A 42,392-nucleotide genomic window follows, 5' to 3' on the forward strand; every position below is an offset into this window, starting at 1 on the left:
AGGATCAATTAATTGCAAATATTGAGAAAGCCCTCGAGGAAATCCGTCCGTTTTTGAATTCCGATGGCGGCGACATAACCTTGGTGGCGGTGGAAGATGACAAACACGTGAAAGTCCGTTTTGAAGGCGCCTGCACGGGTTGTAGTGTCAATCAAATGACGCTCAAAGCGGGGGTGGAAACGACCATCAAACGCTATGCTCCTCAAATTGAAACCGTAGAGAACGTTTCCTAATGGATAGGTTGGGGCGCGTCCCTCGAGGAAAACACGTGGTGTAACCATCGCGTAGGACAATCCTCGGGGTCGGGCTTTTGGCACTCGCGTCCTAAAGGCGCGCTCAAACAAAGCCGCAATCCCTCGCGCAACCCCTGCCACCGATGACATTTATCATAGATTAGAAAAGTACGGTTCGCGATTTTTGTACCGTATTTCAAACCCAAAACACGATGATTACAACCGATATTCTCATTATAGGCGCGGGCCCCACCGGATTATTTGCGGTATTTGAAGCGGGTTTGCTTCAAATGAAATGCCACTTGATCGATGCCTTACCCCAACCGGGCGGACAGTTGGCCGAACTCTATCCGAAGAAGCCCATTTTTGATATTCCCGGATTTCCCGAGGTTATGGCCGGCGATTTGGTCAACAACTTGATGGAGCAAATCAAACAGTTTCAACCCGGATTTACCTTAGGAGAGACGGCCGAAACCATCGATAAACTCGAAGACGGAACGTTTATCGTGACGACCAATAAAGGAAAAAAGCACCACGCCAAAGCGGTTGCGATTGCAGGCGGTTTAGGGACGTTTGAACCCCGAAAACCCTTGATCGACAACATCGCTGCGTATGAAGAAAAAGGGGTGGAATATTTTGTAAAAGATCCCGAATTGTTCCGCGACAAACGCATTGTGATTGCAGGCGGTGGCGACTCGGCACTGGATTGGAGTATCTTCTTGTCTAATGTAGCCAGTGAAGTGACCTTGGTACACCGTCGTAACGAGTTTCGCGGCGCATTAGATTCGGTAGAAAAAGTACAAGAGCTCAAAAAATTGGGTAAAATTACCTTAATCACGCCCGCCGAAATTACCGCCATCGAAGGCAAAGGACATGTAGAGCGGTTAACGCTGGACTGCAATGGCATACAGCAAATTCTCGAGACCGACTATTTTATCCCGTTGTTTGGGTTAACTCCCAAGTTGGGCGCTATTGCCAATTGGGGCTTGGAAATCGAGAAAAACGCGATTAAAGTCAACAATGCCTTAGACTACCAAACGAATATTGAGGGGATTTATGCGATCGGCGATGTCAATACGTATCCAGGCAAATTAAAGCTCATTTTATGCGGTTTTCATGAAGCTACCTTGATGTGTCAAAGTGTCTACAATCGGTTAAATCCTGGCAAACGATACGTGTTGAAATACACTACCGTTTCGGGGGTCGACGGATTTGACGGTACGCGTAAAGAAGCCGAAAAAGCGGTGGTGAAATCTATTGAATAATTTCTATATTTAACCTATGGAAAACATGAAAATGGATAGAAGTTGGGTTACCAAGTCTACTTTTAAAGAAGCAGACAATCATGTCAATTTTTATGATGATAAAACGCCGAGAGAGAGGCTTGAGGCAGCTTGTTACATTATAAAGCATGTTTTTCAAATTGACGAAAATTATAAAATGGATAAAACGATAACCTACGCAAGAAAACATGCCAAATCTGTTTAATCCTGATTTGAATACTTTTAAAGTTCCTAATGTAGACTTGGAAGATTTAATTAAAAACAAAACAGCTTCAGGAAGATATAAAGACTTAGCGGATATTGAACAATTAAAGAAGAAAAAGGAATAAAATGCCTCAAGACATTACCATAAAAATCATTGATCGTGATGGAATACCTCACGAAGTACAAGCCCCCACCGATATGAACATGAATCTCATGGAGTTGGTAAGGGCGTATGAATTGGCCCCCGAGGGAACGATTGGCGTTTGTGGCGGGATGGCCATGTGTGCGTCTTGTCAGTGTTATGTCTTGAACGACATAGCATTACCCGAAAAAAATCCCGATGAAGAGGCCATGTTGTGGGAAGCCTACAACGTCAAAGACAACAGCCGATTGGGGTGTCAAATTCACATCACTCCCGAAATTGACAGTTTGGCTATTGAATTAGCCCCTTATGCTTAAGGCTGAAGTCCAAGTTTAGGCAAAACTACGGGTAACAATCGCTCTACAAATCGTGTATAGGCTAAGGTGGAAGGATGTAGGCCATCTTGCGCGACCAAAGCCGGTTGCTGCAACCCGAGTTGGGTGATATCGGTAATATATACAAAACTTATTTGTTGGCTCGCACAATAATCGGAGGCAAACTGGTTGTAGGTTTGCAGTGCCGCCGAAATCGAAGTATTCCCGTTCCCAAAAGGGGTAAACGCATAATCGGGAATGGAGAGAACCACCACTTTATTTCGATCGCCTCCTGCTTTTTCAATCGCTTTTTGAACCAGTTCGGGAAAATCATTTGCATAAAAACTAAACGGCATGTTTTGGTATTGGTTATTCACCCCAATCAAAAGGGTAACCAAGTCAAACGTATTGGGCGGATTGGTTTGATTGATGGCATTTTTGAGTTGCGGTGTGGTCCAACCTGTTTGGGCAATAATTTGTACTTCCGACAGGCCGTTGCCGCGTCGAACATTGATGCTATCGCGAAGTTGCGTCGGGAAATTGCAGGTGCTACAAACCGATTCGCCTTTGGTGTAACTATCGCCCAACGCCAGAATTTTGAGCACACGCGTATCGGGCGGTGTGTTCACCTCTTTCTCGGAAGAACAGCTCACCAATATAAGCAGTAAGCCTACGAAACTCCATCTACCCCATAGTTTCATGAGCTGTAATTTTAAACGCAACTTGCCTTTTCTGTCACCATCGCTTCAATCGCATCCCATAAACCAATACGTTTTTCCAAGGCTTGTTGGGAAACTTCGAGCACTTCATTCCATTTGGTTGTGCTGTCTCCACAAAGTTCTGTAATCATTTGCATCGCCATCGGACCGTGCTCATCGCCATCCAATTCGATATGACGTTCAAAGTAATAAATCAGCTTAGACAAATCGGTTTGCGGGAAATTTTGCTGGAAGTTCTTTAAAATCTCGGTAAACATCGTCGGAATCAAATCCTCTCTCCCAAACGTAAAGGCCGCTGCAATTTTATGCGCCTTCCCTTCTTCAATGACCCGAAAGGTAAAGTCTAAAAATGCGCGCACATTCGGATGCACTTCCGCATGTTTAATGGAAACAAATATGTTTTGTGTTTTTTGAATATCCTCCAAAAACCATTGTACCGCCAACGTATTGGCTCCACATTGGTTCATAGCTTCCAAATACATCTCAAAATGACTTTGCCGTTTTCCATCCATCGCAAGGTCTGTTTCTTCCGCCACAACAATTTCATTAATTAAATAGCGTACTTCTGGATTGCCTACAGGTAACCATGGCGTTGTGGTACAGGTAAGTTGCTGTTGTAACGCTTTTAACAACGACATAAAATCCCAAACCGCATACACATGGTGTTCTAAGAAACAGTGCAAATCGTCAAGGGTTTTAATTTTATCGTATAAAGGATGCTGTAACAATCGGTCTTTCAACGGCTGAAGGACACCGTTTATGTCTGAAATTTGCATAGTATTTTTTTGTAAAAATAAAAATGCTTCTCATAATCGAGAAGTATTTTATATCAATTTTATTTATTGTTTGATTTTTTTTGAAAGGTAATTTCAACTATTTAGCGATTCGTTTCAAAAATTAGGCATAAATACAGAATTTTCCCTAAACATGAGATGTTAATTTTATTTTAAAACACAACATTATTACTTCTTAATTGTATTTTTAGCAAACTAAACTCACAAACATGAATAACAAATTTTTAAAGATTTTTGTATTGTTTTTACTTTTTTTCAATGTCAAATCGTACGCCCAGAAAAAAGATAAAAATAGTCCCCCAGTAACGCAAGAAGCCAAGAAACCAGAGGGTAAAAAAGAACCAAAGCCCTACAAAAAAGTAATCGATTCTACCGCCATCACTCAAAAAGGCTTGATTGATGTGCATAAAGTTGCTGACAAATACTTGTTTGAAATTCCAAATTCCCTTATCGGAAAAGAAATTATGACCACCACACGATATTCTAAAACGCCTGCTGGAGGTGGAATTTTTGGAGGGGAAGAAGTAAATCGCCAGGTAGTTCGTTTTGAAAAAGGGTTAAACAACACGATTATTTTGCGCTCCATCACCTATGTGATCATGGCCAAAGAGGAAGATAAACCCATCACCCAATCGGTGAGAAACTCCAGCGCCGATCCTATTATTGGAATTTATGATATTTTAGCCTATAAAAAAGACGAAGCAGGCAAAGAAAATGTATCCAGTGTTATTGACATGACACCCACTTTTGAAGCCGATGTGCAAACCTTTTCCTTGGATCCGATCAAAAAACAATTGTTAAGCATCCAAGCGTTTCAAAAAGATAAATCGTTCATTCAATATGTAAAAAGTTTTCCCATAAACACCGAAATCAGAACGACGAAAACATTTACCACCGTAGCACCTCAAATTTCAAGAACACCCACTCCCAAAATAGGGGTTGATTTGCCTGCAGGTCTCGATGCCGGCGTGGTGACTATGGAATTGAATACTTCTTTTATCTTATTGCCCGAAAAACCAATGCGCAAGCGTACTTTTGATAAACGGGTAGGGTATTTTGCCAACCGATACAGTGTTTTTGAAGAAGAATCGCATAAAGCCGACACCGATATTTTTGCGGTTCGCTGGCGGTTGGAACCCAAAAATGAGGAAGACGCACAAAAACAAAAGCGAGGCGAGTTGATCGAACCCTTAAAGCCTATTGTCTATTACATTGACCCAGCCACACCCGAAAAGTGGAAACCATTCATCAAACAAGGAATTGACGATTGGCAAGTCGCCTTTGAAGGCGCTGGGTGGAAGAATGCCATTCGTGGAGAATATTGGCCTGAAAACGATCCAACCATGAGTTTAGAAGACGCACGGTTTTCGGTATTGCGCTATTTTGCTGCCGACATTCAAAATGCGTATGGCCCCAACGTTCACGACCCGAGAACCGGGGAAATTATGGAAAGTCATATCGGCTGGTACCATAACATTATGAGTTTATTACGCGATTGGTATCTAATTCAAACCGCTGCTGTCGACCCGAAAGCACGAAATAAAAAATTTGACGATCAGTTAATGGGTGAACTCATTCGTTTTGTGGCCGCTCACGAAGTGGGACATACCTTGGGATTACGGCACAATATGGGGGCGAGTAATGCTACTCCCGTTGAAATGTTGAGAGATCCCGAATACCAAAAGAAAAATGGGCACACCTCTTCCATTATGGATTATGCTCGATTTAATTATGTAGCGCAACCGGGCGATGGGGTCACCGATCTATTCCCGCGAATTGGGGATTATGACAAATGGGCGATCAAATGGGGGTATTCCTATTTTCCAGATGCGAAATCCGAGGATGAAGAGAAAGTATTACTCAATGAAATGACCAAAGAAGCCTACAAAAATCGCCGACTTTGGTTTGGAACCGAAAGCAGTCCTTTTGACCCGCGTTATCAAACAGAGGATTTAGGCGATAATGCTATGAAAGCTTCCGAATATGGGATTAAAAATCTAAAATTTATTCTACCCAATCTCATCGAATGGAGTAAAGAAAAAGGGGAAGATTATTCTGAATTAGAAGACATGTATACAGCTTTAGTGGGTCAATTTAGACGTTATATGGGCCATGTCACCAAAAATGTGGGCGGAATTTATGAAACGCCAAAGACCTATGACATGCAAGGCAACGAATACGAAACCGTGCCGTCAAGTATTCAAAATGAAGCAGTCGCCTTTTTGAATAAACAATTATTTAAAACACCCACTTGGTTGTTGGACCAAAATATCTTGGCAAAAATTTATCCCGATAAAGGCGTCGAACTCATCCGTGGAATACAAGAGGGAACCCTTTCCAGTGTATTGTCGTTGGATCGCATGGCACGTTTGATGGAAACCGCTTCGTTAGGGAAAGAAAATTATTCGGTAGATGAACTGATGAGCGATTTAAAAAGCGGAATTTTCTCGGAACTAAAATCCAATACCCCAATTGATGTCTACCGAAGAAATTTGCAAAAAGGGTTTGTTTCTAAATTGATTGATGCCATCAAATTAGATAGAAGCGCTGTGGCCAATTTTAACGGAAGACGAATTATAATTGTCGATACCGATTTGCCCTCCATTGCTCGCGGCCATTTAATAGAGTTAAAAAATCAATTGAAAGTCGCCAATGCCACCACAACTGATCGTTTAAGTAAATTTCATATCGCTGATTTAATCGCCAGAATTGATCAAGCGTTGAATCCAAATTAATAAAGGAATAGCCCAAAAAAAATGCTTCACTACATGTGAAGCATTTTTTTTATGTAAGTATTTGGTTTTTTATTTAAATGCGGGTATTCCCGTGATATCAGCACCTGTGATTAATAAGTGGATATCATGAGTTCCTTCGTAGGTAATCACCGATTCTAAATTCATACTGTGACGCATGATCGAATATTCTCCTGTGATTCCCATACCGCCTAAAATTTGACGGGCCTCACGCGCAATATTGATCGCCATATCCACATTATTTCTTTTGGCCATGGAGATTTGCGCTGTAGTCGCTTTTCCTTCATTTCTCAAAACACCTAAACGCCAGGTTAATAATTGCGCTTTCGTGATTTCCGTAATCATTTCGGCTAATTTTTTCTGTTGCAATTGATAGGCTGCAATCGGTTTGTCAAACTGAATACGCTCTTTTGCATAACGTAAGGCGGTGTCATAACAGTCCATCGCAGCGCCAATCGCTCCCCAAGCAATACCATAACGCGCCGAATCCAAGCACCCTAGCGGTGCACCCAATCCGGATTTGTTGGGTAATAAATTTTCTTTGGGAACTTTTACATTATCAAAAATCAATTCTCCCGTTGCCGAAGCGCGTAACGACCATTTGTTGTGTGTTTCGGGAGTAGAAAACCCTTCCATACCGCGTTCTACGATTAACCCGTGAATGCGACCTTCTTCATTTTTCGCCCAAACCACTGCGATATCCGCAAACGGCGCATTCGAAATCCACATCTTGGCTCCATTCAACAAATAATGGTCACCCATATCTTTGAAGTTGGTTACCATTCCGCCGGGATTCGACCCAAAATCGGGTTCGGTCAATCCAAAACAACCCATCATTTCACCCGTCGCCAATTTGGGAAGGTACTTCATGCGTTGTGCTTCATTTCCGTATTTCCAAATAGGATACATTACCAAAGACGATTGCACCGATGAGGTAGAACGAACCCCCGAATCCCCACGCTCAATCTCTTGCATAATCAAACCATACGAAATTTGATCCAATCCCGCGCCGCCATATTCGACGGGAATATATGGGCCAAAACCACCAATTTCCCCCAAACCTTTGATAATTTGTGTGGGGAATTCGGCACGTTGCGCGTAGTCCTCAATGATCGGAGAAACTTCGCGTTTTACCCAAGCACGGGCCGCCTCACGCACCAATTTATGTTCGTCTGTCAATAAATCATCCAACAAATAGTAGTCGGGAGCTTGAAATAAGTCTGGTTTCATGTGTTTGTTTGTTGTTGACGGACTTACCGTCGGATTGTTATTTTACGAAAACGTTTGCAAATTTAACAAAACGTCTTTCAGAATAAAACGAACAACTGTTATTTTTTATGGAATAATACGAATTGTTAAAATCGAAATCTTGTTAGGGTTTTGAAGGTGATTTGCCTTGTTGTGCATAAAATGCTTCACGTTTTAGCAGAAAAAATTCCGTCAATTCCAAACCATTCTCCCGAGCCAACAGGGTTTGCAGTTGGGGATCTTCCATGCAAAACTTTAAAAAAGGTGCTTTTTCCTCGGGTTGCAAGCGTAGGGTAGTTGTCCAATAGTCTTCTGTAAAATGACGATCAATAAATTGATCGAGGGATTCTCCGTTGGCCGTGGGTTCTTGTTTTTTCTTTTTAAAAAGCTTCCCAAGTCCTTTAAACAACGATACAAAATTCACTCCATACGGCATAGATCCATCATACACTCCTGTGTACAAGCGCATCTCTTCTTTTTTAATTTCAGCCAACCGTTGTTCGCCAGGACTGATACTTACTTTAACATTGCTTAGATTATCGACGGCAACTTCATCCAATTGAATGGCTTTGGGGGTAAGTTCAATATCGTAGAGCCAAACGGTTTCACTCACAATAGTGATTTTTTTAATTTCAAAATCAGGGTGTACAATATAAAGTACATCATTTAACGCCACGTCAATGGAAAACGAACCGTCGGGAGCTGACGTCACATGTTTTTGGGTTCGGGCATTAGCAATATCAGCTTTTGCAATCCACATTTCTTGCGCGCGTAAGGTGCCCTGAATGCGAAAATTCTGACCAATGACATCGGTTAAAGGAAAGAGAAGGAAAAAGAAACCGAGAACCGTTTTCATAGGTGAATTATTAGTAATAACGAAGGTACAAATTCCCTATGTGCGCGTGTTCCAAATTTTTGTTAATTCTAGCGTATGCTTATTATCGCCTTATTTTTTGTCCAAATAAAAATCTTCGGTGAGTCTACGATAGGCATCGGTATAGTGGTGTCGTTCTAGTTCTATAACTATGCTGTCGGTGTTGAGGGAACTATTTTCTCGTGAAAAAGCAAGCAGGCTTCGCTTTACAGGGCTTTTGGGAGTGCCTTGAACGTGGGTGATTTTAAAAGGGTAAAGTTTGTTTTCTCGGGCTAAATCGATGACGCGTTCTTCCTCTTTAGAAGGAATAATAAGCGCAAGTACACCAGTCTCTGAAAGGAGAATGCCCGCGGCTTCCATTAAATCTTCAAAAGGTAATGATTGATTTTGACGTGCACGATCGCGATTTTCACTGCCAGAGGAAACGATTTCAGCATAAAACGGCGGATTGGAAACAATCAAATCGTATTCTTCCTCTTGGAGTTCTTCCATAAAATCGTCTAGCGAGCCATGAAAACAAAACAAACGGTCATTCCAAGGGGAGTTTTCAAAATTTTCAACGGCTTGTTCAAAAGCATCGGGGTCGATTTCAAGCGCATCAATCTGTTCGGCGGCGCAACGTTGGGCAAGCATCAATGCAATGAGCCCGGTGCCTGTTCCGATATCCAAAATTGAAAACGGATGGTGATCCAAAGGCGTCCAAGCGCCCAAGAGTACCCCGTCGGTGCCCACTTTCATGGCGCAGCGGTCTTGTTTAATGGTGAATTGTTTAAATTGAAACATAGGGGTTAAAATCCAATGTTATAAAATCCAATATTTTTAAATTCCAAATTCCAATAAGGAAATTTCCAAATACCAAAAATGGAGAAATTTCAAATTTAGGTAGAACTTTTGGATATAATCGAGTAAAATATTTTTCTTAATTCATCGGCTTCATCCAATAATGAATTAGCGTTTTCAGTACAATCAGGATTCAATTCTTGGAGTAATCGAATCCAATATTTCCATTCTTTTGCTTCTTTTCGGGATACTTTTATTCGAAATAAAAAATCTTTATCGCTAAGTTTTTCATTTGCTTCAATATAATTCACCCCCACCGATCCCGATGAACGAACGAGTTGTTTCCCATCTTCTAAGTTTGAAATTGTTTTGGGAAGTTTTTGAACATTTATCCAACAGTTTTTTGCAAATAAATACGTTCTTTCTTCCAAGTCATAAGGTTTATTCATACAATGGTTGATTGGCGTTTATAATATTGGTATTTAAGGTTTTGGAATTTGGAATTTTTTTATTGGAATTTACTACAGGTACAAATCCACCAATCCTTCAGGCGTATTGAGTATGATTTTCTTTTGGGCGCGATTTACTTCAATAATGAAATCGTCAATCATGGGAACAAGAATTTGGCGGGTATTCCATTCAATTTCAAAAAGAGGCTGGGCCGTAGTATCGTTGACGCCTACAATCTCACCTATAGGACCTAAGCGTTGATCTTCAACAGCAAACCCGATAATTTCATGGAAATAAAACTGATTTCCCTCAAGAGGAGGAAGCGCCGAAAGGGGCAGGTAAACTTCACTACCTAGAATTTCGTCGGCCTCGGCTTCGGTGTCGACGTCTTCAAACTTAACGCGGAGAAAATCTCCTTTGTGTAGTTGCGCTGTTTCAATAAAAAATGGAACCAGATTTTTGCCTAAATCGACAAAAACTGATTCCATATTTTCATATAATTCAGGTTGATCCGTGTCTAAATAGAGCAGGACTTCTCCTTTAAAGCTAAATTTTTTTGCGATTTTGCCGAGATAGAAACAGTCTTTCTTACGCATTACCGCTTGATAACGAATTAGGCTTCTTCGCTAGTTTCTTCAGCAGCAGGCGCTTCTGGAGCTTCCTCAACCGCAGGAGCTTCTTCTATCGCCACTTCAGCCACTACTTCTTCAGTAGCTGCTTCAGCTGCTTCTTCCGCAACTTCCTCTGTTGCTTCTTCAGCCTCAGCCGCTTTCAATGCTTCCTCAGCTGCTTTAGCACGTTTTTCGTTAATTTCTTTTTCAGCTTTCAATGCTTTTGCTTTAGCATCATCTTTCGCTTTAGACAAACCGTCTTTTTTAGCATTAACTTTGTTAGCTTTTTCTTCCAACCAAGCGGCTAATTTAGCATCGGCCTGCTCTTGCGTCAAAGCCCCTTTACGAACACCACCATCCAAGTGATGCTTCAACAAAGCTCCTTTATACGATAAAATAGCACGTGCAGTATCCGTAGGTTGTGCACCATTGTGTAACCACTGAACCGCTTTGTCTAAATGCAATTCTACTGTTGCAGGATTTGTGTTCGGATTGTAGATTCCAATTTTTTCTAAGAATTTACCATCTCTTTTGGCACGCGCATCGGCGGCTACAATCCAGTAAAAAGGTTTCCCTTTTTTACCATGTCTTTGTAATCTAATTTTTACTGACATAATCGAATGATTTGTTTATGGGGTACTCGACCCCGGTTATTGAGGGCGCAAATATACAAAACATTTTTATTCAAATCACTCGAGCTTAAAAAAATAGCTTAATCCGATAAAAACCATAAAAAATAGGTTGTAATTCCTTAAAAAAGCTATTTTTGTACTACAAATACCGATATTATTACGTACATGAAAAAATTTATTGCCCTATTTCTAGTTGTGTTGACTTTTTCTTCTTGTTCGGAAGAAGTTAAATTTAACGATCCAGGTTTTCAAGCCTATCGCGACGGGATTTTATTTCGAGGAATTGATGTAAAAGCCTATAAATCAGCCTCTACCAACGCCATTCGTTTTGTAGCGTTGGCCGAAGACGAAGAGGTGGAATTGCGCGTAGCGAATGGAAATCCTGGTACGTATTTTTTTGGTACTTCCAACCCAGGGATAAAAGCGCTTTATAATTCCTCATTCAACGACATTGAATTGGCGTATGAAACGAAAATTATCAACGGGCCTGTTGCCAATATTGCTTCAGGGATCGTAGCAGGTGGTTCAGGATATGCTTCCAATTGTACTACGGTAGGGGGGGTAACAACCTGCAGTGGTTCTTATCCCACTACAGGTGGGAGTGGGAGCGGACTCACGGTTTCATTGTCAACTAATGCCGCAGGAGCTATAACTGCAGCCCGTGTAGCGTCACCCGGTAATGGGTATAAAGCGGGCGATGTGATCACCGTAGTAGGAGGTAATGGACTTGGGCGCGTTCGCGTACTTAATGTGGAAGGTAGCAATGGTGAAATAAAGATTACTCAAAATACTGGAACTACAATTTCGGGTGAATTTAAATTTAATGCAGTGCAAACCTCGACCAATCCGTTGGGCGGTGATTTGGTGAATTTCCAATACGGTACTTTTTATCAAGTACCCATTTTCCCAGAACCTTAAGCGATTTAAATAAATACGATTACATGAAAGCTGTCTCACCAAAGACAGCTTTTTTGTTGATAACTATTCCTTGAATCTTCTAGTGCGAAAGTGTATTTTTGAAACGTAAGCCAATGTGTTTTTCCACTTGAAAAAGCGACTATGTATTTAATTTTTGATACCGAAACTACGGGATTACCGCGCAATTGGGCAGCGCCTATTACCGATACCGACAATTGGCCAAGAGCGGTGCAAATTGCTTGGCAATTGCATGATGAATGGGGAAATCTCATCGATAATCAGGATTATTTGGTGATTCCAGAAGGATATGATATTCCATACGATGCCGAACGTGTCCATGGTATATCGACCGATTTGGCCCATAAATATGGGGTAGAGTTACGCGAAATGCTGCAGAAATTCAATGCCGCACTGGCCCAAACCAAATTTATAGTAGGGCAAAACGTTGGTTTTGATGTCAATATTATGGGGTGCGAGTTTTATCGCGCTGGAATTCCCACGGCATTATCCCAACTTCCCGTTTTGGATACTTGTACTGAGGTTACCGCAGGTTTGCTGCAACTTCCTGGCGGTCGCGGTGGACGTTATAAGCTGCCCACGCTAACCGAGTTACACGAATACCTTTTTGGAGAACCTTTTGGAGAAGCGCACAATGCCACCGCCGACGTCGAAGCGACAACCCGCTGTTTTTTGGAGTTGATTCGACGGGAAATTTTCACCAAAACCGAACTCGGTGTTACGCCCGACTATTTTCAGCAATTTAAATCGCGAAATCCTCAGCCCATTCCACCGATTGGCTTGACCCATTTGAACCTGAAAAAAGAATCAGAGGAACTTCGCAAGAAAGCAAATACCGCCCAAGCCGCACCAATTTCTCATCAAGATATCGCCCAAGGTCAGGCTGAAATGGCGACGGTAGACTTTGTGCATTTGCATAACCACACCCAATTTTCGGTGTTACAATCGACCATTTCGGTAAAAGATATGGTACAAGCGGCCGTACAACACAAAATGCCTGCCGTGGCGATGACCGATATCGGAAATATGATGGGGGCCTTTCACTTTGTTCGGGATGTTATGGCGCATAATAAAACAGCCAAACAAAAAAATGAACAAGCGCTTGAAGCGGGGGAAACGCCAACAGAAGCTGAACTCAAACCCATTGTAGGGTGCGAGTTTAATGTGTGTGACAATCATAAAGATCGATCCCGAAAGGACAATGGGTATCAAGTGGTTTTTTTAGCCAAAAACAAACGCGGGTACCATAATCTGGCAAAAATGGCGTCTATCGCTTATACCGCAGGTTTTTATTATGTCCCTCGAATAGATAAAGAAATAATTCAGCAATACAAAGAGGATATTATTGTACTCACAGGAAGTTTGTATGGGGAAGTGCCTAGCAAAATCTTAAACGTTGGGTTGCATCAAGCCGAAGAAGCCTTACTCTGGTGGAAAGCCCAGTTTGGAGCAGATTTGTATATCGAACTCATGCGGCACCATCAAGAGGATGAAAATCGCGTGAACAGTGCGTTAATTGATCTTTCTCGCAAGCACCACATTAAAACCGTGGCAACGAATAATGTTTTTTATGTAAAAAAAGAAGACGCTAATGCCCACGATATTCTCTTGTGTGTGCGCGATGGGGAAAAGCAATCCACTCCTATTGGACGCGGCCGTGGCTACCGATTTGGATTACCCAATCAAGAGTACTATTTCAAGTCGGGCGAGGAAATGAAGCAGTTGTTTGCCGATTTTCCCGAGGCTATCACCAATATTGCAGAGGTAGTTGATAAAATTGAAATTTACGACCTAGCCCGTGAAGTACTTTTGCCCAAATTTGAAATCCCTACGAAATTTGAAGACCCCCTAGATACAGAAGATGGCGGCAAACGAGAGGAAAATAATTATTTGCGTTTTTTAACCTATAAAGGAGCCGAAAAACGGTATCCAGAACTTACCGAAGAAATTCGCGATCGCCTCGATTTTGAGTTGGCGACGATCGAACGAACGGGTTATCCCGGGTACTTTTTGATCGTACAGGATTTCATCGCCGAAGCCCGAAATATGGGTGTTTCTGTTGGGCCAGGTCGTGGGTCTGCAGCGGGAAGTGCTGTGGCCTATTGCTTAGGAATTACCAATATCGATCCTATCGAATACGATTTACTTTTTGAGCGTTTCTTAAATCCCGATCGGGTGTCCATGCCCGATATCGATATTGATTTTGATGATGAAGGACGAAGTAAAGTCATGGATTATGTGATCCAAAAATACGGTTCCAATCAGGTGGCACAAATCATTACCTACGGGACCATGGCTGCCAAGTCGTCGGTGCGCGATACCGCTCGAGTACTAGATTTGCCGTTATTTGAAGCGGATAAAATTGCCAAACTGATTCCGAATAACCTGAATTTGGCTAAGATTTTTTCCTTGGAAAATGACAAACTCAAGGCCGCTTTACGCGCGGATGAATTTGATAAAGTCAAGGAACTTATTGAATTGGCCAATGGGGGTGATTTGAGTTCCGAAACCATCCAACAGGCGAAAGTATTGGAGGGAAATTTAAGAAATACAGGAATTCATGCTTGTGGAGTAATCATCACCCCAAGCGATATCACCGATTATGTTCCCGTGGCGACAGCCAAGGATTCAGAACTGTTTGTGACTCAATTTGACAACTCGGTGGTGGAAAGTGCAGGGTTGTTGAAAATGGACTTCTTGGGGTTGAAGACCTTGACTCTTATTAAAGATACCTGTAAATTAGTGAAATACCGTATGGGCATTGAATTGGACCCAGATGCTTTCCCGATTGATGATATCAAAACCTATGAGTTGTTCCAACGTGGGGAAACGGTGGGGATTTTCCAATACGAATCGCCTGGAATGCAAAAGTATATGAAGGAATTGAAGCCCACGGTTTTTGGGGATTTGATTGCGATGAATGCACTGTATCGTCCGGGACCTTTGGAGTACATTCCTTCGTTTATTCGACGTAAAAATGGGGAAGAGCCGATTACATACGACTTAGATGCCTGTGAAGAATATTTGAAAGAAACCTACGGAATTACCGTTTACCAAGAGCAGGTAATGTTGTTGTCCCAAAAGCTGGCCAACTTCTCGAAAGGGGACGCCGACGTTTTGCGGAAAGCAATGGGTAAAAAACAAAAAGATGTTTTGGATAAAATGAAATCCAAGTTCATCGACCAAGCAGTGGCCAACGGACATAATGCGGAAAAACTAGATAAAATTTGGAAAGACTGGGAAGCGTTTGCGAGTTATGCCTTCAACAAATCGCACTCCACCTGTTATGCCTGGGTCGCCTATCAAACGGCCTATCTCAAAGCCCATTATCCAGCCGAATATATGGCGGCAGTTCTTTCCAACAACATGAATGATATCAAACAAGTTTCGTTCTTTATGGAAGAGTGTAAGCGCATGGGCTTGAAGGTATTGGGTCCCGATGTGAACGAATCTTTCTATAAATTCACCGTAAACGAAGACTATGCTGTACGTTTTGGAATGGGTGCGATTAAAGGTGTGGGGCAAGGGGCTGTCGATACGATAGTGGCACAACGAAAAGACGGGAAATACCGCTCTATTTTTGATTTGGCAAAACGAATCGACTTGCGTGCGGCTAATAAGAAAGCCTTTGAAAATTTAGCCTTGGCGGGAGGATTCGATGGCTTTGAATCGACCCATCGTGCCCAATATTTTCACCATGATGGTGATGGAATTACCTTTTTGGAAAAAGCGATTCGATACGGAGCGAAGTTTCAAGAAAACGAAAATTCAGCGCAAGTCAGTCTTTTTGGCGAAGCGAGTGAAATTCAAATTGCCGAACCCCAAATTCCGCCTTGTGAGGAATGGACCACCATGGCTAAGTTGGCCCGTGAAAAAGAGGTCGTCGGGATATACATTTCGGGCCATCCGCTCGATGATTATCGTTTTGAAATGAAGTATTTCTGTAATGTACGCTTGGAACATTTGAAGCAGCTCGACCCATTGGTCAATAAAACGATAACCTTTGGGGGGATTGTGGCCAATGTTCAGTTTAAAACGGGGAAAAACGGAAAAGATTGGGCTATGTTTACCTTGGAAGGGTATGACGAAAACCATGAGTTTCGCATTTTTGACGAGGACTATTTGAAATTCCGCCACTTTTTAGTCAACAATCAGTTTGTGTTTTTTAAAGTGCTGATTCGAGAGGGCTGGGTAAATCGGGAGACAGGAAAAAAATCAGATCCCCGAATTACCTTCCAAGATGCCAAATTATTGGCCGATGTACTGCCTACGTTTGCCAAAAAGCTGGTCATACAAATGAACATCCAAGAGTTGCATCAAGCGATGATCGCCCAATTGGCTTCCTTATTTCAAGCGCATAAAGGCGAACATCCAATAAGCTTTGAGGTGTTGGAAATTGAACGGGTGAAAAAGAAAGCAGAAGCCCTCATCAAATCGGTAGAAGCACCCGCAGTTGAGGGTGATGAAACGTTGGAGGACAGCGAGGCCTTTGTGGATGAATTACCAGCCGATACCGAGGAAGTTCGCGTAGTCACCCATTTGGCCATGCCTAGCCGTAAAGTGAAAATTAAAATATCCAGTGAATTGTTGAGTGAATTAGAAAAAATGCAACTCAACTTTAAATTGAATTAGTATTGTTTTCACCAATTAAAAAATAACTAAAAGTAATCTTAATGTCGATGGCAGGGTCATAGATTTGGTTATCTTTGTGTTTTAAAAATAAATACATAACTTAAATAAATATATCATGGCATTAGCAATTACCGATGCTACCTTTGAAGAAGTAGTATTGCAATCTGATAAACCGGTTTTGGTTGATTTTTGGGCAGCTTGGTGCGGTCCGTGTCGTATGGTGGGTCCGGTAATCGATGAAATCTCATCTGAGTATGAGGGCAAAGCCGTGGTTGGCAAAGTCGATGTAGACGCCAATCAAGAGTTTGCTGCCAAGTACGGCGTACGAAATATTCCCACCGTTTTGGTGTTCCAAAATGGGGAAGTAGTAGGAAGACAAGTAGGAGTTGCTCCGAAGCAAACCTACACCGATGCAATCGATGCGTTGTTATAACGGATATACGAAAGTGAATGAAAAAGCCCGATGTTTACGTCGGGCTTTTTTTTATCTTTGAACGTATGAAGATTGAACAAGAAAAAGAACTTATCTCGGGATTTAAGCACTTGGAACTATTGGCCAACCAAGTCGTGGAGGGGTTTATTTCAGGGATGCATAAATCGCCTTTCCATGGATTTTCTGCCGAATTTGCCGAGCATAAGGTGTATAATAAAGGCGAAAGCACAAAACATATCGATTGGAAGTTGTTTGCCAAAACCGATCGGTTGTATACCAAGCGCTTTGAAGAGGAAACCAATTTACGATGTCATTTGATTTTGGACAATTCGTCGTCGATGCATTATCCGAAGTTGACGACGGGGCAGCCTTTTTATAAGCAAAAAATTGGATTTTCAGTTTTAGCCGCGGCTGTTTTGATGAATTTATTGAAAAAACAACGCGATGCGGTGGGTTTAAGTGTGTTTTCGGATACCTATGAATATTTCGCTCCTGAAAAAGGGTCCGATCGACACCATCGGATGCTTCTGGCGCAATTGGAAGGCATGTTGGATGATCCTAAAGTGGCCAAACCTACGGATACCATTACGTTTTTGCATCAAGTAGCCGAAAAGTTACACCGTCGCTCTATGGTGATTTTGTTTACCGATATGTTTCAAAACGAGGCCCAAGAAAAGTTATTCAATGCTTTGCAACATTTGAAGCACAACAAACATAAGGTCGTTGTATTTCATGTGGTTGATGAAGCGACCGAATTGCATTTTGATTTTGACAATCATCCCCGAAAATTTGTCGATGTAGAATCGGGTGAAGTCATCAATGTATTTGCCGATTCATTGCAAAATGCCTATCAAAATCAGGTAGAGACCTACTTTAAGTCGCTGTCAATGGCCTGCGCACAAAATAAAATTAAGTACGTTCCTGTCAATGTGGGTGCGGATTTCGAGAAAATCCTGACCACTTATTTGGTTGAAAAACAAATGTTTGGTTAGACTTGTAGAAAATATTTTTAAAATTTAAAGCAAAACGTTTGCAAAACTGAAATTTGGACGTATATTTGCATCCGCAATAAAGCAAGGTTTGGTAGTTCAGTTGGTTAGAATACATGCCTGTCACGCATGGGGTCGCGGGTTCGAGTCCCGTCCAGACCGCTAAATTGGGAAAAGCGCTTCGTTTTACGAAGCGCTTTTTTGCCCAAAAAAGCATACATATGATGCTTCGTTTTTGCTGGAAGCACATTTAAAATAGTTGTGTTGTTTCGTCTCGTGTAACAGCGAGACAGGTTTAGTAGTTAGACCAATGAAAAGCTTTTCCGATTCATTTCGGAATAGCTTTTTTGCTTTTTACAAGGTTTAGGCGTCTTGTCGCGGTTGAGGGTATAAAGTTTGCGGCCTTTGGCCTTTTATTTTAACCGCAAAGGCGCGAAGGTAGCGCGAAGCTCGCAGTTTTTTCTCATCTTTCTCTATGGTTCAAAATTTAGGAGCACGAAGTTACACGATGTTGGCACAAGGTTGTACTATGTTTTTTTGACACGAAGGCATGAAGACACGAAGGGTTGTAGTTGTAAGTTGCAGCCCCGAAGAGTCGGGACAGTCTCAGTCTCATTTTGAATGTGGTGTAAAAGTGGAATGGGTTTAAAATGTGTATTGGGTGCGCCTATTTCTTTTCTCTTGCTTCTTGCATCTTTTTTTCTTTTTTTGCCACGAAGACACTAAGACGCGAAGGGTTATAGTTGTAAGTCGCAGCCCCGAAGGGTCAGGACAGTTACAGTGGGCAGGAGGTGTAAAAGTGTAAATGGTTTACGAGTGTAATGCGTGCCATGTAAGTAAGCACATTTTTCTTTTTCTTCTAATTCAACCGTAAAGACACGAAGTTTACGCAGAGAACGCAATGATTTAATTTTACAAAGAATTGCGGCCTTTGGTCCGCTTCCTGATTGTGATTGCGTTTATTTTACTACTTTTGGTTTCTTTGAAGCGGTGAACTATGCGTAAATGGATTTGGTTTTTTGTACTATGGATCGGCTCAGGGGTAGTGGCCCCATCTTTGTGGGCGCAAGAGGCCTCCGATCCTGATTTGGCGCTTAAAAACACCTTATATGCTCAATACCGAAAGGAAGTTTTGGCCTACGATAAAAAAAAGTATGATGATTTATTTTTTTCGTTTTTTGAAAAACAAAATGATCCCCAAACGGTATTAACGAGAGAAGAATATTATACCTATACGATAAAAATCGCTATTTATTCGGAAAAGTTGGGAATGTTGTATAAGGACCAAAAAGAGACCGCGGCGCAAACCAAAAAAGAATGGTTTGACAAACGGTATGAAGCGTATTTGAAATCAAAAAAATAAAGTAGTGAAAAAAGTGCTTTTCTTTTTGGCGTTGGCCCTAACTTCATGCAGTTATTTTGAAAAACAAGTTCCCAACGAACAAGAATTGTTGGATAAAGAACTCCAAGCCATCAATTGGAATCAGGTCGATGAATATCCGTCAATTGCCGCGTGTGAAAAATTGACTGATGCCAACCAACGTAAGCAGTGTTTTTTTGAATTCCTTTCGGCTACTATTCAAGAAAAATTGAATCCCGACTCCTTGGTCGTACTTCCACCAGCGCTCGATACGATTGAAGTAAAAGTGACGGTCAATCCCGATGCGACATTGGTGTTGGAACCCCAATTTTCGCAAGACTCTACGGTTTACGACAAGAAAAAGATTGACAGTATTTTGCGCACGCGCTTGACCGATTTACCCAAAATTAATCCCGCCCTAAAACGCGGCATTCCCGTAAAGTCACAATTTATTTTGCCGGTTATCTTGCGCCGTGAAAATTAACGCCGAAACGTGCGTCCTTTCCATTGGAATCCCCCAAACAACGAACAGATTCCAGTTACACTACTAAAAAACGGATACACCACGCTACTCGCCAAGGGTAAGAAAAATTTTCTACCCCGTAGTACGTCATTAGCGCGGTACATGACGATAAAGTCCGCCGCATATTTTACCGCCCATATGCTTATCACGATTGGCCATTGTATCTCGTTGTTGAAGGCGAGCATGACGGCAGTTACCCAACATAGATTCATCAACAAAACGACAACAGCGAGTACTTTTGCATAACTATTGGAGTATCCCGTTGACTTCGCCGCCCAGCGAATGCGTTGTTGAAGCACTTCAAACAAATCGTCTATAGCACGGGTTTCAACGGTAGCTGCGACACTTTTTATATAGCCCACTTTCTGGGGTTGTTGTTGTAAGGCTTTTTGTAGTAACAACACATCGTCGCCGCCTGCATATTGATTGAGTCCGTCGAAGCCGCCTAATTCAGTAAAAAATGCCTTGGTGTAGGCAAAGTTGGCTCCATTACACATAAATCCTTGATGGTTGCCAAAACTGCCCATCGTTGTGCCTTGAAGGGCGAGGGTTTCCAATTGCTGAAAATCGTGAAACCAGTTGTTTTTCGTTCTAAGAATTACGGGACCGGCGACCATTTCTTTTTTCGTTTCTTGAATGAAATCGTGGAAGGTGTGTAGCCAATTTTCGGGCAAAATACAATCGCCATCGGTGGAAATCACCCAAGGATGCTTAAGGATGGGTAACGCACGGCTAATGGCGTCTTTTTTGGGCGAACCGGTACGGCGAACATTTTCTAGAAAAGTAGTGTCAAATTGGCTATGGGTTAACCGCCAATTTAAGTAAATCCGTTCGCTTTGATCTGTTGAGAAATCGTCGATGATGATGACTTCAAAAAGCTCGGGAGGATACTTCAATTGGGCAATGGATTGTAGTAACGCCGGTAAGTTTTTCGCCTCATTTCGTATGGGGATAACGATGGAAAATCTGGTGGTTGGGGTGGTGTTTTTTGTCGAAAAAGTGGGCAGTTTCGCTATTCCAAAAAAAAGATGCAAAAGAAAACCCGCATACATCACCGTAATGAGTCCGAAGCAGAAGAAGAGGATGTCCATTGTGGTTTAAAGATTAAAATATAATAACTGCCAATAAGTACGGGCACCACTACATTCATGAGCCACATGAGGGTACTGATGAACACAACGGTCCAGTCGTTTACACCTAATTTTCCGAAGAAGAACAAGGCGACACTCCCTTTGACTGCAAAATCCAAAAACTGAAAACTCGGCAAGGAGGAAGCCATAAAATAGACCGCTGCAATGGCGCCCATTAACGTAGCGTAGGATAAATGTACCTCAAATGCCCGAAATAAAAAATAGTATTGGTGGGAAAAGATGAGGTAGCGCCCTACGGCCAAGAGGGTGTTTTTTTGATGAATAGCGGTTGGAAGGGCTTGAATTTTGCCCCACAATAAGCCAAAGGAATAGCCTTTGAGGGTGATTTTTTGGGTGAAATAAAAAAGTAATCCCATGGCGGTAGCCAACATGATAACGCCCCAAGCCCATGGGGTATACCCTAAAATAAAGAGTCCAAGGGTCCCAAAAACGATGGTGAGCCCCATTTGGATGCCGTTGCAAATCAAATTTAAAAAGACCACTTGACCCGCATCTTTTTTGGGAAAATAAAATGCTTTCCCCGCATATTCGCCGATGCCGTTGGGGGTAAAAATACCTGCCGTCAATGCCGCTAGTACTTGCTTGGTGGATTCCCCTAATGAAAGTGGGCGAAGGGTCGAACCCAGATTTTGCCATTTTATAATTTCTAAAAAACGGTTGCCAAAAGTTAAGGCAAACAACAGCAGCATGATCCCGGGATGGGAAAGTTGGTGAAGCGCTTCGCGAAAGGCGGTCCATGACAATTGAGGGTCCGAACGCAATCGGTCGTAAATCACATAAAAGGCTGCTGATACAATCAGAATTTTGAGGAGAACTGTAAGGAATTGTGTAGCTTTGTCTGACCGTGCCTTCATGGTACAAAGAAAACGCTTTTTTGGCGAAACCAACGAATGAATTAACCTTGGCAAACGAACGAATTATATTGGGCATTGACCCGGGAACGACCATAATGGGGTTTGGACTCATTCGTGTGGTCAACAAAAAGATGGAATTTATTCAACTCAATGAACTGTTGTTGAGTAAATACGATGATCATTATGTGAAGTTGAAAAAAATCTTTGAGCGTACGATTGAGTTAATCGATACCTATCATCCCGACGAAATTGCGATTGAAGCCCCATTTTTTGGTAAAAACGTGCAATCGATGTTGAAGTTGGGGAGAGCCCAAGGGGTAGCCATGGCGGCCGGACTCTCACGTCAGATTCCGATAACCGAATATGAGCCGAAGAAAATCAAAATGGCAATTACCGGTAACGGAAATGCCAGTAAAGAGCAAGTCGCCAAAATGTTGCAGCAACTATTAGGGTTAAAAGAATTACCTAAAAATCTCGATTCCACGGATGGTTTAGCCGCTGCGGTTTGTCATTTTTTCAATACAGGAAAGGTAGTTGCAGGCAAAAGTTATACGGGTTGGGATGCGTTTGTGAAACAGAATGAACATAGAATTAAATAATTTGAAGATTTGATAATTTGAAGATTACGGTCATTTTCAAATTTTCAAACGGATTAATTTCAAATCAATGAGCGGCATCTACCTCCATATTCCTTTTTGCAAACAAGCCTGTCACTATTGTGATTTCCACTTTTCGACTTCTTTGAAAAAAAAGGAAGCTATGGTGGCCATGATGGCACGTGAAATTGAACTACGAAAAGACTGGTTTGGGTCCTCAACCGTGATTGAAACGATTTACTTTGGTGGGGGTACGCCGAGTACACTGACGATTGCTGAACTTCTTTTTCTCATGGATTCGATCTACAAGTATTTCAAGGTGGTAGATCAACCCGAAATCACGCTGGAAGCCAATCCCGATGATTTGACGCCCGACTATTTACACGCTTTGGCACAAACGCCAGTGAATCGCTTATCCATTGGGGTACAATCCTTTTTTGAGGACGATTTGCGTTTGATGAATCGGGCCCACAATGCGCAGGAAGCGTTGGCCTGTTTGCAGTTGGCGACCACACTTTTTGATAACATCTCGTTGGATTTAATTTATGGAATTCCGGGGTTAACGAATGAAAAATGGATTGCGAATATTCAAACCGCTTTGCAATTGGGCGTGCCGCATATTTCGAGTTATGCCTTGACGGTCGAACCCAAAACCGCTTTGCATTCGTTTGTGCAAAAAGGGATTATTCCCAATCCCGATGATGGGCAAGCACAAGCGCAATTCTTGTTGTTGATTGACCAACTTGAAGCCGCGGGTTTTGTGCATTATGAGTTGTCGAATTTTGGTAAAGAAGGCTATTTTTCCAAAAATAATTCGGCCTATTGGTTAGGTAAACCGTATTTGGGCATTGGACCCGCAGCCCACAGTTTTAACGGCGTCCAACGCGGATGGAATATTTCCAACAACACCAAATACATTCAAGCACTCGAAGCCCATGTACTGCCTTTGGAGTTGGAAACCTTGTCTTTGACCGATCGCTACAATGAATACGTCATGACGGGATTGCGCACGATTTGGGGTGTCGATTTGCACCGCTTGGAAACCGAATTTGGTCCCCGATTTAAGAGTTATTTTTTACAACAAGCCGAAACGCATTTGGAAGACCATTTGTTGTATATCGACGGCGATATCGTTCGTACGACCCGCAAAGGCAAGTTTTTAAGTGACGGGATTGCGAGTGATTTGTTTCTATTGAATTTGTAATTTTTTAACCGCCAAGTGTGCCAAGTTATCGCGAAGTGCGCCAAGTTTTTTAAGCCATATAGAATATGAAAAATGAATGATTAAATCTTTGTTCGTTTACTTTAATGTTTCCTTCATTAACGACGGAAAAAAGATAATGGTTCATGAATAATAAATCTTTGTTTACTTTGCGATACCATAGTGCGCTTCGCAGTTAAATCAAAGCTTATGATCTTACAATTTGACACCTATACTTTCGACACCTCGCAGCCCATTGATATTTCGTTGCCCTTAACCAATTCAGAGGCCAATCCGATTGCGTGGTATTTGGAACAACCCGTGATCGAACCCGTACGTTTTGGGGATTGGGTAGGGAAAGTGGCAGCGGGGAGTTCGACCAACTTCAACAACATCCATTTCAATCCGCACGGGCATGGAACGCATACGGAATGTTTAGGACACATTACGCGCGATTTTTACAGTGTGAATCAAAGTTTGACAACCTTTTTTTTCCGTGCCGAATTGATTTCGATTGCCCCTGAAATTCATGCAGGTGACAGAATGATTACGAAAACTCAGGTCGCAAAGGCATTGGAAGGGGCTACTCCCGAAGCGGTGGTGATTCGCACCTTACCCAATTTGGCCTTCAAAAAGCATCAAAACTATTCCCATACCAATCCGCCCTTTTTGGCTGAAGAAGCAGCTCATTTTTTACGTGAAATGGGGGTCAAGCATTTGTTGATTGATTTGCCCAGTGTCGATCGGGAGGAAGATGGTGGTGCTTTGGTGGCGCACAAAGCGTTTTGGAATGTAAAAGATGTTCACCAACTGAATGCCGATGCCCGTTTGGATTGCACGATTACCGAATTGGTTTTTGTGTCCGATACGGTTCCTGATGGGAGCTATATACTGAATTTACAAATCGCCTCGTTTGAAAATGATGCGTCACCTAGTAAACCGGTTTTGTATGCTTTGTGCAGTGTTCAGTGAACAGTAAACAGTGTACAGTAAACAGTGAACAGTATACAGTAAACAGTATACAGTGATTAGAGGACCATTTTAAAAACACATTATGGATATACAGCAACTTTACGACTATTGCCTTTCCAAAAAAGGAGTGACGGAGCATTTTCCGTTTGATGAAGATACGTTGGTATTTAAAGTGATGGGGAAAATGTTTTGTTTGGCATCCTTACAAGAGTGGGAAAAAGGGCATCCTACGATCAATATAAAGTGCGATCCCGACTATGCCGAGGAGTTACGCGCCGATTTTGAAAGTGTGCAACCTGGCTATCATTCCAATAAAAAGCATTGGAATACGGTCTATGTCAATCGCGAACTACCCGATAAGAAAATCATTCATTTCATCCATCATTCCTATGAGTTGGTGGTGTCGAAGTTGCCTAAAAAGGAACGGGAAGCACTTCGCGATTTGTAGTCCATATTTTTAAAAGAAATCAAAAGGAATACACGTAAAATTCAATTTAGGCATTACTTTTGTACTCAACCGACCCGTTTAAAAACGAATAAAGACCATGTTAGATCATCTTAAAAAAATTCTCAACGAAGACCAAGATCCCAAAGCCATTGAAAAAATCACGGCTAAATTGGAAAATCTGTTAATGTCCCATGAAGAAGTGGGCTATATTGCGGTTCAAAAGAAACCCGCCATTACCGTTTTTCCCGACAGTATTGTGGTGACCAATAAGCGCATCATTTTATGTAAACCCAAAAACTTGGGCTTGTCTATGGAATTTGTGGATTACGATTGGAATGACATTGCCGGGACTTTCGTCAAAGAAGGGATTTTAGGTTCGGACTTTACCTTTACTACCCAATCCGACTTAACGCATACGGTAGATTATTTGCCTAAAAATCAAGCACGCAAACTCTATACGTTTGCCAAAGAACAATTGGATGCCTTAAAAAATCCGGGGGTTACGCCAACGGCAGCCCCTGTGGTTGAAACGCCTAAGGCCGAAACAACCCCCGAAACCGTCGAAGAGCCCGAGGTAGAGGAAGTGCACGATTTTGCCGAAATCATTCCCGTTGCGCAATCCGGGTATCGCGATGAAAAGCAATTTCCCGAGGCAGCGGCAGCACATAATCTTGCCGAACTTTCGCAAGATGCCTTGTTTGAAAAATTACAAAACTACAAGAAACTCCTCGACAACGGACTTATTCTTCAAGGGGAATACGATCGTTTGAAAGCCGAAATTTTAAAGTATCTCTAATCCTAGATAATACAGATTAATCGAAATGTGCATTCATTTTATCGATGCACATTTTTTATTTTTATAAAATTCGTCTACAGCTAATATGTTTTAATCGACTTTTCTAAGGAATGCTTAAGAGTTACGTTTTAATACCTGATATTTGATTAAATTTCCATTATAATGAATGCGTTAACACACTTGTTGTTGTTAGAGGACGACGCAATAGAAATCATGAAATTTGAACGTGTTATACAAAAGTTAGATACCTCGTTTACCTTATCTATTGCCAATAATGGAGCTATTGCTCTTGATATGCTACAACAAACAAAAGAACATTTGCCCGAGTTAATTCTTTTAGATTTGAATATGCCCAATTTCAATGGGATAGAATTTTTACGAAGTGTTAAAAAAGAAGCGGCTTGGTGTCATATTCCGTGTGTGGTTTTGACCACGTCCGATAATCGAATTGATTTAATGGATTGTTATCGAGAAGGCATTGCAGGGTATTTTTTGAAACCCTTGCGTTACGACGATTACGTGGCGCTAATTCAATCCATTCTGGCGTATTGGAGTAATAGTCATTTAGTTTAAATATCACTATGTACGGTATTTTTATCAACGCAATTAAAGAATATGCGATCCAAAATGAAGGATTTGAGATTTGGCATCAAGTATGTATCGCTGCCGGTTTGGAAGATGATTTTTTTATCAACTCCGAGTTTTATCCCGATCCGATTCTTGAAAATATTTTAAAAGGGCTGCTTCACTTTTCTGGTAAAACTACGGCCGATTTGTATTACCATATTGGATATTGGTGGGCGTTGCATTCGGTGCCCAAATTGTATTTGGGAAAATTAGAAAAAGGAGTTCCCGCTTACCGTCAATTTCTTTTGGATTTTCCTCTTTTTATCAATCGATTATCCTTGATTTATGAGAAATTGAATTTAACGCATTTTCGATCGGTAAATTATTCCCAAGATGCTATCGACTTTTTTCACACGCCTTACCGACTCAAAGAACCTCTTTTTTCAGTAGGTGTTTTACAAGGTTTTGCTGCCTTGTTTGCCATTCCTGAAGCCGCTTTTTCGTTGCAACAATTGGAGGCTGTAGATGAATCGTTTCATTTTCGTATCGTTTTTTTATGAGCGCTTCCATGTTTCATTTTGATCGGGATACTTTCTCTACGTTATTTCCATTCTATATGGTGGTAGACAAAAATCGGATGCTGCGTCACTTCGGCCCAAGTCTTCATAAAATGGTGCCCGAACTGCAAGAGAATACGTCGTTTGAAACCTATTTTCAATTCAAAAATCCTATCGTGCCTCAAGGAAAAGCGATTGATTTTGAAAAGTTAACAGACTCTTTGCTGGTCATCAATGTGATTACACAATCACGTACCTTTTTGCGCGGTCAATTTCTTGAGCATCACGATGAGTATCTTTTTGTGGGTTCCCCATGGGTTTCTAATATTGAGGAATTGCACGAGAAGAAGTTAGACATTGGTGATTTTGCCTACCACGATTCAAGTATCGATATGCTCAATATGTTGCGAAGTTTAGAAATCAGCAACAGCGATTTGAAATACATGGTACACGCCATTTCGGGTCAGAAAAAAGAATTACAACGCGACAAGGAGGAAATTAAAAAGTTGTCTTTAGTTGTAAGCACCAATGAAAACGGGGTGGTGCTTTCCGATTTTCATGGTGAAATATTCTGGGTGAACTCTTCGTATTTAAAAATGACTGGGTATTGCGAGGAAGAAGTACTTGGTAAAACCCTGTATGATTTGGGCGTAATGGAGCACACCGATAAAAATACCCTGCACCAAATGGTGGTAGCCTTTCGTGATGCCCAATGGTTTGATTTTGAAGTGCAACATAAACTTCGTGATGGCGGTGCTTTTTGGGCGCGTATCAAAGGGCAACCCGTATTTGATCAACTTGGAAATTTCATCGAATATTATACGATCATTGAGGATATTACGCCCAAGAAGGAAATGGAAGATCGATTACGAGAATCTGAACAACGTTTGCGAACGTTGATACTTAACCTTCATGATGGTATTTTGTTGGAAGATGAAAACCGACACATTTTACTGGTCAATCAAAAGTTTTGCTCCATGTTTGACATACCCGTTGATCCTGAGTATTTGATTGGAGCCGATTGTTCTAATTCTGCTCAAGAATCCAAATTATACTTCAAAGATCCCGAGGGATTTGTACAACGGATTGAGGAAGTCTTAGTGCAAAAAGAAACCGTTATCAATGAGGTCTTGGAGCTAAAGGATGGCCGTTATTATTCTCGTTCTTATATTCCGATTGTCATCGACGAAGTACATAAAGGGCACCTTTGGGCCTATCAAGACATCACGTTGGAACGCAATTTTCAGGAGAATTTGAATTATGAAAAAGAAAAGTACCGACGCATCATTGAAAACATGAATATTGGATTGTTGGAGGTGGATAATGACGATAATATTCTGTTAACCAACCAACGTTTTTGCGCTATGAGTGGATTTACTCCAGAGGAATTGATAGGTAAAAAAGGAGTTGATGTTTTTCTAAACGAAGAAACCCGACGCTTACTCACTGAAAAATCAGAACTGCGTAAAAGTAAGATTTCCGATTCATATGAATTGGAAGTGACAGATAGTAATGGAGAGGAGCGCGTTTGGTTGGTCAGCGGTGGTCCGAATTACGATATTAAGGGATCGGTAATAGGGTCGATTGGACTTCATTTTGATGTTACGGAGACCCGAAATTTGGAAAGGCTTCGTGAGGAGTTGTTGGCTAAGTTAGAACAACAAAACCGACAGTTAAATGAGTATGCTCAAATTGTATCCCACGATTTAAAGTCACCATTGCGAAGCATCCATTCCCTTATCACCTTCATCAAAGAGGATAGCGATAAAGCATTTAATGCCGTTACGGCACAATATTTTGAATTGATTCAGGAAAAAGTAGAAAAAATGGAGCGCCTTATTCAAGGAATTCTATCCTATTCGCGGATTGATCATACCGAATACAAAACTGAACGCATCGATTTGAATCAATTGCTTCAATCGGTTACCTCAATCATAGAAGTTCCTCAGCACATGAGTATTCGCGTGCTACGAGAATTTCCTAGTCTAAAGGGAGATGCCTATCGCTTACAACAGGTTTTTCTCAACTTAATAACAAATGCCATTTTATATAATGATAAAGCCGAAGGATGGGTCGAAATTGACTATTTAGAGGAACCACAACAGTATATTTTTAGCATTCGAGACAACGGTAAAGGCATTCATGAAAAAGATGTAAAACGAATTTTCAAAATGTTTGAATCCCTTAATCCTAATGACCGTTCTACGGGAATTGGTCTCACCATCGTTAAGAAGATTCTCGACGATATGCAAGAAACGATACATCTTGAAAGTGAGCCTGGCGTAGGCAGTGTATTTTATTTTACCCTTCATAAAGATGGCACACGAACAACCTAATTTAGACTATGTACATCGTTTGGCCGACGGCGATACGTTTTTAAAAAAGCGGTTAATTGCTGTGATGGTTTCCGAATTTAAGGCTGATTACGACGAATATAAAAATGCAAGTGCTGAATTTGATTTTAAGAAAATAATTACATTTGTACATCGACTCAAGCACAAGATTGGATTTTTAGGCATGGAATATTCGTATCAAATTGCCCACAAATATGAAGAAGAGTTGCATAAAAATGAGGGACGCCTCGCGCCTGAATTTGAACATATTATGAGTCAAATTAAGCACTTTGTTAATACCTTAGAGGAATGATGAAATGTATTATTGTAGACGATGAGTTGTTAGCTCGTGAAGTATTAAGTCATTTGGTCTTAAAAACACCTGATCTTGTTATTGATGGTGTGTTTACCAATGCCATTGAAGTGATGAAATACTTAAATACGAATCCGGGCTTGGATGTGATTTTTTTGGATATTCACATGCCCAACTTCTCAGGATTTGATTTTTTGCAAACCATCAAGAATCCGCCTTTGGTTATATTGGTGACCAATGATAAAAACTTAGCATTGGAAGCTTTCAATTTTGATTGTATAGTAGATTATTTGGTTAAACCCATTACACAAACCCGTTTTGAAAAGGCGATGCAACGGGTACGTCAGAAAAAAGCACTACCCGCCAACCAAAAATCCATAACCCCAAAAATCACTCAAGAAATCTATGTAAATATTGATAAACGCCTTATAAAAATTGATCTTAGTAGTATCGATTATATAAAAGCCAATGGCGATTATGTTATTATCAAAACAGAGACTCAAAATTATGTAGTACATACTACGTTGACCAAATTACAAGCCAAACTTCCCCCTGAGGTTTTTGTAAAAACCCATCGTTCATTCATCATTAATTGTGCGAAGATTATCGATATTAAGGATTCGACGGTATTAATTGGGAAAGAAATCATTCCTGTTAGTAAGAATAATCGCATAAATCTTATCGAACGAATCAATCTTATTTGATGGTAATACAGCATTTCGTCGACAGGTAAGCATATTCCGACGCCAGATAATCCATTGAAATCGAAAAAAAATATTTGACAAAACCTTCCTTAGTAGCTTTGGTGTAATAAAATTACAATCCCCAAACTACCGTGGATAAAGTCATATTTAACAATAATTTAGGTGTGCTCTCGGAATCCTTTTTTTGCCTAAGCGATCAAGGCATTATTCGTACCTTTTCGTATGACCAATTTCGAAAAGTACAATTACACAAATTCCGAGATAATACCGCCAACGTTCTTATTCTTTTAATTTCGGTAGTTACTTTATTGTGCGCCTATATGGTGCATGCACAGCCAATAATTATTATTGGAATCGCGTTATTTTTTGGTTTGTTTTTTACGTTTAATTTACTTTTAAATAAAAAGTATGTGTACAAAATCCAGTTGATAACCACCAATTATCAACCGATAAACGTAAAAGTACGTTATGAATGGCGTGAAGATGCAAAATTATTGGTCAAGAAAGTTAAGTCACGTTTGCAAACTGAGGATACGTATCTGAAAGCGGTATAATGGGTGCGAAACACCACATTGTTGTATACGATACGACCAAAGGTTTTTCTTCTTTTGTTAAAAAGCATTTTGGAAAAACCTATCCCTTAGCTACCTGTACGTCGAAAAACAAATTCAGTACAGAAGAATTTAAAAGCTATACTATTTGCTTTTTTATTGTCAATGATATCGGCGACCTCTTAAATTTAGTGCGCTTAAACACTTTGGAGATTCCAGTGGTCGTGGGCACAGCAAGTCATATTTTGGATACCAAAATTGATTTTGTAAAAAACGAACGAATGTACGCTTTGGATTTTAGTCAAAGTAAAGAAGAGTTAATCCTCCAATTACAACACTACCTCCAAGTCTTACCATAAAGGGTTGAATTTCTTCTAGGAGTTTTAGAGTGTGCTCCTTTAAGATTTGGATACTAACCGGGTTCTGCAGTAGGCGGCAGATGTTTTTTAGGGTTATAAAATAAATCCCGGTTAGTGCTACCCAATTTAGTTAGCTAAAAGTCCCAATTGGGACTTTTTTTATTTTAAAACTTTTTTCTGTTGCGCTACAAATCCATCGGCTTGCAGTTGCAGTAATTCCCTTGCGCCTTTCCGTTTGTAGTCATATAAGGCTTTATCTTCCCGAAGATCAGCATATACCCGATCATAAATCGCAGCATCGGTTTGTTGTTGTTGCATACTCTGATAGCGGTTTTGCTCCAAAACCGTTTTCAATGCCATTTCTTGTTCTTCTACTTTAAAATCATATTCACCCTTGGGCGACAACAGTTTGGCAATTACGGGTGCCGTTTCAATGGCCAAAAACAAGAGCATGATAAAAAATGAGGGCAGAAAAGGCAATTTCCCCAACGCATTAATCCGCGCCATGAGTCCGTCAAACCCATCAATAACAGGCTGTGTTTCACTCACTTTTTGATCCACATCAGCTTGTAAGGTTTTGGCCCGTGCCTCGCGCTCAGCGATGGTGGCAGCTGATACTTTTTTCAACGAATCCAGCTGTATAGCGGCTCGGTCATAAGCGGCGCGTTTTTCTTTGTAAATCGGACCCTTCCCCATTTTCTTGGTGCCTGCAGTGCCTTCCGCTTCAGTGATGTAGGCTTGGTACAAGGCAGTGACTTCTTTCTCTTTGGTGGTGATTGAACGCTTTACGCTATCCATCGCAGCTTGGTTTTGGTCCAAATCCGATTTATACAAATTGGCCACTTGTATTTTGTTGGCTAGAGCCATATCGTTCTTTTCTTTGAGAATGACGGTGTTGATTTCTTTTTCAAAAATCTTGATTTCCAAGGGTTTCGAAATCACGATGGCGATAATCAACGCCAACGCAATACGCGGTGAAGCTTGTATGAATTCATCCAATAAAGAGTCGCGCTTTTTTAACGTCGACACGATAAAGCGGTCCAAATTAAAAATCAGCAACCCCCATACGAGTCCGAAAGCCGTCGCGATATAATAATTGTCAAATACGGTGAAGAGCGCATAACTCCCCGCCAAAAAAGCCATAAAAGCCGTGAAAAATACAGTGGCGCCAATGCCGGCATACTTGTTTTGCTCGCCATTACTACAGCCGGCAATTAGGTCTTTGTCCACGCCCGAACAAAGCAAGAAGAAACGTTTTAACATGATGATTGATTTTTGATTGATGATGATAATACAAAAGTAACGCCAAAAATGGCCTCATGGTATTATTAGCGCAAAACAATTCAATTAAATTGTTGAAATACAGCAACTTTATTTTTTTTTGGCAGCAGCATGTTTTTTTGTCCCGATGAAAGTCGGGTCCCGTCATCCGTTGCTATCGGCTCCACTGCGTTCTGCCGGATTTCCACTCCTACCGGGGCTGGGTTGAACGGTTTTTGTACCGTAAGGAAAATTCTTTGGATTTATCTGTCGTTTTGCTGTGCAGCTCTTCCGCGTGAGGGATGGAAGTAAGGTGCCGCGCACCACGGACAGCCCGACCCCGTGGCACCTACTCGATGCAACCTTGAAGGCGAATCACGGGGGCACGCCCCAAAAAAAAGCTGCCTCTTTCGAAACAGCTTCTGGGGTTATTTGCTTAATTCCACAAAGTATTTGTAAAACAGCGGAATCGTTTCAATCCCTTTGAGGTAGTTGAAAATGCCATAATGTTCGTTGGGCGAGTGGATGGCATCGCTGTCGAGTCCGAATCCCATTAAGATGGTTTTGGACTTTAATTCTTTTTCAAAAAGCGCGACAATCGGAATACTTCCTCCAGAACGCACGGGAATCGCAGGCAAGCCAAAGGTTTCGGTATACGCTTTGTTGGCGGCTTGATATCCAATGCTATCGATGGGTGTCACATAGCCTTGTCCCCCGTGATGAGGTGTCACTTTGACTTTGACTCCAGCGGGAGCGATGCTTTCGAAGTGTTGGGCAAAGAGCTCGGTGATTTCTTCCCAGTCTTGGTGTGGCACCAAACGCATGGAGATTTTGGCATAGGCTTTACTCGCAATAACCGTTTTGGCGCCTTCACCAGTGTATCCTCCCCAAATACCGTTGACATCGAGTGTGGGACGAATCGAGTTGCGTTCGTTGGTCGAATACCCCGCTTCGCCATAGACGTCGGCAATGTCCAGGGCTTTTTTGTATGCGTCCTCACTGTACGGACGTTTCGCCATTTCGGCACGCTCGGCCGCTGACAATTCTTCAACTTTATCGTAAAAACCGGGAATCGTAATATGGTTGTTTTCGTCGTGTAGGGATGCAATCATTTTGGACAAAACGTTGATCGGGTTGGCTACTGCTCCGCCATACAAGCCCGAATGCAAGTCGCGGTTAGGGCCAGTCACTTCAACTTCCACATAACTCAATCCGCGTAAACCTGTGGTAATCGACGGCTGTTGGTTGGAAATCATGCCTGTGTCGGAGATTAGAATCACGTCGTTGGCCAATTTTTCTTGGTTGCGTTCCACAAACCAGCTCAACGATTTGGACCCGACTTCTTCTTCGCCTTCGATCATAAATTTGACGTTACAGGGCAAGGTGTTGGTTTGAATCATATACTCAAACGCTTTGACGTGCATGAACATTTGTCCTTTATCGTCGCAAGCCCCGCGGGCGAAGATGGCGCCTTCAGGGTGGATTTCAGTGGTTTTGATTACCGGTTCAAACGGCGGAGAATCCCACAAATCGATCGGGTCGGGCGGTTGTACATCGTAATGGCCATAGACCAATACGGTAGGCAAATTGGGGTCGATAATTTTTTCGCCATAAACGATAGGGTAGCCGGGCGTTTCACACAGTTCGACTACATCACAGCCGGCACGGAGCAGACTTTCTTTAACCGCATTGGCCATGTCAATGACATCTTGCGCGTAAGCACTGTCGGCACTAACGGAGGGAATTTTAAGAATTTCAATGAGTTCGTTGATAAAACGATCTTTATGGGTTTGAACGTATTGTTTAATCGTGTCCATGTTTGATTTTTAATTACTACCTTCAAAGATACAAATTCAAAAGCCAATCTTTTTCATTTCTAAATCGCAATTTTCACCTGAGCTACTTTTTTTTCGAAATTGAATGTTGAGGTTTGCAAATTCAAAATAATGCCTATATTTGCACTCACCATTTTGCGGGTGTGGCGAAATTGGTAGACGTGCCAGACTTAGGATCTGGTGCCGCAAGGCGTGTAGGTTCGAGTCCTATTACCCGCACAAAGTCCAGACAACAGTCTGGATTTTTTTTTGGTGTGTAGGTTCCCCCGAATCCTCGGGGCTATCACCCGCACAAAGTCCAGACAACAGTCTGGATTTTTTTTTGGCGTGTAGTTTCCCCCGAATCCTCGGGGCTATCACCCGCACAAAGTCAAGACAACAGTCTGGATTTTTTTTTGGCGTGTAGTTTCCCCCGAATCCCCGGGGCTATCACCCGCACAAAAATCCAGACAACAGTCAGGATTTTTTTTCGTATAGGTTCCCCCGAAGTGTAGTTTATCCCGAGAGGATCGATTCGGGAGGTTTTTCAACTTTATAAAAATTTAAGCGATCTCCAATTTTTCGTCTACAGTTAATAACGTTTTGTCTTTCTGTTAAGAACTTGTTCTTATAAAGATTAACATTATCAAAAGCTTACTTATTTTTGTACCATTCCGGTTAGGGTTTATGAAAAAGAGTACCGTTATGATTGCATTAATAGTAGCATTTATAGGTATTGTCCTTGTGACAGGCGCCTTATTTTATTTATATAGTTCCAACGAAGTCGCCAAAACCAAGCACCAAACGGGCGAATTGAAAGTGGATCGTGCCTACCGAGCGATTGAAGACAACAAGAAGATATCGTCGAAACAAAAGAGCACTTGGTCGAAAACGAGACCAAGTTAGAAGAGGTCAAGCCCAACCTCGAAGCCCAAATTGCCTCCGATAATATTCCGATTGTAGAGGTCACCGAGACCGATCTCAGTAAATCGCGTGAAGTCAATGACGCCCCGAAAAAAAGGGGAGCGTCTGACCTACATCCATCAACTTAAATTCAATTTGGTGAATACGGGTAAATTCTCGTTGAAGGATGTTATTTTTTCAATAAAAGATATCTATACCGAAAATGGAGCCAGCGGTAAAAAGAGGGCGAAAGATTACAGCTATATGGGGCGCACCTTTAGTACCGAAGATGTGGGAGCGTATCAAAATGTAGAAATTCCAACGCTCAATTTAAAGTCCAAAAAGCAAGTGTATGTGTGTAATTTACCTTCCAGCTTCGGGGTAGGCGATTATTATTTTGGCCTAATTTTGGAGTGGAATGGGGGGGTGCCAAATGCATGTCCATATCGAAGAACTCAACGGGAAACTCAAATTCCGATATCAATTTTATGACATCGATGGGAAAGCTATTGATTTCAAAAAAGTGGAAGAAAAGATGAAACCATAAAAAAAAGCCCCACATTCGGGGCTTTTCATTTATTTTGTGGAATCCATCCAACGTTGTACTTTTTGTTCCAATAAAGCAAGGGGCATCACGCCCGATTCCAAAACAATTTGATGGAATTTTTTGATGTCAAAGCGTTTGCCCATCTCCTTTTCGGCTTTTTTTCGCAGTTCCATAATTTTTAGCTGCCCAATTTTATACGATAGTGCTTGTCCTGGAATGGCCATATAACGCTCGATTTCGGCGATAATGCTTGCTTCACTTTCAGCTTCGTTGGCCAAAGAATACGCGATGGCTTGTTCACGAGTCCATCCTTTGGTGTGAATTCCGGTGTCGACTACCAAACGAATGGCGCGGTGCATTTCGCTGCTCAACATGCCAAAATATTGGTACGGATCGCGGTACAATCCCAATTCAAGTCCTAAACTTTCGGTATACAACGCCCAGCCTTCGCCATACGCACCAAACCAGTTGAATTTTTGGAAGTCAGGGAGACTTTTATTTTCTTGTTGCAACGAAATTTGGAAGTGATGGCCAGGTATGGCTTCGTGTAAAAACAAATCTTCATCCCCATAGTAATTGTATTTAGTCACGTCGGGAATGGGAACATAGAAAGTCCCAGGACGCGATCCGTCAGTCGCACCTTGCACATATTCGGCACTGGCTGTTTTTTCACGAAAAGCCTCCGTGCGTTTAACGCGAAAAGGCGTTTTGGGTTGCAAAGCAAATAACTTATCCACATTGGGCTTAATGGTCGTGTGAATTTTTTCAAAATTGGCGATCACTTCGTCAGGCGATTTGAACGGCATGAGTTCTTTTTTGTTGCGAACAAAATCGAAAAATTCGATGATACTGCCTTTAAATCCAACTTGGTTTTTTACCTTTTCCATCTCATTTTTAATGCGTGCAACCTCTTGCAGTCCCAATTGATGAATTTCATCGGGGGTTTTGGTCGTTGTTGTCCATTGCTTGGCAAGGGCGGCATACCAATCTTTTCCTCCTTCTAAACTACCGATACCACTGCTTTTGCGCGTTTGTGGCAAATAATCGTTTTTCAAGAAAGCAACCATTCGTTGAAACGAGGGAATCAATTGGTTTTGAATCGTTTCGCGGTAGGCTTTAGTCAAATTTTGTTGTGTTGCCGCATCAATAGTGGAGGGTAATTTGGTGATTGCGGTGAAGTACAAATGGTCTTCCGGCTTTTCGGTGACCATGTCTTCAAACTGAGGAATCAATTTTTCGGTCAATGCTTTGGGAAGCACGCACCCTTTTTTTATTCCTTTTTTCATCGCCACTTGCGCCGAATCCATCCACACGGCAAACAATTCCATTCGGCGTAAAAAGTTGCGGTAATCTTTTTCATTTTTAAAAGGTTGCGCACTTTCAGCTCCCGCATACTGTCCCATCGTTAAATGCGTTCCCGAGAATTGATTGATGGGAATGTAATGCGTGGGATGCTTTAAAAGATCTTCCCCCACAGCTACTTCCCATTGAATGATATCGTAACTAATTTTTTCTTCAGCTGTTAGCGATTTGTAGTCTACATCCGCCAGTTGTGCTTTGGTTTGGGTGTAGAACTCTTTTTGCGCTTTTCGATAACTCACGGTCATTTCAAATTGCAATTGGTCGTTGAATTTCGACTGACCATTTACCGTGGCATCCAAGGGATTAAGACGGTTTTTGCCTTCAAAATAGGTTTGAGTTATCTTCGAAAAATCAACTTTAGTCTTATTTTTTTGACAACCAATGACACCAAATAGTCCCAACAGGAACAGAAATACTATTTTTTTCATGCTTTACGAATTTAGCGCTTCAACCACGATTTCGGAATCTTTAAGCATGTCTTTCAACATGTTCTCTATTCCATTTTTGAGGGTAAAGGTAGAGGAGGGACAACCGTTGCAAGAACCTTGCAATACCACTTTTACTCGCTTCGTATTTTCATCAAAGGAATCAAATAGAATATTGCCCCCATCGGCCGCAACGGCTGGTTTTACATATTCTTCCAAGATGTTGATTATTTGTTGCGAGGTGGTATCCAAATGGTCAAAATTTTTGATTTGCTGTTTTTCCTGTTGTGGGGCTTGTTCCAAAAGGCTTTCCTCTACGACCACCCCTCCGTTTTCAATATATTCTTTGATAAATGTGCGCAATTCTAATGTCACTTCATCCCAAGATGCGATGTCATATTTGGTAATAGAGATATAATTTTCGTCGAAAAACAGTTCTTTGACAAATGGAAATTGAAACAAAGCTTGCGCTAGGGGAGATACTTTGGTTGCATCAATATTTTTAAATTCGACCGCTTGAGGCGTTATTTTTCGATTGACGACAAATTTCAAAGTTGCAGGATTAGGGGTGGTTTCCCCATAAACAGAAATTGGAATCTTCTTTGGAGCAGTATCTTCCAAAAGTACTTTTCCGCCTTGAGCCAAGAAGTTTTCTATTTGTTCGGCGACTTCCTCTTGCACATCGGCCCATTCTACAATACTAAATCGTTCAATGGCTACAAAGTTCCCTGAAATATAAACTGTTTTTACAAAAGGCAAGTAAAACAATTTTTGTGCTAGCGGTGAATTTTGAGCTTCGTCAATGTTTTTAAATTCATAATTTTTACCGCGGGTAAAAAAATCAGAAAATTCAAATTTTAAAATCGTAGGATTTTGGGTTTCTTTTATCGTAATTTTCATGTGTTTAAGGCTAATTTCTGCAAATTTAACAAAGTTATTTTTTGAGAATATTTATATTTGAAGTTTTAAACAATTAATTAACAAAATTACCGTTTCAGATGAATCGTTTTTTTTGTTTCAAATAAGATTCGAATGAGAGGAAAATTACTTCTTTTTTTATTGGGAATGCAACTTGGATTCTCACAAGCTATTAATGTAGATCTAACTACCTATACTGTACCTCAATTAGTTAGCCAAGTTCTTTTTTCAGGAGGTTCAGGTGGAGCAGCCTGTGTGGGGACCATTTCTAATGTAACGTGGAGTACGGGAACTAACTTTGGATCCGTAACAGCAGGGCAACCCGATAATGGAATCGGTTATTTTACCAATGTGAATACCACTTTTCCATTGGCCAACGGAGTGATATTAAGTACGGGTAGGGCTACAGCTGCTGCCGGTCCAAATGCCAATACACAAAGTAATGGCGCTTTTACATGGCCTGGGGACACAGAACTTTTTGATTATATAGATGCCTTAGGAATTGACCCTCAGTTAAATAGTTACAATAATGCAACGATTCTAGAGTTTGATTTTATTCCTTTTGCCAACAGTATGAGTTTTGACTTTTTGTTTGCTTCGGAAGAATATGGAACATTTCAATGTGATTACTCTGATGCCTTTGCGTTTTTTCTTCAAAATACTACACAAGGAACCCCAGTAACAAATTTAGCGCTAGTACCAAATACTCCTGATCCAATATCGGTGACTACTATTCGAAGTGATGCTTATAACACGACTTGTGGGTCTGTTAATCAAAATTTCTTTGGAGTTTATAATGTTGTTGGGCCAGCGATTACAGCCACAAATTTCAATGGACATACCATTCGAATGACAGCTTCTTCAGCGGTTGTTCCAAATGAAACGTATCATATTAAATTAGTTATTGCTGATCGAAATGACCAAAGTTTTGATTCCGCTGTATTTTTAGCAGGAGGAAGTTTTGATATCGGGGAGTTAGAAATTGCTTCCGATCCAACATCGGGTGGCTTGCCAGGGTTTACGTTGGCAGCAGGAACTGCTTTGTGTTCGGGAAGTCCACAAGATATTGTTGTGGGAACTTTGATTCCTGGGGCCACTTACAATTGGTTTAACGGAACAACTTTAGTGCAATCAGGCCCCTCTAACGTACTGTCAGTAACACAAGCAGGGACGTATTCCGTAGAAGTAATTGCGCCGGGAGGATGTCAGATTCCAGTTTCAAACTCGTTTTTGGTAGAAACCTATCCATTATTACCTGCTGGAACTCCTTTAGATTTGTTTAATGTAGGGTTGAATACTATCTTCAATCTTTCTTCAAACACTCCAATAATCCTCAATGGTATTCCAAACCCTGGAGACTTTGCGGTAAGTTATTATTTAAGTCTCACGGATTTGCAAAACCAACAGAATGAAATAACCAATATCAATGCGTATCCTTCATTATCCAATGGACAAACTATTTACGCATTAGTGTACGATCAATTCGGAACATATCCTTGTTTGACGGTTCGCACTTTTACCTTGAATTATGCTGCGGTATGCGAAACAATTACAAATCCTACTAGTAATCAAGTGTTGTGTGAGGGTGCAGATCCTACCGTATTTAGTGTAACTACCGATGCTACAGCAGCAAACTCTATCAAGTTTGTTTATTTCAATGCCCCTCAAACAGGGGATACAATGTACTCTGGTGGAACTCTATTGGGGACAGTAACTCCAGCAGCAGGGGTCGCTACCTTCGATGCAGGTGTACTTGGAACATTAGGTTCTTTGCCGAATGTACCAGGTAACTACTATGTATATGCAGTTTTGAATCCAACTCCCTCGGATGCAACCTGTCGTCCGAATCAAGTAATCCAAGTCGTGGTGAATGACGGGGCAAACGCAGGTACAGATGGTTCACTTACTATTTGTGAAACCAATACAGCTACGATTAATTTAAATACCCTCATCTCAGGTCAAGATCCTGGAGGAACTTGGATAAGAACATTGGGAACAGGTGGAGTTTTCAATGCTGCGGCAGGGTCATTTACCCCTACAGCAGGAAGTACTTCGAGTACCTTTACATATACGGTTAACGGAGTGCCACCTTGTCCAAATGACTCTAGTGTGGCTTCTGTAATTATCAATTCTCAACCTGATGCAGGCCTTGATGGGCAAATTCAAATTTGTGAAACAAGTGCCACTACAATCAATTTATTCTCTTTAATTTCTGGAGAAGAAGCGGGCGGTACATGGATTCGCACTACAGGTACTGGCGGTATTTTTAACACAACTGCTGGAACATTTACACCGACTCCTGGAGTAACTACCAGCACATTTACATATACTATTGTAGGCACAACCCCTTGTGTTGACGATAGTAGTATAGCAACAGTAAATGTTGTTTCACAGCCTAATGCGGGTACTAGCGGATCGGTTTCTATTTGTAGCAATGATCCTTCAACTATAGACTTGAATACAGTTATTTCAGGTCAGCAAACTGGAGGTATTTGGACAAGAACGACAGGAACTGGAGGTGTTTTCAATGCCGCTTCGGGGACTTTCACCCTTACCGTGGGAGCTACTTCAAGTTCGTTTACCTACACCATCCCTGGAATTCTTCCTTGTGGACCCTCATCAAGTGTGGCTTCTGTGAACATAGTGCCACAATCTAATGCAGGGGTTGATGGCGCTACAACTGTTTGTGAAACAAGCACTGTTGCTGTAGATTTATCCTCATTAATCACAGGGGAACAAACAGGGGGGACTTGGACAAGAACCTTAGGAACAGGAGGTGTTTTCAATGCGGCGGGGACATTTACACCTGCTCTTGGAGCCACCTCAAGTGTGTTTACCTATACTTTAACGGGAACTACGCCTTGTGCAAATGATTCTAGTGAAGTAGTAATTACTATTCAACCACAGCCTCAAGCGGGTATCGATGGCGCTTTGACCATTTGTAATACAAACTCGACAGTTGTCGATTTATTTTCGCTAATTACAGGTGAGCAAACGGGTGGAACATGGACAAGAACGACCGGTACAGGTGGATTGTTTAATGCTGCTTTAGGGGCATTTACCCCTTCCCCAACAACTACTTCAAGTACTTTTACCTATACCGTAAGTGGCGTAGCTCCGTGTATTGCGGATAGTAGTGTTGCTACGCTTACAGTCAATGTTCAGCCTACTTCGGGGAATGACGGTTCTATTGCGGTTTGTGAAACAAGTACCGCGGCTGTCAATCTATCTTCCCTGATCACAGGGGAACAACCGGGAGGGATATGGACTCGTACCACTGGAACTGGTGGTGCTTTTGATGCTTTAGCAGGTACATATACTCCTGCAGTTGGTGCCACCACAAGTACATTTACCTACACGGTCACTGGTATTTCTCCTTGTGGACCCGATTCAAGTATTGCTACGGTTTCTATTTCAGTAGCCCCCAATGCAGGAAATGACGGCTCATTAACGGTATGTCAGTCCACAACTCCTATCAACTTAGCCGATATTATCACCGGTGAGCAAGTGGGTGGTTCTTGGATTCGAACAGGAGGTACAGGGGGAATTTTTAATGCTGCTGCTGGAACATTTGTACCTAGTTTCAATGCGACTCCAAGCACCTTTACTTATACGGTTTCTGGCGTTGCTCCATGTTTATCCGATAGTAGTATTGCTACCGTGAATCCCATCACCGCCCCCACAGCCAACACCCCCACCGCTTACGAAGTGTGTGACGACAACAACGATGGAGTGGCGTGTACTTTTGTGTTGGGCACGAAGACTCCGGAGATCACCACCAACCCCAACGTGCAGGTGAGTTACCACTTAACGCCTACCGATGCGCAAACCGGCTTTAATCCGATTGCGCC

Annotated in this window: 41 protein-coding genes and 2 tRNA genes; 29 read left to right on the top strand and 14 right to left on the bottom strand. The window is 41.6% G+C overall.

The window, feature by feature from the left end:
- From Q0037_RS07110 to Q0037_RS07130, 5 genes are all read left to right on the top strand, one after another.
- Positions 1-233: NifU family protein (locus tag Q0037_RS07110; protein WP_297516955.1), on the top strand; the 233-nt coding region annotated here is incomplete at its 5' end.
- Positions 234-445: 212 nt separating this feature from the next.
- The gene (locus Q0037_RS07115; RefSeq protein ID WP_297516956.1) at positions 446-1,498 is read left to right on the top strand and encodes an NAD(P)/FAD-dependent oxidoreductase; all 1,053 of its coding nucleotides are present in this window, start codon (positions 446-448) and stop codon (positions 1,496-1,498) included.
- A gap of 16 nt (positions 1,499-1,514) precedes the next feature.
- Complete coding sequence (locus Q0037_RS07120; protein ID WP_297516957.1) at positions 1,515-1,721, top strand: hypothetical protein; 207 nt, start codon at positions 1,515-1,517, stop codon at positions 1,719-1,721.
- A complete protein-coding gene (locus Q0037_RS07125; RefSeq protein ID WP_297516958.1) occupies positions 1,705-1,845 on the top strand; it encodes a hypothetical protein in 141 nt (46 codons plus the stop codon). The genes Q0037_RS07120 and Q0037_RS07125 overlap by 17 nt, the downstream gene beginning before the upstream one ends.
- Position 1,846: 1 nt before the next feature.
- Positions 1,847-2,179 (top strand): 2Fe-2S iron-sulfur cluster-binding protein, encoded by a 333-nt coding sequence (locus Q0037_RS07130; RefSeq protein WP_297516959.1) that lies wholly within the window; start codon positions 1,847-1,849, stop codon positions 2,177-2,179.
- On the opposite strand, the gene Q0037_RS07135 is transcribed toward Q0037_RS07130, so the two are convergent.
- Positions 2,176-2,877, bottom strand: coding sequence for an SGNH/GDSL hydrolase family protein (locus Q0037_RS07135; RefSeq protein ID WP_297516960.1), 702 nt, complete (start codon positions 2,875-2,877; stop codon positions 2,176-2,178). The two genes, Q0037_RS07130 and Q0037_RS07135, sit on opposite strands and share 4 nt — an antisense overlap.
- An 11-nt stretch (positions 2,878-2,888) precedes the next feature.
- Positions 2,889-3,671 carry a DUF3050 domain-containing protein gene (locus Q0037_RS07140; RefSeq protein ID WP_297516961.1) on the bottom strand — a complete coding sequence of 261 codons (783 nt, stop codon included), beginning with the start codon at positions 3,669-3,671 and terminating at the stop codon, positions 2,889-2,891.
- A 227-nt stretch (positions 3,672-3,898) separates the two neighbouring features.
- On the opposite strand from Q0037_RS07140, the gene Q0037_RS07145 reads away from it, so the two are divergent.
- Positions 3,899-6,424, top strand: a complete 2,526-nt coding sequence (locus tag Q0037_RS07145) for a zinc-dependent metalloprotease (RefSeq protein ID WP_297516962.1) — start codon at positions 3,899-3,901, stop codon at positions 6,422-6,424.
- Positions 6,425-6,493: 69 nt separating this feature from the next.
- On the opposite strand, the gene Q0037_RS07150 is transcribed toward Q0037_RS07145, so the two are convergent.
- The 6 genes from Q0037_RS07150 to Q0037_RS07175 form a co-directional block, all read right to left on the bottom strand.
- On the bottom strand, positions 6,494-7,672 hold the full coding sequence (locus Q0037_RS07150; protein WP_073361043.1) for an acyl-CoA dehydrogenase family protein: 1,179 nt from the start codon (positions 7,670-7,672) through the stop codon (positions 6,494-6,496).
- Between the two features lie 142 nt (positions 7,673-7,814).
- The gene (locus Q0037_RS07155; protein WP_297516963.1) at positions 7,815-8,546 is read right to left on the bottom strand and encodes a hypothetical protein; all 732 of its coding nucleotides are present in this window, start codon (positions 8,544-8,546) and stop codon (positions 7,815-7,817) included.
- A 90-nt stretch (positions 8,547-8,636) separates the two neighbouring features.
- Positions 8,637-9,347 (bottom strand): methyltransferase, encoded by a 711-nt coding sequence (locus Q0037_RS07160; RefSeq protein WP_297516964.1) that lies wholly within the window; start codon positions 9,345-9,347, stop codon positions 8,637-8,639.
- 95 nt (positions 9,348-9,442) lie between these two features.
- Positions 9,443-9,793, bottom strand: coding sequence for a four helix bundle protein (locus Q0037_RS07165; protein WP_297516965.1), 351 nt, complete (start codon positions 9,791-9,793; stop codon positions 9,443-9,445).
- A gap of 72 nt (positions 9,794-9,865) precedes the next feature.
- Positions 9,866-10,390 carry a ribosome maturation factor RimM gene (gene rimM, locus Q0037_RS07170; RefSeq protein WP_297516966.1) on the bottom strand — a complete coding sequence of 175 codons (525 nt, stop codon included), beginning with the start codon at positions 10,388-10,390 and terminating at the stop codon, positions 9,866-9,868.
- Between the two features lie 17 nt (positions 10,391-10,407).
- Positions 10,408-11,019: a 30S ribosomal protein S16 gene (locus Q0037_RS07175; protein WP_297516967.1), complete on the bottom strand. Its 612-nt coding sequence runs from the start codon at positions 11,017-11,019 to the stop codon at positions 10,408-10,410.
- A gap of 183 nt (positions 11,020-11,202) precedes the next feature.
- On the opposite strand from Q0037_RS07175, the gene Q0037_RS07180 reads away from it, so the two are divergent.
- The 7 genes from Q0037_RS07180 (at position 11,203) to Q0037_RS07210 (ending at position 19,871) form a co-directional block, all read left to right on the top strand.
- Positions 11,203-11,955: a DUF6252 family protein gene (locus tag Q0037_RS07180; protein ID WP_297516968.1), complete on the top strand. Its 753-nt coding sequence runs from the start codon at positions 11,203-11,205 to the stop codon at positions 11,953-11,955.
- Between the two features lie 141 nt (positions 11,956-12,096).
- Positions 12,097-16,605: a DNA polymerase III subunit alpha gene (gene dnaE, locus Q0037_RS07185; protein ID WP_297516969.1), complete on the top strand. Its 4,509-nt coding sequence runs from the start codon at positions 12,097-12,099 to the stop codon at positions 16,603-16,605.
- A 115-nt stretch (positions 16,606-16,720) separates the two neighbouring features.
- The gene (gene trxA, locus Q0037_RS07190; protein ID WP_297516970.1) at positions 16,721-17,038 is read left to right on the top strand and encodes a thioredoxin; all 318 of its coding nucleotides are present in this window, start codon (positions 16,721-16,723) and stop codon (positions 17,036-17,038) included.
- Between the two features lie 65 nt (positions 17,039-17,103).
- Positions 17,104-18,030 carry a DUF58 domain-containing protein gene (locus Q0037_RS07195; RefSeq protein WP_297516971.1) on the top strand — a complete coding sequence of 309 codons (927 nt, stop codon included), beginning with the start codon at positions 17,104-17,106 and terminating at the stop codon, positions 18,028-18,030.
- Between the two features lie 85 nt (positions 18,031-18,115).
- Positions 18,116-18,189, top strand: a tRNA-Asp gene (locus Q0037_RS07200).
- 835 nt (positions 18,190-19,024) lie between these two features.
- On the top strand, positions 19,025-19,390 hold the full coding sequence (locus Q0037_RS07205; protein WP_297516972.1) for a hypothetical protein: 366 nt from the start codon (positions 19,025-19,027) through the stop codon (positions 19,388-19,390).
- Positions 19,391-19,394: 4 nt separating this feature from the next.
- Complete coding sequence (locus Q0037_RS07210) at positions 19,395-19,871, top strand: hypothetical protein (protein WP_297516973.1); 477 nt, start codon at positions 19,395-19,397, stop codon at positions 19,869-19,871.
- Here the strand turns inward: Q0037_RS07210 and Q0037_RS07215 are convergent.
- On the bottom strand, positions 19,868-21,001 hold the full coding sequence (locus Q0037_RS07215) for a glycosyltransferase (RefSeq protein ID WP_297516974.1): 1,134 nt from the start codon (positions 20,999-21,001) through the stop codon (positions 19,868-19,870). The two genes, Q0037_RS07210 and Q0037_RS07215, sit on opposite strands and share 4 nt — an antisense overlap.
- Positions 20,962-21,915 (bottom strand): hypothetical protein, encoded by a 954-nt coding sequence (locus Q0037_RS07220; protein ID WP_297516975.1) that lies wholly within the window; start codon positions 21,913-21,915, stop codon positions 20,962-20,964. Before Q0037_RS07220 ends, Q0037_RS07215 begins: the two co-directional genes overlap by 40 nt.
- 47 nt (positions 21,916-21,962) lie before the next feature.
- Between Q0037_RS07220 and ruvC the strand changes: the two genes are divergently transcribed.
- From ruvC to Q0037_RS07280, 12 genes are all read left to right on the top strand, one after another.
- Positions 21,963-22,514: a crossover junction endodeoxyribonuclease RuvC gene (gene ruvC, locus Q0037_RS07225; RefSeq protein WP_297516993.1), complete on the top strand. Its 552-nt coding sequence runs from the start codon at positions 21,963-21,965 to the stop codon at positions 22,512-22,514.
- Positions 22,515-22,581: 67 nt separating this feature from the next.
- A complete protein-coding gene (gene hemW / locus Q0037_RS07230) occupies positions 22,582-23,715 on the top strand; it encodes a radical SAM family heme chaperone HemW (protein WP_297516976.1) in 1,134 nt (377 codons plus the stop codon).
- Between the two features lie 207 nt (positions 23,716-23,922).
- Entirely contained in the window at positions 23,923-24,684 is a 762-nt protein-coding gene (locus tag Q0037_RS07235; protein WP_297516977.1) for a cyclase family protein, read from the top strand.
- 82 nt (positions 24,685-24,766) lie between these two features.
- Entirely contained in the window at positions 24,767-25,132 is a 366-nt protein-coding gene (locus Q0037_RS07240; protein ID WP_297516978.1) for an MmcQ/YjbR family DNA-binding protein, read from the top strand.
- Positions 25,133-25,229: 97 nt separating this feature from the next.
- Positions 25,230-25,928: a PH domain-containing protein gene (locus tag Q0037_RS07245; protein WP_297516979.1), complete on the top strand. Its 699-nt coding sequence runs from the start codon at positions 25,230-25,232 to the stop codon at positions 25,926-25,928.
- A 162-nt stretch (positions 25,929-26,090) separates the two neighbouring features.
- On the top strand, positions 26,091-26,501 hold the full coding sequence (locus Q0037_RS07250) for a response regulator (RefSeq protein WP_297516980.1): 411 nt from the start codon (positions 26,091-26,093) through the stop codon (positions 26,499-26,501).
- A gap of 8 nt (positions 26,502-26,509) precedes the next feature.
- Complete coding sequence (locus Q0037_RS07255; RefSeq protein ID WP_297516981.1) at positions 26,510-27,055, top strand: heme NO-binding domain-containing protein; 546 nt, start codon at positions 26,510-26,512, stop codon at positions 27,053-27,055.
- Positions 27,052-29,388, top strand: coding sequence for a PAS domain S-box protein (locus Q0037_RS07260; RefSeq protein WP_297516982.1), 2,337 nt, complete (start codon positions 27,052-27,054; stop codon positions 29,386-29,388). The genes Q0037_RS07255 and Q0037_RS07260 overlap by 4 nt, the downstream gene beginning before the upstream one ends.
- Positions 29,369-29,698, top strand: a complete 330-nt coding sequence (locus Q0037_RS07265) for an Hpt domain-containing protein (RefSeq protein ID WP_297516983.1) — start codon at positions 29,369-29,371, stop codon at positions 29,696-29,698. The genes Q0037_RS07260 and Q0037_RS07265 overlap by 20 nt, the downstream gene beginning before the upstream one ends.
- The gene (locus Q0037_RS07270) at positions 29,695-30,402 is read left to right on the top strand and encodes a LytR/AlgR family response regulator transcription factor (RefSeq protein WP_367274084.1); all 708 of its coding nucleotides are present in this window, start codon (positions 29,695-29,697) and stop codon (positions 30,400-30,402) included. The genes Q0037_RS07265 and Q0037_RS07270 overlap by 4 nt, the downstream gene beginning before the upstream one ends.
- Before the next feature lie 131 nt (positions 30,403-30,533).
- Positions 30,534-30,956: a hypothetical protein gene (locus tag Q0037_RS07275; protein ID WP_297516984.1), complete on the top strand. Its 423-nt coding sequence runs from the start codon at positions 30,534-30,536 to the stop codon at positions 30,954-30,956.
- Positions 30,956-31,312: a hypothetical protein gene (locus Q0037_RS07280; protein ID WP_297516985.1), complete on the top strand. Its 357-nt coding sequence runs from the start codon at positions 30,956-30,958 to the stop codon at positions 31,310-31,312. The genes Q0037_RS07275 and Q0037_RS07280 overlap by 1 nt, the downstream gene beginning before the upstream one ends.
- Positions 31,313-31,471: 159 nt before the next feature.
- Here Q0037_RS07280 and Q0037_RS07285 read toward each other — a convergent pair whose 3' ends face one another.
- Positions 31,472-32,575: a DUF4407 domain-containing protein gene (locus Q0037_RS07285; protein ID WP_297516986.1), complete on the bottom strand. Its 1,104-nt coding sequence runs from the start codon at positions 32,573-32,575 to the stop codon at positions 31,472-31,474.
- Between the two features lie 425 nt (positions 32,576-33,000).
- The gene (locus Q0037_RS07290) at positions 33,001-34,389 is read right to left on the bottom strand and encodes a dipeptidase (protein ID WP_297516987.1); all 1,389 of its coding nucleotides are present in this window, start codon (positions 34,387-34,389) and stop codon (positions 33,001-33,003) included.
- A 155-nt stretch (positions 34,390-34,544) separates the two neighbouring features.
- Between Q0037_RS07290 and Q0037_RS07295 the strand changes: the two genes are divergently transcribed.
- The 3 genes from Q0037_RS07295 (at position 34,545) to Q0037_RS07305 (ending at position 35,781) form a co-directional block, all read left to right on the top strand.
- Positions 34,545-34,626 (top strand) — tRNA-Leu (locus tag Q0037_RS07295).
- A 465-nt stretch (positions 34,627-35,091) separates the two neighbouring features.
- The gene (locus Q0037_RS07300) at positions 35,092-35,292 is read left to right on the top strand and encodes a hypothetical protein (RefSeq protein WP_297516988.1); all 201 of its coding nucleotides are present in this window, start codon (positions 35,092-35,094) and stop codon (positions 35,290-35,292) included.
- Between the two features lie 96 nt (positions 35,293-35,388).
- The gene (locus Q0037_RS07305; RefSeq protein WP_297516989.1) at positions 35,389-35,781 is read left to right on the top strand and encodes a hypothetical protein; all 393 of its coding nucleotides are present in this window, start codon (positions 35,389-35,391) and stop codon (positions 35,779-35,781) included.
- Positions 35,782-35,865: 84 nt separating this feature from the next.
- Here the strand turns inward: Q0037_RS07305 and Q0037_RS07310 are convergent, their stop codons facing one another.
- Positions 35,866-37,626: a DUF885 family protein gene (locus tag Q0037_RS07310; RefSeq protein WP_297516990.1), complete on the bottom strand. Its 1,761-nt coding sequence runs from the start codon at positions 37,624-37,626 to the stop codon at positions 35,866-35,868.
- A 3-nt stretch (positions 37,627-37,629) separates the two neighbouring features.
- The gene (locus tag Q0037_RS07315; RefSeq protein ID WP_297516991.1) at positions 37,630-38,523 is read right to left on the bottom strand and encodes a NifU N-terminal domain-containing protein; all 894 of its coding nucleotides are present in this window, start codon (positions 38,521-38,523) and stop codon (positions 37,630-37,632) included.
- A gap of 132 nt (positions 38,524-38,655) precedes the next feature.
- Here Q0037_RS07315 and Q0037_RS07320 point away from each other — a divergent pair.
- Positions 38,656-42,392, top strand: a 3,737-nt coding sequence (locus Q0037_RS07320) for a choice-of-anchor L domain-containing protein (RefSeq protein ID WP_297516992.1), incomplete at its 3' end; no start/stop codon positions are given.

This window comes from Flavobacterium sp. (genome assembly GCF_027482425.1).
Classification (GTDB): domain Bacteria; phylum Bacteroidota; class Bacteroidia; order Flavobacteriales; family Flavobacteriaceae; genus Flavobacterium.

Excerpts from the sequence above, each read along its gene's own strand:
- Q0037_RS07115 (WP_297516956.1), top strand. The coding sequence starts at position 446 with ATGATTACAACCGATATTCTCATTATAGGCGCGGGCCCCACCGGATTA.
- Q0037_RS07120 (WP_297516957.1), top strand. The coding sequence starts at position 1,515 with ATGGAAAACATGAAAATGGATAGAAGTTGGGTTACCAAGTCTACTTTT.
- Q0037_RS07125 (WP_297516958.1), top strand. The coding sequence starts at position 1,705 with ATGCCAAATCTGTTTAATCCTGATTTGAATACTTTTAAAGTTCCTAAT.
- Q0037_RS07130 (WP_297516959.1), top strand. The coding sequence starts at position 1,847 with ATGCCTCAAGACATTACCATAAAAATCATTGATCGTGATGGAATACCT.
- Q0037_RS07135 (WP_297516960.1), bottom strand. The coding sequence starts at position 2,877 with ATGAAACTATGGGGTAGATGGAGTTTCGTAGGCTTACTGCTTATATTG.
- Q0037_RS07140 (WP_297516961.1), bottom strand. The coding sequence starts at position 3,671 with ATGCAAATTTCAGACATAAACGGTGTCCTTCAGCCGTTGAAAGACCGA.
- Q0037_RS07145 (WP_297516962.1), top strand. The coding sequence starts at position 3,899 with ATGAATAACAAATTTTTAAAGATTTTTGTATTGTTTTTACTTTTTTTC.
- Q0037_RS07150 (WP_073361043.1), bottom strand. The coding sequence starts at position 7,672 with ATGAAACCAGACTTATTTCAAGCTCCCGACTACTATTTGTTGGATGAT.
- Q0037_RS07155 (WP_297516963.1), bottom strand. The coding sequence starts at position 8,546 with ATGAAAACGGTTCTCGGTTTCTTTTTCCTTCTCTTTCCTTTAACCGAT.
- Q0037_RS07160 (WP_297516964.1), bottom strand. The coding sequence starts at position 9,347 with ATGTTTCAATTTAAACAATTCACCATTAAACAAGACCGCTGCGCCATG.
- Q0037_RS07165 (WP_297516965.1), bottom strand. The coding sequence starts at position 9,793 with ATGAATAAACCTTATGACTTGGAAGAAAGAACGTATTTATTTGCAAAA.
- rimM (WP_297516966.1), bottom strand. The coding sequence starts at position 10,390 with ATGCGTAAGAAAGACTGTTTCTATCTCGGCAAAATCGCAAAAAAATTT.
- Q0037_RS07175 (WP_297516967.1), bottom strand. The coding sequence starts at position 11,019 with ATGTCAGTAAAAATTAGATTACAAAGACATGGTAAAAAAGGGAAACCT.
- Q0037_RS07180 (WP_297516968.1), top strand. The coding sequence starts at position 11,203 with ATGAAAAAATTTATTGCCCTATTTCTAGTTGTGTTGACTTTTTCTTCT.
- dnaE (WP_297516969.1), top strand. The coding sequence starts at position 12,097 with ATGTATTTAATTTTTGATACCGAAACTACGGGATTACCGCGCAATTGG.
- trxA (WP_297516970.1), top strand. The coding sequence starts at position 16,721 with ATGGCATTAGCAATTACCGATGCTACCTTTGAAGAAGTAGTATTGCAA.
- Q0037_RS07195 (WP_297516971.1), top strand. The coding sequence starts at position 17,104 with ATGAAGATTGAACAAGAAAAAGAACTTATCTCGGGATTTAAGCACTTG.
- Q0037_RS07205 (WP_297516972.1), top strand. The coding sequence starts at position 19,025 with ATGCGTAAATGGATTTGGTTTTTTGTACTATGGATCGGCTCAGGGGTA.
- Q0037_RS07215 (WP_297516974.1), bottom strand. The coding sequence starts at position 21,001 with ATGGACATCCTCTTCTTCTGCTTCGGACTCATTACGGTGATGTATGCG.
- Q0037_RS07220 (WP_297516975.1), bottom strand. The coding sequence starts at position 21,915 with ATGAAGGCACGGTCAGACAAAGCTACACAATTCCTTACAGTTCTCCTC.
- hemW (WP_297516976.1), top strand. The coding sequence starts at position 22,582 with ATGAGCGGCATCTACCTCCATATTCCTTTTTGCAAACAAGCCTGTCAC.
- Q0037_RS07235 (WP_297516977.1), top strand. The coding sequence starts at position 23,923 with ATGATCTTACAATTTGACACCTATACTTTCGACACCTCGCAGCCCATT.
- Q0037_RS07240 (WP_297516978.1), top strand. The coding sequence starts at position 24,767 with ATGGATATACAGCAACTTTACGACTATTGCCTTTCCAAAAAAGGAGTG.
- Q0037_RS07245 (WP_297516979.1), top strand. The coding sequence starts at position 25,230 with ATGTTAGATCATCTTAAAAAAATTCTCAACGAAGACCAAGATCCCAAA.
- Q0037_RS07250 (WP_297516980.1), top strand. The coding sequence starts at position 26,091 with ATGAATGCGTTAACACACTTGTTGTTGTTAGAGGACGACGCAATAGAA.
- Q0037_RS07255 (WP_297516981.1), top strand. The coding sequence starts at position 26,510 with ATGTACGGTATTTTTATCAACGCAATTAAAGAATATGCGATCCAAAAT.
- Q0037_RS07260 (WP_297516982.1), top strand. The coding sequence starts at position 27,052 with ATGAGCGCTTCCATGTTTCATTTTGATCGGGATACTTTCTCTACGTTA.
- Q0037_RS07265 (WP_297516983.1), top strand. The coding sequence starts at position 29,369 with ATGGCACACGAACAACCTAATTTAGACTATGTACATCGTTTGGCCGAC.
- Q0037_RS07270 (WP_367274084.1), top strand. The coding sequence starts at position 29,695 with ATGATGAAATGTATTATTGTAGACGATGAGTTGTTAGCTCGTGAAGTA.
- Q0037_RS07280 (WP_297516985.1), top strand. The coding sequence starts at position 30,956 with ATGGGTGCGAAACACCACATTGTTGTATACGATACGACCAAAGGTTTT.
- Q0037_RS07285 (WP_297516986.1), bottom strand. The coding sequence starts at position 32,575 with ATGTTAAAACGTTTCTTCTTGCTTTGTTCGGGCGTGGACAAAGACCTA.
- Q0037_RS07290 (WP_297516987.1), bottom strand. The coding sequence starts at position 34,389 with ATGGACACGATTAAACAATACGTTCAAACCCATAAAGATCGTTTTATC.
- Q0037_RS07300 (WP_297516988.1), top strand. The coding sequence starts at position 35,092 with ATGATTGCATTAATAGTAGCATTTATAGGTATTGTCCTTGTGACAGGC.
- Q0037_RS07305 (WP_297516989.1), top strand. The coding sequence starts at position 35,389 with ATGACGCCCCGAAAAAAAGGGGAGCGTCTGACCTACATCCATCAACTT.
- Q0037_RS07310 (WP_297516990.1), bottom strand. The coding sequence starts at position 37,626 with ATGAAAAAAATAGTATTTCTGTTCCTGTTGGGACTATTTGGTGTCATT.
- Q0037_RS07315 (WP_297516991.1), bottom strand. The coding sequence starts at position 38,523 with ATGAAAATTACGATAAAAGAAACCCAAAATCCTACGATTTTAAAATTT.